General features: G+C 60.8%; 51 protein-coding genes and 3 pseudogenes (1 of these 54 running past the window's edge). 15 read left to right on the top strand and 39 right to left on the bottom strand.

Annotated elements, in window-relative coordinates:
- The 4 genes from nhaD to ABIB80_RS15080 form a co-directional block, all read left to right on the top strand.
- Positions 1-430, top strand: partial view of a sodium:proton antiporter NhaD gene (gene nhaD, locus ABIB80_RS15095; protein WP_007592600.1) — the end only. Its footprint begins 848 nt before the window's first position; the window shows 430 of its 1,278 coding nt (coding positions 849-1,278); its start codon lies off the left edge, out of view; the stop codon is at positions 428-430.
- 137 nt (positions 431-567) lie between these two features.
- A complete protein-coding gene (locus ABIB80_RS15090; RefSeq protein WP_354127829.1) occupies positions 568-2,163 on the top strand; it encodes a sensor histidine kinase in 1,596 nt (531 codons plus the stop codon).
- Positions 2,164-2,207: 44 nt separating this feature from the next.
- Entirely contained in the window at positions 2,208-2,411 is a 204-nt protein-coding gene (locus ABIB80_RS15085; protein WP_007592603.1) for a DUF1289 domain-containing protein, read from the top strand.
- 28 nt (positions 2,412-2,439) lie between these two features.
- Positions 2,440-2,994, top strand: coding sequence for a TIGR02281 family clan AA aspartic protease (locus ABIB80_RS15080; protein ID WP_007592605.1), 555 nt, complete (start codon positions 2,440-2,442; stop codon positions 2,992-2,994).
- Positions 2,995-3,027: 33 nt separating this feature from the next.
- Here ABIB80_RS15080 and dusA read toward each other — a convergent pair whose 3' ends face one another.
- A complete protein-coding gene (gene dusA, locus ABIB80_RS15075) occupies positions 3,028-4,023 on the bottom strand; it encodes a tRNA dihydrouridine(20/20a) synthase DusA (protein ID WP_354127828.1) in 996 nt (331 codons plus the stop codon).
- A gap of 253 nt (positions 4,024-4,276) precedes the next feature.
- On the opposite strand from dusA, the gene ABIB80_RS15070 reads away from it, so the two are divergent.
- On the top strand, positions 4,277-5,002 hold the full coding sequence (locus ABIB80_RS15070) for a caspase family protein (protein ID WP_354127827.1): 726 nt from the start codon (positions 4,277-4,279) through the stop codon (positions 5,000-5,002).
- Between the two features lie 747 nt (positions 5,003-5,749).
- Here ABIB80_RS15070 and ABIB80_RS15065 read toward each other — a convergent pair.
- From ABIB80_RS15065 to ABIB80_RS15050, 4 genes and pseudogenes are all read right to left on the bottom strand, one after another.
- Positions 5,750-6,520 carry a hypothetical protein gene (locus tag ABIB80_RS15065; RefSeq protein WP_354127826.1) on the bottom strand — a complete coding sequence of 257 codons (771 nt, stop codon included), beginning with the start codon at positions 6,518-6,520 and terminating at the stop codon, positions 5,750-5,752.
- A 241-nt stretch (positions 6,521-6,761) separates the two neighbouring features.
- Positions 6,762-7,169 (bottom strand): AMP-binding enzyme, encoded by a 408-nt coding sequence (locus ABIB80_RS15060; RefSeq protein WP_051058399.1) that lies wholly within the window; start codon positions 7,167-7,169, stop codon positions 6,762-6,764.
- 12 nt (positions 7,170-7,181) lie between these two features.
- Positions 7,182-7,292: pseudogene (locus ABIB80_RS15055) on the bottom strand (hypothetical protein); the annotation flags it as partial.
- A gap of 119 nt (positions 7,293-7,411) precedes the next feature.
- Positions 7,412-7,534: pseudogene (locus ABIB80_RS15050) on the bottom strand (hypothetical protein); the annotation flags it as partial.
- Positions 7,535-7,606: 72 nt separating this feature from the next.
- Between ABIB80_RS15050 and ABIB80_RS15045 the strand changes: the two are divergent.
- Positions 7,607-7,933, top strand: a pseudogene (locus ABIB80_RS15045) (alpha/beta-hydrolase family protein); the annotation flags it as partial.
- Positions 7,934-8,727: 794 nt separating this feature from the next.
- Positions 8,728-14,607 (top strand): AAA family ATPase, encoded by a 5,880-nt coding sequence (locus ABIB80_RS15040; RefSeq protein ID WP_354127825.1) that lies wholly within the window; start codon positions 8,728-8,730, stop codon positions 14,605-14,607.
- A 737-nt stretch (positions 14,608-15,344) separates the two neighbouring features.
- Here the strand turns inward: ABIB80_RS15040 and ABIB80_RS15035 are convergent.
- The gene (locus ABIB80_RS15035; protein WP_007592612.1) at positions 15,345-16,121 is read right to left on the bottom strand and encodes a cyclase family protein; all 777 of its coding nucleotides are present in this window, start codon (positions 16,119-16,121) and stop codon (positions 15,345-15,347) included.
- Between the two features lie 46 nt (positions 16,122-16,167).
- Positions 16,168-17,157, bottom strand: coding sequence for a fumarylacetoacetate hydrolase family protein (locus ABIB80_RS15030; protein ID WP_007592614.1), 990 nt, complete (start codon positions 17,155-17,157; stop codon positions 16,168-16,170).
- Between the two features lie 88 nt (positions 17,158-17,245).
- Here ABIB80_RS15030 and ABIB80_RS15025 point away from each other — a divergent pair, with 88 nt between their 5' ends.
- The 5 genes from ABIB80_RS15025 to ABIB80_RS15005 are packed head-to-tail and all read left to right on the top strand — an operon-like array spanning position 17,246 to position 21,237.
- Complete coding sequence (locus tag ABIB80_RS15025) at positions 17,246-18,193, top strand: ABC transporter substrate-binding protein (RefSeq protein ID WP_007592616.1); 948 nt, start codon at positions 17,246-17,248, stop codon at positions 18,191-18,193.
- A gap of 11 nt (positions 18,194-18,204) precedes the next feature.
- A complete protein-coding gene (locus ABIB80_RS15020; protein WP_354127824.1) occupies positions 18,205-18,909 on the top strand; it encodes a GntR family transcriptional regulator in 705 nt (234 codons plus the stop codon).
- On the top strand, positions 18,906-19,712 hold the full coding sequence (locus tag ABIB80_RS15015) for an ABC transporter ATP-binding protein (RefSeq protein ID WP_354127823.1): 807 nt from the start codon (positions 18,906-18,908) through the stop codon (positions 19,710-19,712). Before ABIB80_RS15020 ends, ABIB80_RS15015 begins: the two co-directional genes overlap by 4 nt.
- A complete protein-coding gene (locus tag ABIB80_RS15010) occupies positions 19,709-20,473 on the top strand; it encodes an ABC transporter permease (RefSeq protein WP_354127822.1) in 765 nt (254 codons plus the stop codon). The genes ABIB80_RS15015 and ABIB80_RS15010 overlap by 4 nt, the downstream gene beginning before the upstream one ends.
- Positions 20,470-21,237 carry an ABC transporter permease gene (locus tag ABIB80_RS15005; protein WP_354127821.1) on the top strand — a complete coding sequence of 256 codons (768 nt, stop codon included), beginning with the start codon at positions 20,470-20,472 and terminating at the stop codon, positions 21,235-21,237. Before ABIB80_RS15010 ends, ABIB80_RS15005 begins: the two co-directional genes overlap by 4 nt.
- Positions 21,238-21,420: 183 nt before the next feature.
- On the opposite strand, the gene dhaK is transcribed toward ABIB80_RS15005, so the two are convergent.
- From dhaK to ABIB80_RS14945, 12 genes are all read right to left on the bottom strand, one after another.
- On the bottom strand, positions 21,421-22,410 hold the full coding sequence (gene dhaK, locus ABIB80_RS15000) for a dihydroxyacetone kinase subunit DhaK (protein ID WP_007592624.1): 990 nt from the start codon (positions 22,408-22,410) through the stop codon (positions 21,421-21,423).
- 39 nt (positions 22,411-22,449) lie between these two features.
- Positions 22,450-22,881 (bottom strand): hypothetical protein, encoded by a 432-nt coding sequence (locus ABIB80_RS14995; protein ID WP_007592625.1) that lies wholly within the window; start codon positions 22,879-22,881, stop codon positions 22,450-22,452.
- On the bottom strand, positions 22,878-24,476 hold the full coding sequence (gene ptsP, locus ABIB80_RS14990; protein ID WP_354127820.1) for a phosphoenolpyruvate--protein phosphotransferase: 1,599 nt from the start codon (positions 24,474-24,476) through the stop codon (positions 22,878-22,880). The genes ABIB80_RS14995 and ptsP overlap by 4 nt, the downstream gene beginning before the upstream one ends.
- A 5-nt stretch (positions 24,477-24,481) precedes the next feature.
- Positions 24,482-24,796, bottom strand: a complete 315-nt coding sequence (locus tag ABIB80_RS14985; RefSeq protein WP_007592629.1) for an HPr family phosphocarrier protein — start codon at positions 24,794-24,796, stop codon at positions 24,482-24,484.
- Positions 24,789-25,190 (bottom strand): dihydroxyacetone kinase phosphoryl donor subunit DhaM, encoded by a 402-nt coding sequence (gene dhaM / locus ABIB80_RS14980; RefSeq protein ID WP_354127819.1) that lies wholly within the window; start codon positions 25,188-25,190, stop codon positions 24,789-24,791. Before dhaM ends, ABIB80_RS14985 begins: the two co-directional genes overlap by 8 nt.
- On the bottom strand, positions 25,187-25,801 hold the full coding sequence (gene dhaL, locus ABIB80_RS14975) for a dihydroxyacetone kinase subunit DhaL (RefSeq protein WP_354127818.1): 615 nt from the start codon (positions 25,799-25,801) through the stop codon (positions 25,187-25,189). The genes dhaM and dhaL overlap by 4 nt, the downstream gene beginning before the upstream one ends.
- Positions 25,798-26,805: an ABC transporter ATP-binding protein gene (locus ABIB80_RS14970; protein WP_354127817.1), complete on the bottom strand. Its 1,008-nt coding sequence runs from the start codon at positions 26,803-26,805 to the stop codon at positions 25,798-25,800. The genes dhaL and ABIB80_RS14970 overlap by 4 nt, the downstream gene beginning before the upstream one ends.
- Positions 26,798-27,895, bottom strand: coding sequence for an ABC transporter ATP-binding protein (locus ABIB80_RS14965; RefSeq protein WP_354127816.1), 1,098 nt, complete (start codon positions 27,893-27,895; stop codon positions 26,798-26,800). Before ABIB80_RS14965 ends, ABIB80_RS14970 begins: the two co-directional genes overlap by 8 nt.
- A gap of 6 nt (positions 27,896-27,901) precedes the next feature.
- On the bottom strand, positions 27,902-28,114 hold the full coding sequence (locus ABIB80_RS14960; RefSeq protein WP_354127815.1) for a hypothetical protein: 213 nt from the start codon (positions 28,112-28,114) through the stop codon (positions 27,902-27,904).
- Complete coding sequence (locus ABIB80_RS14955) at positions 28,111-29,064, bottom strand: carbohydrate ABC transporter permease (protein WP_354127814.1); 954 nt, start codon at positions 29,062-29,064, stop codon at positions 28,111-28,113. Before ABIB80_RS14955 ends, ABIB80_RS14960 begins: the two co-directional genes overlap by 4 nt.
- On the bottom strand, positions 29,061-30,020 hold the full coding sequence (locus ABIB80_RS14950) for a carbohydrate ABC transporter permease (protein ID WP_354127813.1): 960 nt from the start codon (positions 30,018-30,020) through the stop codon (positions 29,061-29,063). The genes ABIB80_RS14955 and ABIB80_RS14950 overlap by 4 nt, the downstream gene beginning before the upstream one ends.
- 102 nt (positions 30,021-30,122) lie before the next feature.
- Complete coding sequence (locus tag ABIB80_RS14945; protein ID WP_354127812.1) at positions 30,123-31,469, bottom strand: ABC transporter substrate-binding protein; 1,347 nt, start codon at positions 31,467-31,469, stop codon at positions 30,123-30,125.
- Between the two features lie 472 nt (positions 31,470-31,941).
- Between ABIB80_RS14945 and ABIB80_RS14940 the strand changes: the two genes are divergently transcribed.
- The gene (locus ABIB80_RS14940) at positions 31,942-32,148 is read left to right on the top strand and encodes a hypothetical protein (protein WP_354127811.1); all 207 of its coding nucleotides are present in this window, start codon (positions 31,942-31,944) and stop codon (positions 32,146-32,148) included.
- A 432-nt stretch (positions 32,149-32,580) separates the two neighbouring features.
- Here the strand turns inward: ABIB80_RS14940 and acmB are convergent, their stop codons facing one another.
- Both acmB and ABIB80_RS14930 read right to left on the bottom strand, forming a co-directional pair.
- Positions 32,581-33,774 carry a methyl acetate hydrolase AcmB gene (acmB, locus tag ABIB80_RS14935; protein WP_354127810.1) on the bottom strand — a complete coding sequence of 398 codons (1,194 nt, stop codon included), beginning with the start codon at positions 33,772-33,774 and terminating at the stop codon, positions 32,581-32,583.
- A gap of 54 nt (positions 33,775-33,828) precedes the next feature.
- A complete protein-coding gene (locus ABIB80_RS14930; RefSeq protein ID WP_354127809.1) occupies positions 33,829-35,469 on the bottom strand; it encodes a flavin-containing monooxygenase in 1,641 nt (546 codons plus the stop codon).
- Positions 35,470-35,832: 363 nt separating this feature from the next.
- Between ABIB80_RS14930 and ABIB80_RS14925 the strand changes: the two genes are divergently transcribed.
- Entirely contained in the window at positions 35,833-36,717 is an 885-nt protein-coding gene (locus tag ABIB80_RS14925) for a helix-turn-helix domain-containing protein (protein ID WP_354127808.1), read from the top strand.
- Positions 36,718-37,494: 777 nt separating this feature from the next.
- Positions 37,495-38,265: a hypothetical protein gene (locus ABIB80_RS14920; RefSeq protein ID WP_354127807.1), complete on the top strand. Its 771-nt coding sequence runs from the start codon at positions 37,495-37,497 to the stop codon at positions 38,263-38,265.
- A 37-nt stretch (positions 38,266-38,302) separates the two neighbouring features.
- Here ABIB80_RS14920 and ABIB80_RS14915 read toward each other — a convergent pair whose 3' ends face one another.
- The 18 genes from ABIB80_RS14915 to ABIB80_RS14830 form a co-directional block, all read right to left on the bottom strand.
- Positions 38,303-38,764: a tetratricopeptide repeat protein gene (locus tag ABIB80_RS14915; RefSeq protein WP_354127806.1), complete on the bottom strand. Its 462-nt coding sequence runs from the start codon at positions 38,762-38,764 to the stop codon at positions 38,303-38,305.
- A gap of 158 nt (positions 38,765-38,922) precedes the next feature.
- A complete protein-coding gene (locus ABIB80_RS14910) occupies positions 38,923-39,321 on the bottom strand; it encodes a hypothetical protein (RefSeq protein ID WP_354127805.1) in 399 nt (132 codons plus the stop codon).
- Positions 39,322-39,333: 12 nt separating this feature from the next.
- Positions 39,334-41,037 carry a type II and III secretion system protein family protein gene (locus tag ABIB80_RS14905; RefSeq protein WP_354127804.1) on the bottom strand — a complete coding sequence of 568 codons (1,704 nt, stop codon included), beginning with the start codon at positions 41,035-41,037 and terminating at the stop codon, positions 39,334-39,336.
- A 491-nt stretch (positions 41,038-41,528) separates the two neighbouring features.
- The gene (locus ABIB80_RS14900; RefSeq protein WP_345946552.1) at positions 41,529-41,948 is read right to left on the bottom strand and encodes a TadE family protein; all 420 of its coding nucleotides are present in this window, start codon (positions 41,946-41,948) and stop codon (positions 41,529-41,531) included.
- Positions 41,945-43,252, bottom strand: coding sequence for a pilus assembly protein TadG-related protein (locus tag ABIB80_RS14895; RefSeq protein ID WP_354127803.1), 1,308 nt, complete (start codon positions 43,250-43,252; stop codon positions 41,945-41,947). Before ABIB80_RS14895 ends, ABIB80_RS14900 begins: the two co-directional genes overlap by 4 nt.
- A gap of 9 nt (positions 43,253-43,261) precedes the next feature.
- Entirely contained in the window at positions 43,262-43,708 is a 447-nt protein-coding gene (locus ABIB80_RS14890; protein ID WP_085352212.1) for a hypothetical protein, read from the bottom strand.
- A gap of 50 nt (positions 43,709-43,758) precedes the next feature.
- Positions 43,759-44,406 carry a methyltransferase family protein gene (locus tag ABIB80_RS14885; protein WP_018458248.1) on the bottom strand — a complete coding sequence of 216 codons (648 nt, stop codon included), beginning with the start codon at positions 44,404-44,406 and terminating at the stop codon, positions 43,759-43,761.
- A 2-nt stretch (positions 44,407-44,408) separates the two neighbouring features.
- Positions 44,409-45,317: a type II secretion system F family protein gene (locus tag ABIB80_RS14880; protein ID WP_354127802.1), complete on the bottom strand. Its 909-nt coding sequence runs from the start codon at positions 45,315-45,317 to the stop codon at positions 44,409-44,411.
- Positions 45,314-46,246, bottom strand: coding sequence for a type II secretion system F family protein (locus ABIB80_RS14875; protein ID WP_354127801.1), 933 nt, complete (start codon positions 46,244-46,246; stop codon positions 45,314-45,316). Before ABIB80_RS14875 ends, ABIB80_RS14880 begins: the two co-directional genes overlap by 4 nt.
- Complete coding sequence (locus tag ABIB80_RS14870) at positions 46,243-47,667, bottom strand: TadA family conjugal transfer-associated ATPase (protein WP_354127800.1); 1,425 nt, start codon at positions 47,665-47,667, stop codon at positions 46,243-46,245. Before ABIB80_RS14870 ends, ABIB80_RS14875 begins: the two co-directional genes overlap by 4 nt.
- Entirely contained in the window at positions 47,664-48,869 is a 1,206-nt protein-coding gene (locus ABIB80_RS14865) for a CpaE/TadZ family protein (RefSeq protein WP_354127799.1), read from the bottom strand. The genes ABIB80_RS14870 and ABIB80_RS14865 overlap by 4 nt, the downstream gene beginning before the upstream one ends.
- On the bottom strand, positions 48,869-49,834 hold the full coding sequence (cpaB, locus tag ABIB80_RS14860) for a Flp pilus assembly protein CpaB (RefSeq protein WP_354127798.1): 966 nt from the start codon (positions 49,832-49,834) through the stop codon (positions 48,869-48,871). The genes ABIB80_RS14865 and cpaB overlap by 1 nt, the downstream gene beginning before the upstream one ends.
- A gap of 1 nt (position 49,835) precedes the next feature.
- On the bottom strand, positions 49,836-50,342 hold the full coding sequence (locus ABIB80_RS14855) for an A24 family peptidase (protein WP_354127797.1): 507 nt from the start codon (positions 50,340-50,342) through the stop codon (positions 49,836-49,838).
- Between the two features lie 93 nt (positions 50,343-50,435).
- On the bottom strand, positions 50,436-50,651 hold the full coding sequence (locus ABIB80_RS14850) for a hypothetical protein (RefSeq protein ID WP_354127796.1): 216 nt from the start codon (positions 50,649-50,651) through the stop codon (positions 50,436-50,438).
- Between the two features lie 17 nt (positions 50,652-50,668).
- Positions 50,669-50,908 carry a hypothetical protein gene (locus tag ABIB80_RS14845; protein ID WP_354127795.1) on the bottom strand — a complete coding sequence of 80 codons (240 nt, stop codon included), beginning with the start codon at positions 50,906-50,908 and terminating at the stop codon, positions 50,669-50,671.
- A 406-nt stretch (positions 50,909-51,314) separates the two neighbouring features.
- Complete coding sequence (locus ABIB80_RS14840; protein WP_354127794.1) at positions 51,315-52,685, bottom strand: HlyD family type I secretion periplasmic adaptor subunit; 1,371 nt, start codon at positions 52,683-52,685, stop codon at positions 51,315-51,317.
- A gap of 9 nt (positions 52,686-52,694) precedes the next feature.
- A complete protein-coding gene (locus ABIB80_RS14835) occupies positions 52,695-54,407 on the bottom strand; it encodes a type I secretion system permease/ATPase (protein ID WP_354127793.1) in 1,713 nt (570 codons plus the stop codon).
- A 97-nt stretch (positions 54,408-54,504) separates the two neighbouring features.
- On the bottom strand, positions 54,505-57,671 hold a 3,167-nt coding region (locus ABIB80_RS14830), incomplete at its 5' end, for a beta strand repeat-containing protein (protein WP_354127792.1).

The raw sequence follows: 57,671 nt of genomic DNA, 5'->3' as shown, positions 1-57,671 counted from the left end.
GACGCGGATCGACATGGGCTCGATCGTGTTCTTCCTCGGAATCTTGCTCGCGGTTGCCTGCCTCGAACATGCCGGCCTGCTCTCCATGCTGGCCAAATGGCTGGACACCGCGATCGGCCGACAGGACATCATCGTGATCGTGCTCGGGCTGCTCAGCGCCGTCATCGACAACGTGCCGCTGGTCGCCGCGACGATGGGTATGTACGACCTCGCGCATTATCCACCCGACAGCTTCATCTGGGAATTCATCGCCTATTGCGCCGGCACCGGCGGCTCGATTCTGATCATCGGCTCGGCCGCAGGCGTCGCCGCCATGGGGCTCGAGCGCATCGAGTTCCTCTGGTACGCCCGTCGCATCGCCCTCCCGGCGCTCGCCGGCTATCTGGCGGGAGCAGTGGTGTACATCGCACAGCACGCGGCGCTGCATTGAGCGGCTCACACCGGATCCAAAATTAACGCCGGGTTAACGTAATTCTTTAGCTCCTTAAGTCACCTCTTAAGGATTTCTTGCCAGAGATAGACAATGCAGAAGGCCCGTCCCGCGCGGGCAGGAATTGTTGTTGTGCGATGAGTAAACCCGCTGAAAAGCCCGAGGTTGTGCAGCTTCCGGCCGAGCCGGTGAGCGTGCCGTCGGCGAGCCATCGCCGGGCTGCGGCACAGCGGGTGCGCGAGGCGCGCGACAAGTTAACGTCTACCAGTGGAACCCGGCCGGCTTTCGACGCCGAGATGCTGCGCCATTACGCCCAGACCCGGCTGTCGGCCTCCTATGTCGTGATGCTGCTTGTGGTCGCGACGGGCGTGCTGTTTGGGCTGTGGATGCAGCCGATCCCGGCCGCGGCCTGGACCGCCGGCATGCTTTGCATCCATGCCGCGATGATCCGCAGCTGCCACCGCTTCCTGGCCGAGCCCGCCTCGCCCGCGGGAACGCGCGCATGGCAGACACGCTTCGTCGTCCTCGACCTGCTCTATGGCCTTTGCTGGATGGCGATCCTGATCCATCCCGTGCTCGACATGATCACGGAATCGCTGATGATGTTCCTGATGCTGCTGGTGATCGCAGTATCGAGCATGCTGGCCGCCAATCTGCCGATCGCCGCCCTCGCCGCCACCGCACCGGTCGCGGTCGCGATGGCGCTGAGCTTCGTGATGACCGGCTCGCTGGACAATTACATCCTGGCCGCGCTCGCCCTCGCCGCTGAAGGCTATTTCGTGCTGCTGGCCCACCGTCTGCACTCTTCGACCTTCGCCACGCTCGAGGCGCGCGCCGAGAAGGACGCGCTGATCGGCGAGCTCGAACAGGCCAAGGCGATCTCGGACGAGGCGCGCCACCGCGCCGAATCCGCCAATGTCGCCAAGTCGCGCTTTCTGGCGCAGATGAGCCATGAACTCCGGACGCCGCTCAATGCGATCCTCGGCTTCTCGGAGGTGATGAAGAGCGAGATTTTCGGCGCGCATGCCGTGCCGGTCTACAAGGAGTACTCGGCCGACATCCACAATTCCGGCGTCCACCTGCTCAACCTCATCAACGAGATCCTCGATCTGTCGCGGATCGAGGCTGGCCGCTACGAGCTCAACGAGGAAGCGGTCTCGCTGGTCGGCATCGTCGCCGACTGCCATCATCTGATGAAGCTGCGCGCCTCGAGCCGTGGCATTACCATCCACGAAGTGTTCGAGCAGGCAATGCCGCGGCTCTGGGCCGACGAGCGAGCGATCCGCCAGGTCGTGCTCAATCTGCTCTCCAACTCGATCAAGTTCACTCCGCAGGGCGGCGAGATCTGGCTCAAGGCCGGCTGGACGGCTTCAGGCGGACAATATCTCTCGGTGAAGGATACCGGCTCCGGAATCCCCGAGGACGAGATCCCGGTCGTGCTGGCATCGTTCGGCCAAGGCTCCAACTCGATCAAGTCGGCCGAACAGGGCGCCGGTCTCGGCCTGCCGATCGCCAAGAATCTGGTCGACCTGCACGGCGGTACGTTCACGCTGAAATCGAAGCTGCGCATCGGCACCGAAGTGATCGTCACCTTCCCGCCCGAGCGCGTGATGAGCGCGCTGGCGCCGATGTCGGATGATTCTCCGCCGCTCCAACCCGAGAGTTCCGCGGTCGCGGACGAGAAGCGCCGGCCCCGCCGCAAGCCGATCATGAGCGCAGGTACGGGCTCGTAACGAGATGCTTGCAGTCATGCCCGACCATCCGCCACTATGTCCGAATGAGCAAAGAAACGCCGTGCGTGGCCGTCTGCATGATCGATCCCAAGACCAGGCTGTGCTTCGGCTGCGGACGCACATTGCCGGAGATCGCGCGCTGGCACGCCATGGAGAGCGCGGAACGGCTCGCGCTCATGGCGCTGTTGCCGGCGCGCATGAATCAGGCTGGACTTGCGCCCATCGCGGGATCGCCGAAACGCAGCTGACCGGCCTGAGCGCATCGGGAGATGCGCAATGATCCGGTTCCTGCTCGTTCTCATCATGCTCGCCTGCACGGCCGGTGCCGTCGTCGCCTATGGCGATTCCGACCAGATCGCGCGCGCGAGCAGCAAGGTCTCGCATATCTTTCGCACGCAGACCGCAGCGCCCGCCCCCGCCGTGCAGATTCAGCGCGGCCAGGGCGGCGAATTCGCGCTGCGCGCCAAGATCAACGGCGTGGCCGCACCGATGGTCATCGACACCGGCGCGACCTCGGTGGTGCTGACCTGGGAAACCGCGAAAGCGATCGGGCTGCCGCTCGAGATGCTCGAATACGACGTCGATCTCGAAACCGCGGGCGGTCACACCAAGGCGGCCCGCCTCACGATCGACCGTCTCTCCGTCGGCCACCTCGTCGAGAAATCGGTGCCGGCCCTCGTCGTGCAGCGCGGACAGATGAAGACCAACCTGCTCGGCATGAGCTTCCTCGATCGCCTGGAGAGCTGGGGCGTGCGCGCCGACAAGCTGATGCTCACCGGTTATCCGGAGCTCCAGACCAGTCACCGCCGCTCGCGCCTGGCAGTCGACTAGACTTTTGCAATCCGGCTCGTCATGCGACTACGGCTAGGTCGCCGCCTCTGCCGGCGCGCGGGCACCGACACGTGCAATCGCATCGCGCAGCACCTCGAGGCCGGCGCCCGGCTTCACCCCCTGCTCGGCAAGATGGCGGCGGAAGGCGCGCGCGCCGGGCACGGCATGGAATGCGCCGACGAAATGCCTCGTCATGGAGTGCAGCCGCGTGCCGCGCACGAGCTGTTGTTCGATGTAGGGCATCATCGCTTCGAGCGCATCCTGCATCGAGGCATGCGGCGCCTCCTCGCCGAAAATGTCGGTATCGACGGAGAGCAGCCGCCATGGCTCCTGATAGGCGGCCCGTCCGAGCATCGCGCCGTCAACGTGATCGAGATGTGCTTTGGCCTCGTCGACACCGGGGATGCCGCCGTTGATGATGACAGGCACATTGGGCATCGCGCGCTTGAGGCGATAGACGCGATCATAGTCGAGCGGCGGGATGTCGCGATTCTCCTTCGGTGACAAACCGTTGAGCCATGCTTTCCGGGCATGCACGATAAGCGCATCGCAGCCGGAGGCGACGACCGCGCGCGCAAGCTTGTCGAGTGCGACTTCCGGATCCTGGTCGTCGATACCGATGCGGCACTTCACGGTCACGGGCACGGCCACCGCACCCTTCATCGCCTCGACACACCTCGCCACGAGATCAGGCTCTGCCATCAGGCAAGCGCCGAAACGGCCGTCCTTCACGCGGTCGGAGGGGCAGCCGACGTTGAGGTTGATCTCGTCATAACCGAACTCCTCGCCGATCCGCGCCGCCAGCGCCAGCTTGCGCGGATCCGACCCGCCAAGCTGAAGCGCGACCGGGTGCTCGACCATGTCGAACCCAAGCAGCCGCTCCCGGTCACCATGAATGATGGCACCAGTGGTCAGCATCTCCGTATAGAGCGGCGCCCGCCGCGTCAGGTGACGGTGGAACACCCGGCAATGCCGGTCGGTCCAATCCATCATGGGCGCCACAGAAAAGCGATAGCGTTGCGATTTCAATGATTTACCGTGTGCTTTCAATAGGATGAAGCATGAACGTGTGCACTCCAAACTAGCCGAATTTGCACACGTTTGTACCTGTTTTGACCTCTCAGTGCACACGTAGCGCACACGAATTGGGGAGTGCACACGGCCGTGGCCAGCTTCACGCAATTGTCTTCCGGGAACTGGCGCGTCCAGGTCCGCCGCAAGAACCGCTACGTGTCAGAGACTTTCCGCCGGCGCAAGGACGGCGAGGACTTGGGCGCTCGATATGGAGCGCAACATCGACCGCAGTGGATCACCAAAACCGAAGGCTGCTGTGCAGGCTCGAACGTTCGGCGACATCGTCGACCTTCACGTCGAGGATACCCTTGCAGCCATCCGCGACCTGCTCACTTCAACACTTGATGCAGCAGGACCTGAAGACACGGTCATTCTGAGTTTCGTAGGCCATGGTATCCATGACCATCGCCTAGTCACTCATGACACGCAATTTTCTGACCTAGCCGCCACGACTCTCCCAATGGATGAGCTAGCCCGTCGATTCAAGGTCTCACGCGCAAAGGCCGTCATTTGTTTCCTCGATTGTTGCTTTAGTGGTGGCGCCCCGGCGCGCGTTCTCGAAGGTAGCCCAATTCCTCGCGACGCTGGGTCAGCCTTTGTGGAGATTACCGGTAATGGGCGCGTTCTATTCGCTGCGTGCGGTGTGACCGAAGAGGCGCTTGAGGATCCGATTTCTCAACATGGGCTTTTTACCCAAGCAATCATCCCGCTCCTTCAGGAGGGCGATATCGCAAACAGTGTTGTAAAGCTGGTTCATGACACTACCGTACGAGTGCGCGCGGATGCTGCGCGATTTGGATACGTGCAAACCCCAGTTATGTTTGGTCACGTTGAAGGGGAAATAGCGGTTCCGGTATTGCGGCCTGGCACCGAATACAATGCATTATTTCCGGACGCTTCGTCTGTTCAGGTAGGGATACTGTTGAAGAAGTAGCCGTTGAGGAAGCTCACATGCCTCGCGCGAATGATGGCAGCACGGCTCACCTACAACCCAAAACTGCGACTAATCTGCCGCACAAGCCTGCGCGCAGCGTCAGTATTTCGACCATAGGAAGAGCGCCTGATCGAGCTGCGAAAGAATGGTCAGCCCAAATAGCGCGATAGCAAAACCTCTAAACATGGTGGTGGACCGGGTTGCCCCGGCTCCGAGGGATTGGGGGAGCTGGGGCACGACTGCATTGCCCACTTTGGGGCCGTGTGCCGGGAACATTCGCTAATCGGCGAAGCGTTCCAACGCCGCACCGTCGCTAGCGGCCTCTGCCAGAGCCTCGGACGAAGTCAAGGGGAGGCTAAAGTTCGCGTGCCACAACTTCAAAGAGATGAACGGACTGGGGAAACTGGAAAACGCGTATGCCGCGATGGCGCTCGCGAACGGGACGGAGCGGTTTCGACAGTGATCAGTACGCTCCGCTCCGCTTCGAGCACGCGGGCCCGAAGACACTCCAGTTCGGACAATTGAGACGTAAGCTGTTCTAGACGCTCATGCAGCCGCACAATGGCGTCAGCCGCTGGACCGGGATATTCACGCATGTCGTGTAACCCCCAACCAAGCCTTCTAACAAGCTTGGATCATGGCCCGCCGGTGGACCAATCGGGAAAATGATGCAACGGAGACTGAAATCCGCCGACGTTGTTCCAGCATCCACATATGTGAATCGTATGTTGCTGTCGGCGGAGTGCATCAGGCGCCGCGCGAAGGCGCAGCCGAACCGTCCGGTGGTGAGCGCCATTCCGCGGCGATGCAGGGCTTTACGTGGTCGACCTGTCCCGGCTCAGCGACCCGGCTCTTCTCGCCAGTGGTCCGAACAAGAGACGCGGCGCTGGCTGGGATTTCGTCCATTCCCGCGTCGCCTTCTCCGCGCCCGGACGAACTCGAAGACGAAGAGCCGCTAGTGTATGAAGAGCTCCTAGGCGAAGTGCGTCTCGAGGAAGACCGTCCTGTGCGAGTTGATCCCGATAAACGACCGGCTTCTTCGCTGGTGGTGAAATCGCTCAGCTCGTAAAGGGGAACGATCTTGCCGCAGGATTCGCAATGTCCTGTGGCGTACTCGGCCTCGTCCGACTCTGCTTCATCGGCATCGCCTAGCTGTTCTTCCAAATCTTCGAATGTTTGAAAAGCTGGGTCTGGTTCGTACTCGATAAATCTCGCGCCGCCCCTCTTAGGCGTGTGGTAGCCGTATCCTCTGGCGCGAGGCACCTCTTCGAGAATGTCAGCGTAGGGTTTGTTCCACCAGAACATCATCGGCTCCTCCTTTGAGGAACGTCCGACTTTGAACACCGCAGCTTCGCTCAGGTAGACGCCCTTGTCTTGATTAGCTCCGCTAAGCTTTTCCGCCTCACGCATTGCTTCATCGAAATCATCGAAGGTGCCAGCGTCCGTGTATTCCGCGTCTCCCGATAAGGGTGCGAGCGTTAAAACGAAGTAGCCCCGATTGGATGACCCGGCAGACATCAGTTCCTCAATTTCATTTTCTTGAACGAATTACGTCCTTATGCCAAGATTCTGAGGTGACTGCAAAGACTGCCCGCGCCGGTGGCGGAACGCTTCAAGGCGCTGTATCCAGAACCGGACAGATAAGAAAGACTTTCCGACAGTGGCACAGGAAAAAGTTGCGGAAGCGCTTAAATCAATCTTCCACGGCATTACATAGCTGAAGCAGAATTTCTCAAACAGGCAATTTACGATAGATGGCCTAAACTATGCGCGCTTCCTCGAAATTGGCGTGGCGGGCCAACCCGACGACTACATTCTTTGGACAGGCGCGGACCTTCCCAACGCCTTTGCAGATCCCGCTTCGCAGCAGTTGGACGAACGCAACGACTTCCTCGTTGCCATCGACAGATCGTCCCACCACGGCCGATTGCACGACCTGATCGTGCGCATTCAGAACCGCCTCGACCTCGGCGGGGTAGACGTTGAACCCGGAGCGAATGATGAGTTCTTTGGTGCGGCCGGCGATGTAGAGATGGCCCTCACCGTTCACCCGGGCGAGATCCCCTGTGTTGAACCGGCCCTGGCTGTCGATCGCCGCCGCCGTCAGCTCCGGAGCACGATAGTAGCCCAGCATCACGTTGGGGCCGCGAACGTGCAGCTCGCCCACTTCGCCGATCGCAACCGTCCTGCCTTGCCCGTCCACGATCCGGTGCTCGATACCGGGAAGAAAGGGGCCAACCGACTCGTCTGGAACAGGTCTGAGCGGACACCGGAGAGACCCGGTGAACATTCGGTAGTGCTATAATTGTTCAGGAGCGGAATACCAAGCTCGTCCTCGATCTGGATGCCCTTGACCGCCTTGTATTCGAGCAAGCGCTGATACGTGGCCGGCACGCCGAACAGGCTGGTGATCCCTTCCTCGGCGATGGCATGAGCGAGCGCAGCCGGATCGGCCTTGGCGATGACGTGCAAGGTGCTGCCGTGCATCAGCGTCGAAATCAGCAGAATGGAACAGTCGACGATGTGGGACATCGGCAGCACGCCGTAGGTGCGGTCGGATGGACGATTTTGGCGAAGCAGTCCGGAAACTCGCCCGGCCACCAGCAGGTTGCAAGTGACGCGATCGTATTCTTCGATTATCGGTACGCCTACCGGCGCCCGGCCTAGATGAATGCACCGCGCGGTCCGGACGTTTCGCCTGAACTTCGATGGTATCCGGTCGTGACCATGCTGCAGATCGCCGTTGACATGGCGGTCGCAACCGGCACGCCCTTCGGTTATGGCCATGTCTACGCGCCAGAACACTATCCCGATGCATGGGTTGCGGTGGCCAATCTCCGAAATTGGCCGGCCGAGGCACTTGGAAGACTTAAGAGTCATCTCGGAAGGGCTGCGAACGTCTCTGCCGGCGTCTGCGGCGACAATCCCTAATTCGACAGGGAAAGATAATGGCCGCTCGCGTTGCGCTCAATGCCTCGGCACTGAGAATTAATCACTCGGCCATCTGCACCGCTTTTCACTTCGACAAGATCAAGTTGACCTCAGCTTTGTCAACGATATCGGCGAGTGCGAGGAATTCTTCGCTGATCGTTCAAGCTGTGGTGCAGGCGGGTTGGGTTTGCTGCTCCATCACACCTTCGATCTGCATCGCCCGCCAGCCATTCTGCAGTGGCGCACACATCCGCTTCTCTTTCGCCTGCCTCCGCCGCCTTTAGAGAGATTTTGTTTGATGTCCCGGTGCACACGACGCCAACTAACAAATGCTCTGAATTCTGAATGATGGTGGACATTAACAACGGATTGCTACCATAGAGTGGGATGAAGGCGACCGGAATCAAAGGCGGTGCGCGTCCGCTTTATGAGCCAATCAGCTCGTGGGCCGCACCGCATAGCAATCCGGTGCCCAGACCACACCTGAGCCGCAGAAGCCGTTCGCATTCGAGCCGGTCCGGACGGCCAGCAGAAGTTGTGGCGACGCATCGGGCAGCATATTTCGAGTTCGATACGCAGCTGAATTCGCCCGCCGGCTCGCGCGCGAACACGGTTGGTGTCCGGCTAGCGGCGCTTCGGCTTTCTCGCCGTCATCTGCCTGGCGCCGCAGCTTACGCTGGGCAGAAGCCCGCTTTTATGGCAGTGTCGATGTAGCCACAGAGCGCAACACAGTACCTCCTCGCCCGATATTGGTCACGCGGAGGCTTCGGGGTTGAACCCAGCGTTTTGGGTTGATGCGCATGGATAGCCGGTTCCAAGTGCTATGGGAGGACGATGACCGCATCTTTTGCCGGCCATTGCGTCCGGCTTCCGATGGCGCCTGCAGAACTGTATTGGCCGTACTTCCCAAGGCGAAACACGCTTCGTCCGGCCTCCTCGATCGTCTTGATCACGAGTTTGCGCTGAAAGACCAATTAGATGAGACTTGGGCAATGCGGCCGCTCGGGCTGGAGTGCGATGGTGACCGTCCAGTGCTGCTGCTCGAGGATCCTGGTGGCCAGCCGCTCGAACAGTTGCTTGGTGCGCCCATGGACATCGGACGCTTTCTGCAGCTCGCGATCGGCATCGCCGCAGCCCTGAACAAGGTGCACCAACGCGGCCTCGTCCACAAGGACGTGAAGCCGGCGCATATTATGGTGAACTGCGAGGACGGACGGGTCCGGTTCACCGGGTTCGGTATCGCCTCGCGCCTCGCCCGCGAGCGACGCGCCCCTGGGCCGCCGGAATTCATCGTGGGCACGCTGCCCTATATGGCTCCCGAACAGACCGGATGGATGAACCGGTCGATCGATTTCCGGAGTGACCTCTATTCACTTGGCGTTACGCTCTATCAGATGCTGACCGGCTCGTTGCCGTTCTCAGCGGCACATTCCATGGAGTGGGTGCATTGCCACATTGCGCGAAAGCCAGTGGCGCCCGGCGAGCGGGTAAGCACTGTACCGGCTGCAATCTCGACCATAGTCCTCAAACTGCTCGCCAAATCCGCCGAGCAACGCTACCAGAGCGCTTCAGGCCTCGAACATGATCTACGCCGCTGCCTGATTGAATGGGAAACCGGAGGCCGCGTCGAAGAGTTCGCGCTCGCACAATACGACACGCCCGACCGACTGCGGATCCCTGAGAAGCTCTACGGACGGGACCGCGAGATTGAAGCCATGCTGGCCGCCTTTGACCGGATGATCAAGAGCGGCGCGCCGGAATTGATGCTGGTTACCGGCTATTCCGGCGTTGGTAAATCCTCGGTAGTCAATGAGCTCCATCGTCGCCTTGTTCCGTCCCACGGGCTGTTCGCATCAGGCAAGTTCGACCAGTACAAACGCGATATTCCCTATTCAACGGTAGTGGAGGCTTTTCAGAGTCTCGTGCGGTTCCTTCTGAGCAACAACGAAGCCGAGCTGACGCACTGGCGCCAAGCGCTTCGTGGTGCGCTGGGCGCCAATGGACGACTTGTTACCGATCTGATCCCTGAATTGCGGTTGATCATCGGAGAGCAGCCACCCGTCCCTGAGCTCCCTCCGCAGCAAGCACAGAACCGCTTCCGTCTCGTGCTCCGGCGCTTCATAGGGGTATTCGCACAGTCCGAGCATCCATTGGCGTTGTTCCTCGACGATCTCCAGTGGGCCGATGCCGCCACGCTCGATCTGATCGAGGACCTTTTAACCCGCTCCGAACTGCAATACCTGATGCTGATCGGCGCCTTTCGCGACAACGAGGTCACCGTCGCTCATCCATTGTGGTACAGGCTTGAGGCCATAAAGAGTGCTGGCGCTAACGTGCAGCAGATCATTCTAGCGCCGCTTGCCAGCTCACACATTTCGCGTTTGATTTCCGATGCTCTTCGCTGCGATTCGACGCGTGCCGCGCCACTCGCGAAGTTGATTCACGATAAGACGGCTGGCAACCCATTCTTTGTGATTCAATTCCTTCAGGCGCTTGCCGAAGAGGGATTGGTCCGCTTCGATCACGACGCACGGTGCTGGTGCTGGGATCTCGCTCGCATTCACGTCAAGGGCCACACCGACAATGTCGTGGATCTGATGATCGCAAAGCTGACCCGCCTGCCTGCCGAGACGCAGATCACGCTGCAGCGGCTGGCCTGTCTCGGCAACATCGCCGACACGAGGACAATTTCGATCGTCCTCGGTCGCTCCGAGCAGCGGGTACACGCGGATCTGTGGGAGGCCATTCGCCAGGAATTGGTCGAGCACCAGCCAGGAGTGTATCGGTTTGTCCACGATCGAGTGCACGAAGCCGCCTACTCGCTGATTGCGGATGATCAACGCGCGGCGCTGCATTTGCGAATCGGTCGGGAGCTGCTGGCGCAGACCCCCCGGGAGAAGTGGGAGAGGGCTATTTTCGAGATCGTCAACCAGCTCAACCGTGGCGAGCCCTTGATCACCTCGCGAGACGAACGCGAGCAACTCGCAGAGCTTAATCTGACAGCCAGCCTGCGCGCGTGGGGGGCGGCGGCCTACGCGGCATCGCTCAACTATGCCGCTGCCGGTGCCGCGTTGTTACCAGACGACTGCTGGGAGCAACGCCAGCAGCTTGCCTTTGCGTTCGAGTTGCATCGCGCCGAATGCGAGTTCGTGACTGGCTCGGTCCTGGAGGCAGAACAGCGCTTGCAGGAGCTGACGACGCGAACCGCGACCGCCGCCGACCTTGCTGTCGTCGCGCGCCGCCGGGTGGATCTGTATACGGCGCTCAGTGAGCCGGACCGCGCGGTTAGCGCCGGTCTCAGCTATCTGGAACAACTCGGGATTCGATGGGTAGTCCACCCAAGCGATGATGACGTCCGACGCGAATATGAGCACGTCCGATCTCGGCTCGGGAATCGGTCGGTCGAGGAGCTATTGGATCTGCCGTTGATGAGTGATGCACTCGCACTAGCGACCATAGATCTTTTGACGGCGCTCATGCCGCCGGCGTTTTTCACTGATGCGAACCTTCGCTCGCTGGTGGCCCTAAAAGCGGTGGAGATCAGCCTCGAGTGGGGGAACAACGATGCTTCATGCGTTCCTTACGTCATGTTCGGCGCCATTGCCGGCGCGCGCTTCGGCGACTATCAGGCGGGCCTTCGATTCAGCCGTATCGGCACTGAGCTGGTCGAGCGGCGCGGATTTTCGCGGGTGCACGCCAGGACCTACCTGAACTATGGCAACCTTGTCCTTTCATGGACCAAGCACCTCCAGCATGCCCGAGACGCCTTTCAGCGCGCATTTGAGGCCGCGAGCAGCAGTGGCGACGTCACGTTCGCGGCCTTCAGTTGCGCCAGCTTGAATACGAATTTCCTTGCGGCGGGCGATGCGCTTGCAGAAGCGCAGCGCGAAGCCGAGCACGGGTTGCAGTTGAGCAAGAAGGCGAAGTTTGCGTTGGTGGCCGACATCATAATGCCGCAGCTTGGGCTAATCCGTATGCTGCGCGGCCTGACGCGGCGTTTCGGCGCTCTGCACGACGACCCGTCCGACGAGCTTCGGTTCGAACGGAGTTTGGCCGCCGATCCGGCATTCGCGCTGCCCGAGAGCTGGTATTGGATCCGCAAGCTGCAAGCGTGCTTCTTTGCCGGCGACTATTCGCCGGCCGTCGACGCAGCATCGAAGGCGCGGAGACTGCCGTGGTCACCACCGCAGCTACTCGAGACGGTGGAATACGAGTTCTATGCAGCGCTATCGCACGCTGCATGCTGGAATTCGGCACACCCCGAACAACGTCAAGGGCACCTTGAGGCCTTGACTGGGCACCACACGCAGCTCGATTTGTGGGCACAGAATTGCCCGGAGAATTTCGCGGACCGCGCTATTCTAACGGGCGCCGAGATCGCCCGTCTCCAAGGCAGAGAACTGGACGCGGAGCGTCTCTATGAACAAGCCATCCGCTCCGCTCGCGACAACGGCTTCGTCCACCACGAGGCGATCGCTTATGAATTGGCCGCGCGGTTTTACGGCGCGCGTGGTTTCGAAGAATTTGCTGGCATCTATTTGCGGAGAGCGAGCGACTGCTATGTTCGTTGGGGGGCAGACGGCAAAGTGCGGCAACTTGAGGATATGCACCCGCACCTCAGGGAGGCGAGATCAGAGCCAAGCCCGATGAGCACGATTGGATCGCCGATCGAGCATCTCGACCTCGCCACTGTCATCAAGGTGTCGGAAGCGGTGTCAGGTGAGATGGTGCTGGAGACGCTTATCGAGACGCTCATGCGCACTGCCATCGAACAAGCAGGGGCTGAACGCGGTCTGCTGATCCTGTCGCACGACACCGAGCCGCGCATTGAAGCGGAAGCCACGACAACCGGCGATAAAGTTACTGTTGAACTGCGCAATACAGCGGTGACCGCGGATCTCCTTCCCGAATCCGTTCTCCATTACGTACTGCGAACCAGAGAGTGCGCGGTTCTCGGGGATGCCACGGTCCAGCCTCCCTTTGCCACGGACCCCTACGTTAATCAGCGCAACGCTCGTTCCATTCTCTGCATGCCCCTGATCAACCGTGCGAAAGTTATCGGCGTGCTTTACCTCGAGAATACACTGACGCCCTACGTTGTTGCACCGGCGCGAATTGCGGTGCTGAAGCTGCTCGCCTCACAGGCAGCAATCGCGCTGGAAAATGCGGCTTTGTACCGCGATCTCGGAGAACGGGAAGCGAAAATCCGACGCCTTGTCGATGCCAACATCATCGGAATCATCATCTGGGAGCTTGAAGGTTCGATTCTGGAGGCCAACGATGCGTTTCTCAGCATCGTGGGATACGACCGTGAGGATCTCGTCTCGGGCCGCCTGCGCTGGACTGACCTGACGCCGCCTGAATGGCTCGACCGCCACGAGCGATGGTGGATCCCGGAACTAAAAAAGATGGGTAGCGTGCAGCCGTTCGAGAAAGAGTATTTCCGCAAGGACGGAAGCCGCGTGTCGGTGTTGATCGGCATGGCTGCGTTCGACGAACAACGAGACCAGGGCGTCTCCTTTGTCGTTGACCTGACGGAGCGCAAACGATCGGAAGTGGCTCTGCAGGAGAGCGAGGAGCGTTTCCGGACTCTCGTACAGTTCTCTTTCGACGTGTACTGGGAATCCGATGCGCGGCATCGTTTCATTCGCCAGGAATTCGCCGAAGGCATGGTCGACGCACCCGCGTCGGGCTCTGAACTTGGTAAGACGCGCTGGGAAGTGCCCTACTTGGAGCCCGACGAGGAGGCTTGGCGCAAGCATCGGGAGACGCTCGATGCCCACCTTCCGTTCCGCGATTTCGAGCTCGCGCGCCCTACGCCCGATGGCGGCAAGCGCTACGTGTCCGTCTCCGGGCTGCCGGTGCTCGACAAGTCCGGGCACTTCATCGGTTATCGCGGCGTTGGACGGCACATCACCGAACAGAAGCGGGCCGCAGAGGCGCTGCGCGAGATACAGAAGGAGCTTGCGCACGCTAACCGCCTCGCCACCATGGGCGAACTCACGGCCTCGATCGCGCATGAAGTGAGCCAGCCGATTGCCGCGGCATCCATGAATGCCGGTGCGGCCGCGCGATTCCTGGAGAGAAATCCGCCGGATCTTGAGAGGGTCAGGGAATCACTGGACTGGCTTATGAACGATACCGCTCGGGCCAGCGACATCATCCAACGAATTCGCGATCTCGTCAAAAAAGCACCGCCCCGGAAGGATCGCTTGGACATCAATGAGGCGATCAGGGACGTTATTGAGCTTACCCGCGGCGAAGCGATGAAGAACGGCATCTCGGTGCAGACGGAATTTGCAGACAGCTTGCCGCTTGTCGAGGGCGACCGCGTCCAATTGCAACAAGTGGTTCTCAACCTGATTGTCAACGCTGTCCAGGCAATCGGCACGGTCGCGAATGGAGCCAACAAAGTGCTGATCACCACCGCGCAGGCTGCACCGAACGGTGTTCTCGTCGAGGTAAAGGACTCGGGACCGGGGATGAGCTCTGAAACCTTCGAGCACGCCTTCGCGCCCTTCTACACGACGAAGCCCAGCGGTTTGGGGGTGGGACTGTCGATCTGTCGTTCGATTATCGAAGCGCATGCCGGACGCTTGTGGGTGACGCGCAACCAGCCCCACGGCGCAATTTTTCACTTCACCGTACCGGCCCACCCTGCCGACGCTTCTTGATTGTGGCCGGATTGCCGGTTCCAACTTCGAGCACGCACCTCGCGCTTTGCGATCGAGAAGATCAAGTCGATCACAGCCGTGCCGATCCCGGCTGCCGCGGCGGAGATTAAATCACCAAGCTGTCGCAGAACGGTCGAGGGATCACGACGCGACTGGGCAAAACAGGTTGTCCGTTTTGCCCGCCCTAGTATCCTATTCTACGACGAGCGCGTAGTCGGCCTGTACCGTTGAATCTGCACACCGTATCGCATTGCGCGAAGATGCAGAAATAAGAAAAAGCATAAGTCGCACTGCTATCCGGGGCACGATCGCAAGAAACGTCGCACGAGATCCGCCTTTTTCTGGTCGACCCCATCCGTCTTGGCGCACCAGGGCTCGAACCTGGGACCCGCCAATTAAGAGGCGTATGATTTGCTTGGAAGATCAATGCCCATTCCGACAACTTCACCGCCAGACCTACATTGGACCTACCGTGGGTTTTCTCTTCGTCGGAATGACGGGTCTCAGTTTAACCAGAGCGCGGCGGAACACGGATCTTGACTCGTCGGGGGCTCAAGTCGGGAAACCGCTATCGCTTTTCCCCAACATGACTCAAATCTGCGATATTTCCTGCGATCGTCCGCCCAAACTCAGAAGCATGTCGAACGGTAAGTTCAATGGTGCAAGCGCAACCGGAGACCGACTATTGCTGATGATGGCCATTTGAACCGCGATTGGCGCGCACGGGGCCTGAGAGGCTAGCTCTCCAAAATTGCGACCGCTCGCGTCCATCCTGCAGAGGCTCGCTCAATTTTCACGGGGAAGCATGACACCTTGAAGCCGGTCGACGGCAGCAATTCGAGATTGTGCAGTTTCTCGAGATGGCAATAGCCGATATGGCGGCCGGCCTTGTGACCTTCCCAGATCAGCCTGGCGTCCCTGGTTTCGGCGTATTTCTTCGCGGTATGAACGAACGGCGCGTCCCAGCTCCAGCCGTCGATACCGGTCAGGCGCACACCGCGCTCGAGCAGGTACATGGTTGCTTCATAGCCCATCCCGCAGCCCGACGTGACGTAGTCCTGCCGGCCATATTTGGCACCGGCGCTGGTGTTGACCACGACGATCTCCAACGGCTTCAGCTCATGGCCGATGCGCTTGAGCTCGGCCTCGACGTCTTTGGCCGTTGCGACATAGCCGTCGGGCAGGTGCCGGAAGTCGAGCTTCACGCCGGGCTGGAAGCACCATTCCAGCGGCACTTCGTCGATGGTCCAGGAACGCTCGCCGCGATTCATGGTCGGGTGAAAATGCCAGGGTGCGTCGAGATGCGTGCCGTTGTGGGTCGAGAGACTGACCTGTTCCACCGCCCAACCCTGCCCGTCGGGCAGATCCTCGGCCTTCAACCCGTCGAAGAACTGCAGCATGCGCGGCAGGCCCTGCTGGTGGTCGATATACTGGATCGTCGGATGATTGCCGGGCGGGTCGGCCGGCACGTCGTTCTGGAGGGGGACGGAAATGTCGATCAGCTTGGTCGTCATGGCGCTTCCTCGTTGATTGTTCTCGTTGGGGCCGTCAGGCGTCCCTTCAGACTTCTTGCCGCTCGACGCGGTTCTTCAAAATACCGATCTTCTCGACCGCGAGCTCGATCGTATCGCCATGCCCGAGAAACCAGCCGAGCTCGAGGCCGCAGCCATTGCCGACCGTGCCGGAGCCGATGAATTCGCCGGGCATCAGCGTCTCGTCCTGCGTGACATGGGCGATGATCTCCTCGAAGGAAAACAACATGCCCTCGCTCACGCCCTTCGAGCGGGTCTCGCCGTTGACGCGCGCTTCCATCTTCAAATGATAGGGATCACCGATCTCGTCCGGTGTCACGATCCAAGGACCCATCACGTTGCCGCCGTCGAAGCTCTTGCCCTTGGCCGGGCCGAGCCGTCCCTCCATCTCGATGCGCTGTGCGTCACGCGCGGAGAAATCGTTGAAGATCGTGTAGCCGAAGATGTGATCCTTCGCATTCGCGGCGGAGACGTTCGCACCCTTGTTCTTGGTGATGATTCCGAATTCGAGCTCGTAGTCCATGACCTTGCTGTAGCGCGGCCATTTCACCGTGGTGTTGGTGCCGCGGACGCTGAAGCGGTTGGTGATGTAGAAGATCGGCTGCTTGCGATAGACCTCGGGCAGCTCGCCGAGCGGCTCGGCGTCGATGCGGGCCAGTTCGGCCATGTCGCCCCTGGCGCGGGCGGCGAGCTTCCGCTGCCCGCGTGGCGCTTGCAGGATGTGCAGGGGAAACGACATGCCGTCGCGCATCTGCCGCGGCTCCGGCACCGGCGCGAGGATGTCGACGGCACTGACTGCCGCCGACAGCGTCGCGTCCGGGCCGTGCTTGTCGAGCAGGGCCCTGGCCCGATCGAGCGCGCGGGGCCCGGCGTCGATCAGCGCCAGCATCGAGCCGAAGGCCGGATCGGCCTGGCCGTCCCGCGCGGCGGCGGCGGCGAAGTCGAACAGCTGGCTGTCATTGTCGTGGACGGCTCCGATCTTCTCCTGACCGGCAGATCTGAATGTTGCGAGCTTCATCTTGGTTACCCCTTGCTATCGTTTGAAATATATGATCAGATAAAATATCGATAAACAAGCCTGAAAAATACAAATTGGGGAGAGCGCGGTGAGGCGAACGCAGATCAAGGCGATGTTGGGTCTCGCGCTTGGAGTTGCAGGGTCCGTTGCCTGGACGGCACCCGCGCTGGCGCAGGCCAAGATCCAGATCGGCTGCACTGCGACCTCCGACTGCGCCTCGGCCATGGTGGCTGTCGACGAAGGCATTTTCAAAAAGCACGGGCTGGATGTCGAGATGACGCCGATTGCGATCAACTCCAACATCCCGGCGGCAATCCTGTCGAACTCGATTCAGGTCGGCGGCCCCACCTCCACCGTCTTCCTCCAGGCCGTCGACGGCGGCCTCGACCTTGTCGCGATCGCCGGCGCCTCGGTCATGAACCCGACCTCGAACACCGCGATCGCCGCCTTCGTCCGCAACGGCATCACCATCAAGGAGCCGAAGGATTTCATCGGCAAGAAGGTCGGCGCGCCCGGCCTCAACGCCTTTCTCCACGTGCTGTTCGTGAAATGGCTCGTGGAGAAAGGCGTCCCGCCCAGAAGCGTCAATTTCGTCGAAGTCACCTTCCCGACCATGGCTGACATCATCAAGTCAGGCGGCGTCGATGCGGTGCTCACTGCCGAGCCGTTCGTCACGCGCATGACCAATGCGGGGATCGGTTCGGTCGGCGCGCGGTACGGCGCCGAGCTCGGCCGCACCGACCCGATCATTTTCTATGCCGCGGGGCGCGACTGGGCCGAGAAGAATGTGGCGACGGTGAAGAAGTTCCGCGAAGCCATCGCGGAGGCCGCCGCAATCGTCAATAGCGATCGCGAGAAGGCCTCCGCCTCGATCGCCAAGTTCACCAAGCAGCCACTCGAGCTCGTCAAGGCGACACCGCCGAACCAGTCCGAGCCGAATCTCAAGCCGGAAAACCTCGCCTGGTGGATCGATGTGATGTCGTCGCAGAAGATGCTGCAGTCGAAACTCGACACCGCCAAACTGGTGCTGAACTGAGGACATTGGCGATGCCTGCCCCCGAGCGCACTCTCGAACGTCCTCCGGCTGAGGCCGGCACCTTGAGCGAGCGCGCCGCAAACCTCATCGAGCAGGACATCCTTTCCGGGGATCTCGCACCGGGATCGCGGCTCGGCATCGTCGATCTCGTGCAGCGCTACGAGATCGGCGCCACCCCCCTGCGCGAAGGCCTGTCCCGGCTGATGTCGCGCGGCCTGATCGTCGGCATCGGCCAGCGCGGTTTTCGTGTCGCCGAGGTCAGCCATGACGATCTCGCCGACATCACCTGCATGCGGACGGCGGTCGAAATCGAGGCCGTCAGGCTGGCCATCCTCCACGGCGACGTCGCCTGGGAGGCCGGCATCGTCAGCGCGCTGCATCAGATGCGCCGGCATATCGAGCGCACCGGCGATGAATTCCGCGAGGGTGCGGCCGATTTCGATCGGCTGCACAAGGGCTTTCACACCGCCCTGCTCGCGGCCTGCGGCTCGCGGCGCATGCTGACCGCCCATTCCGACCTCTACGATCAGGCCTATCGCTACCGCCGCATGATGATGCGTGCCATCGACAGCGGCGAGGAATTCATACGGAGTCATCAGATGCTCGCCGACCGCGTGCTCGCCCGCGATCTTGCCGCCGCGCAAGCGATGCTGGCCGCGCATCTGCACTCGACCATCAATTTCGTCTATCCGGCGATAAGCGGGGAGCAATCATGAGTGTCGTTGCCAGGCTCGACGAGGCGCGCGCGGCGCGACGGCAAAAGGCGCTGATCGCGTTCAGCACCGCGACGCTGCAGCTCGGCGGCAAGACCATCATCGAGAATCTTGATCTGGAGGTGCGGCCGGGCGAATTCCTCTGCATCGTCGGCGCCTCCGGCTGCGGCAAGACCACAGCGCTGCGGCTCGCCGCTGGCCTCTACAGTCCCACGAGCGGCGTCGTGACCTTCGACGGCGAGCCGATCACCGGGCCGCGCCGCGAGGTCGCGATGGTATTCCAGGATTACGGCAAGGCGCTGCTGCCGTGGCGGACCGCGGCCGGCAACATCTCGTTGGCGCTCGAAGCCTCCGGCGTCCCGGCACGCGAGCGCAGCTCGCGCATCGCGGCGCTGCTGCGCAAGATCGGCTTGTCCGATCACGCTGACAAATATCCGACCGAAATGTCGGGCGGCATGCAGCAGCGCCTGCAGATCGCGCGCTGCCTTGCGCAGGAGCCGACGATGCTGCTGATGGACGAACCGTTCGGCGCGCTGGATGCGATGACACGCCAGGGGCTGCAGGACGAGGTCCTGTCGCTGACGCAAATGAGCCAAACGACCGTGATCTTCGTGACCCACGATCTCGAGGAGGCGATCTATCTCGGCGACCGCGTCATCGGCCTCCTGCCGCATCCGGGCCGGATCGGCATCGAGCTCGACGTCGACCTGCCGCGCCCTCGCGACCAGCTGGCCACGCGCGAGCATCCGGAATTCCTGCGGCTGCGCCGGCAATTGTTCGACTTCATCAAGGCGACCGAACATTGAACCTCGACCGCGCCAGACCCTTGCTGTTGCCGCTGACGCTGATGCTTGCGTTCGAGCTCTGGGCGCGCTTCACCCACCTGCAGAGCGACAGCCTCGCCCCGCCCAGCGCGATCCTCGCGGCGCTGGCCGCAGCGCTTACCGATCTCTCGATTCCGACCGCGACCCGCGACACACTGTTCGCCGCCTTTTCCGGACTGGCGATCGGCAGTGTCATTGGGCTTTCACTCGGTATTGCCTTCGGCATCTCGCGACCCCTCGACCGCCTGATGGAGGTAACGGTCGAGGCGATCCGCCCAATTCCCTCGATCGCGCTGCTGCCGATCACGCTGATTGCGCTCGGCTTCGGCTACCGGATGGAGATCGTGATCGTGGCGTTCGCCTGCATCTGGCCGATGCTGATCATGACGCGCAGCGCCGTGCGTGGCATCGAGCCGCGATTGATGGAAGTGTCACGGGCTTTGCGGCTGAGCGCGGCGCAACGGATCGCGAAGATCGTGATCCCGGCCGCGCTGCCGCGGATCTTCATCGCCTTTCGTCTGTCGGCCGGTATCGCCCTGATCGTCGCTGTCACGGTCGAGATCGCCATCAATCCGATCGGCCTGGGCGCCGGCATCATGCTGGCGCAGCAGGCGCTACGCGCCGACCTGATGCTCGCCTATCTGCTCTGGATCGGCGTGATCGGCTACGCGCTGAACCTCCTTTTGATTGCGGCCCAGCGCCGGCTGTTCGGCCGTGCCGCGCTCACCGGAGACAATCCATGAGCCGCGCTGCGATCCTCTGGCGTATCGCGAGCATCCTCGTCGCGGCCGGTTTCATCGCGGCGTGGCAGCTCGTCGCCGATCTGCGGCTGGTCTCACCGGTGTTCCTGCCCGGTCCGGACCGAGCCTGGGCTGCCCTGGCGCGCGGCTTTTCGAGCGGCGATCTCGCAAGCAAGCTCATCGGCACGCTCGAACACATGGCCTATGGCTGGCTCGCCGCCTCGATCGCCGGCGTTGCGCTCGGCGCGCTGATCGGATCGTCAAGGATGATGCGCGCCTATGTGGCGCCCTCCCTGGAATTTTTGCGGCCCCTGCCGGTCTCCGCGATCATCCCGGTCGCGATCGCGATGCTCGGGCTGACGCAAGGCATGGCGTTGTTCGTCATCGCCTTCGGCGCGATCTGGCCTGTCATGCTCGCAACCATCCACGGCTTTGCCGCGGTCGAGCCGCGGCTCTACGAGGTCGCCCTCTCGCTGCAGATGTCGCGCGGCGCCGTCATCGGCAAGATCGCCCTGCCCTCGGCATTGCCCGACATCCTTGCGGGCATGCGGCTCAGCCTGACGGTCGCGCTGATCCTTTCGGTGGTCTGCGAGATCCTGGCCGGACTCGACGGCCTTGGCCAGTGGGTCTTGCTCTCGGCACGTGCGTTCCGATCCGCCGACCTGTTCGCCGGCGTCATTCTGCTCGGTGCGACCGGATATTTGACCTCAATTGCGGTGTCGCTCGTCGAGCAGCGAATGCTCGCTTGGCAGAGTACAGCCCGATAGCGTGGCGATCCATCGCCAGACAAAAATGGCCCGCGCGATGCGGGCCATTCCAACAATTGAGCCGCGAGGGCTACATTGAACTTTCGATGGATTTTCTCTTGGGTGGGAACGACGAGGCTTAGTTTCGCGGGAGCGGAGTCGATAAGTCATTGTTTGTGACCAAAACCAAGCCGCGAGCTGAGATCAGACGCCCCACCGCAGAGCTGCCGTCTGCACCGGGGCATCCCATAATTTCGTCGACTTGCTATCGAGCACAGATACGGTGATCGAGACACCAGCCATGTCGAGGGATGTGACGTAGGAACCGGTCAGGTAGCGCGCCACTGCCACCCCCGCGCTGTCCAGAATCCGCTTTGCGGCATTGACCATCAGATAGAGTTCGATCAGAGGCGTCGCGCCAAACCCGTTGACGAGAAGCAGCACTTCACTCCCCTTGCCGGGCGCAAGATCGTTCAGGATCGCATCGAGCAGCTCGGCGGCAATCGCATCGGCGGACGCCAGCGTCACCCTGCGCCGGCCGGGCTCACCATGAATGCCGACGCCCATTTCCATTTCATTGTCGGCCAATGCGAAGTTTGGCCGCCCTACGGCCGGCACGGTGCATGGCAACAGCGCCACCCCCATCGAGCGCGTGCGCCGGTTGACCTCTTCGCCGAGCGCCGTGAGAGCGGCAAGCGGCATTCCGGTCTCGGCCGCAGCGCCGACCATTTTTTCCACGATCAATGTCCCCGCGACGCCGCGACGACCGGTCGTATAGGTCGATTTCTCCACAGCCACGTCGTCGTTAGTCACCACGCTCGCAACTTCCCGCGCGGCCATCTCGGCTGCCATGGTGAAATTCATCACGTCACCTTCGTAGTTCTTGACGATGAAGAGCACGCCTGCGCCCGTGTCGACGGCCTCCGCGGCCTCGATCATCTGGTCTGGCGTCGGCGAGGTGAAGACTTGACCGGGGCAAGCGGCATCGAGCATGCCGAGGCCGACAAAGCCCGCATGCAGCGGCTCATGTCCCGCGCCGCCACCCGAAATCAGCGCGACCTTGCCTGGCTTCAACGTGCGGCGCCGGACGAATTTGCGCTCGGCACCAAGAAGCAGGATACCCGCATGAGCTGCCGCGAAACCGTCCAGACTTTCTTCGAGTATCGTATCGGTGCTGTTGATCAGCTTTTTCATGAACGTCCTCCCATCTCGTCTAAAGTTCAAATCAATGGCTCAACCCACACTTTCGGCATAGCGCGCGAGTTGCGCGGCGAAATCCACAATCAGCTGTTCGAGCGCACGGTTCTTCTTGTCGTCGCCGAGGTCGGGTACGGTCACCGAGACAATGCGGGTGCGCGCCTCGCGGTGGGGTGCGCGCAGCCGGCCGGGATGCGCGCGTCCATAGGCTTTGAGGAACGCCGCACGCTCAGTGCCGGACAGATGGCAGACTTCGAAGATGATCGCGACATGCTTCGCCGGAATAGGAACCAGATAGGCCGGATTGGTGATCTGGGTCACGAAGGAGCGATTCTTGCCCAACGCCGCCGCCAGCTTCAGCCGCGTCCCCGAGGGCCTGTTGTCGAGCACCCGTCGCAGGATGGCCTTGTAATCCGCCACATTGCTGTCACCAGGCGCGCGGGTATCCTCGCCTGCTTCATCCGTCATGAACGCACCTTTGCGATTGCGGCCTTGAGCCGCGCGACGGCAATCGGCGACACCGAGAGAATTGTCAACCCGGTGGCGATCAGCGCCGCGGTCAGGCGCGTATCGGCCGCGGCGTCACCACAGAGTGAGACCTCCACGCCACGCTTTCGTCCGGCCTCGACAGTCCGAGAGATCAGCGCCAGCACCGCCGGATTGCCGGTATCGTTGAGGTCCGCGACGGCACCGACGTCGCGCGCCGCCGCCATCGTGTACTGGGTCAGGTCGTTCGAGCCGATGGAATAGAACGCCGCGCCGAAATCCTCGGCGCGAAGCGCCGCCGCCGGGACCTCGACCATGATGCCGAGCGGCGGGTGGGCGCAGGCGATCCCTTCGGCCCTGAGCGCCGTGAACTCTGCATCCAGCAGGGCATTCGCACGATCGAGCTCCGAAGGGACCGCGATCATCGGCAGCATCACCTTCAGCACCCCGTGCACAGCCGCACGGCACAGTGCCCGCAGTTGCACCCGAAACACTTCCGGCCGCGCGAGCGAGAGACGGATGCCGCGCAGACCGAGGAACGGATTGCGCTCGTTATCGATCGTCAAGCCGGCGATTGGCTTGTCGCCGCCCGCATCGAGGGTGCGGATTGTCACCGGCCTTCCCTCGGCCCACTCGAGAATGCGCCGATAGACTGCATATTGCGCATCCTCATCCGGCAGGCCTTGGGCCGCCTCGAACAGAAATTCCGTACGCACGAGGCCGATGCCGTCGCAGATTGCAGGATCGAGGCCGGCGAGGTCCTCGGGCGCGGCGACATTGAGAAGGACCGCGATCCGCCGGCCGTCGGCCGTGCGTGCGGACTCAAGGCAGGCGGCATCGGCGGCGGCTTGGGCGGCATTCGCAACCGCCATGCGCTGTTCGAACAGGCGGCGCGTTTCCGGCTCGGGATCAAAGATCACGGTGCCGGCATCGCCGTCGACGAGCGCCAGCGCAGGGGGCTGTCCGTTCCACGACAGTGGGCCGAGCCCAACGACCATGGGCGCCCCGCGCGCCCGCGCCAACATCGCAACATGCGAGGAAGGTGAGCCCGCAGCCAGCGCGATGGCGCCGCCGTGCGACCAGTCGGCAGCAAGAAAAGCGGAAGGGGTGATGTCGTCAGCCGCCACGATCGAGCCGCTGGTAATCCTGGCGACCGTGTCCACGCCGCTCAGATGCGCAAGCACGCGGTCGCGGATGTCGACGATATCGGCCGCACGGGCACGGAAATATTCATCTTCAGCAGCGCGATAGCCAGCTATCTCCACGTCGAGTGCCAAGCGCCAGGCGTGGTCGGCAGTGATCCCGTCCGAGATGACCCCATATGCCGGCTCCGCCAGCGCATCATCCTCAAGCATGGCGACCTGGAATTCCAGAATGTCGGCTACATCGCCCCGGATCGTCTTGATCTGGTTGGCGATCTCCGCCCTCGCGCCCTCAATCGCCGCCCGCAGTGCCGCCGCCTCTTGCGCGGGATCGTCGCTCGCTGTCCGCCTGGCCACAGCCGCAGTCAGCATGGTGACCGGTCCGATCGCGAGACCCGGCGAGGCAGCACGGCCGGTGAGATGGATCTCTGCCACTGCGATCAGGCCTCACCGAAACCGTCATGCACAAGCGCCAGTACAGCAGCAAGTGCTGCCTTGCCATCGGAACCGGTAACGCGGAAATGCAGTGTTGCGCCCTGCGGCGCCTTCACACGCATGACCTTTACCGGGCTCTTGGCGTCCGTCCAGGGCCCGTCCGCCGAGAGGGCGAGCTCTATCTTCGCGGTAAAACCCTTTGCGCACTGCGTGAGCTTGACCGACGGTCGCGCATGAAGTCCGACTTTGTTGACGAGAACCGCCGAGGCTGTCAGCGGCACCGCCGTTTCGCCCGGCCGGCTGGCGTGAGCATCATGCATAGAATTCCTCCGCGCTACGCTTGACAGCGGCAAGCGGCGAGCCACCCGAAGACTCGGTTGCCGCAATCACAGCTCCCTCGACCACCGGAGCATTGCAGACGACGACGCGCGCGCGTCGATCTTCAGGCAGCATTTCCACCGCCATCTCGGAATTTGTCTCCGCCCCGCCGAGATCAACCAGCACCGCCACGCCTGCGGGCGACCAGGCCGCCTCAATCGCCTCGAGGATCCCGGCAACATTGGTGCCGAGCCCTCCATCGATGTCGCCGCCTGTCCAGGCGAGCGGCACGGCGCTGCCTACCATCTGGCGCACCATATCCGCCGCGCCTTCCGCGATCTTGCGCGAATGTGAAACGATAACGATCCCGACATTGCAGGAATTTGCACTGTTCATGAACTTGCCTCGAATTCCAGTACCTTGACTGCCGCGCCAATCAAAAGGGACGCCGAACGCGAACCGGGATCCATATGACCGATGGAACGTTCGCCGAGAAAGGACGCACGGCCGCGGATCGCAAGCATGGGCGTGGTGCGATCGGCCGCTCGCGCCGCTTCCGCTGCAATCGCCTCGGCATCGCCACCGCCCGCCAACACGACCTGCACCGGCACCAGGACATCCAGCAACGTTTTCTGCCCCGCCTCAGAACGCCCGCGCGCCTTGACGGCGTCGATCGCCTTCTCGGCCGCTGCGACGAGATCAGCGCGGCTCGGCTGCTCCGGAAGTGCCTTGCCCAGCTCCATGAAGGAAGTTCCGACCAGCGGCCCCGAAGCACCGCCGACCTTCATGACCAAAGTCATTCCGATCGCCTTCAGCATGTCCGGGAGCGCCTTGTCGGCAAGGCCCGGCAATGCCGCCAGCACTGCCTCGAAACCACGCTTCATATTCAGTCCGTGATCCCCATCGCCAATCGCCTGGTCGAGGCTCGTCAATTCGTCGGCGTGCTCGATCATCGACCCCGCCAGCGCTCGCACCAGTCTTTCCCTGGCTACCCGATCAAGGCTCATGCCGCTACCCTCCAGCCCATCGCATCGAAGAACAGAGGTTTGTTCAGACAGAGCGACACCACATCACCGGCGCCGAAGCCCGCCTCGGGATCCGCCAGCGTCACCACCGGCCGGCCGGCGAGGTCGAGATGGAGATGGCTCTGATCGCCGAGATGTTCAACCCGTTTGACGGTCGCCGACACATCGCCACCGCCGCGCGCAATCGTCAGGTGCTCGGTCCGCGCACCGATCGTCTCGGCGCCATCAGGCGCGCCGCCGAACAGGGCCGCCGGCAGCAGATTGATCGTCGGCTGGCCCAACCTTGCCGCGACATGCGCGTTGATCGGGTTCTCGTAGATTTCGCGCGGCGAGCCGACCTGCATCAGCCGCCCGCCTTCGATTACACCTATGCGCGACGCCATGGTCATCGCCTCGGTCTGATCGTGGGTGACATAGAGGATCGTGGCGCCGAGATCGACCTGGATCCGCTTGAGCTCGAGCCGCAGTTCGCCGCGCAGCTTCGCGTCCAGCGAGGAGAGCGGCTCGTCCATCAGGTAGATCGAGGGCGAACGGACCAGAGCCCGCCCGATCGCGACGCGCTGCATCTGCCCGCCCGACAGCTGCGTCGCCTTATTGTCCAGCTTGGTCTCGATATGAAGAAGACGTGCGACCTCCTGCACCTTCGCGCGAATATCGGCTTCCGGCACGCGCCGGGTCGGCGCGCGCAACGCGAAGGCCATGTTCTCGAACACCGTCAGGTGCGGATACAGCGAATATTGCTGGAAGACAAAGGCGACGTCACGGTCCGCCGGTGCATCGCAGGTCACGTCCCGCCCGTCGATGCGGATCGAACCGCTGTCCGGCTGCTCCAATCCCGCGATCAAGCGCAAAGCCGTGCTCTTGCCGGCACCAGTCGGCCCAAGCAACGCGACGAACTCGCCATCGCCAATTGTCAGCGACAGATCGTTCACAGCTTGCGTCTTGCCGAAGGCCTTGGAAATGGCGTTGATCTCGACCTCAGCCATGCGCGCCTCCCTCATGCAACGCGGTACGAATGGCCCGGCCCGACACCTTGTCGAAGACTGACAGCGTATCGGGCCGGAAATCGAGCCCGACAGTCTCGCCGGTCCGGAAGGATCTGCTGCTGGGTGAGCGGGCCTTCAGTGCGCCGTAGTGCGTCGTCACGGTCACGATCTGCGTCGTGCCGAGATATTCCGTGCCATAGACCACCCCGCGGACCATGCCGCGATCGGTGAAGCGCACATGCTCGGGCCGCACCCCCAGCACGAACTCGCTTTCCGCCATCGCCTCGCGCAAGGGAGGAATTGCAACGTCGCGCTCACCGAGCCGGATCGCCTCCGCGCCCGTCTGCAGGTGACCACGGAACGGCAGAAGGTTCATCGGCGGCGAGCCGATGAAATCCGCGACGAAGAGCGAAGCAGGCCGGTCGTAGATGTCGCGCGGGCTCGCAACCTGCTCGACGACGCCATTGTTCATTACCGCGATCCTGTCGGCCATCGCCATGGCCTCGAGCTGGTCATGCGTGACATAGACAGTGGTTGCTCCCAGGCGGTCATGCAGGGCGCGTAGTTCATGAATCATGGCCTCGCGCATCTCGGTATCGAGCGCGCCGAGCGGTTCGTCCATCAGAAAACACTTCGGCTTGCGCACGATCGCTCGCCCCAGCGCGACGCGCTGACGGTCGCCGCCGGAAAGGCCCGACACCGATCGGTCGAGCAGATGGGAGATCCGCAGGATGCGCGCGGCCTCTACGACCCGCCGATCGCGCTCGGCCGCACTGATCCCTTCGCATTTCAGGGGAAAGCCGATGTTGCGCCGGACATCCATGTGCGGATAGAGCGCGAAGAGTTGGAACACGAAGGCGATGTCGCGCGCCGATGCGCGGTTCATCGTCACGTCCTCGCCATCGAGCCGGATGGTACCGGATGTCGGCAGCTCCAGGCCCGCAATCATGCGGAGCGTCGTGGTCTTGCCGCAGCCGGACGGTCCAAGCAGGCAGAGGAACTGGCCGTCCTCGACCGTGAAGCTGGCGGACTTGACCGCATGGAACGTCCCGAAGGACTTGTCGAGTGCCTCGACCCTGATCTGTGCCATCGCGCCCTACTCCCGAACCTTCGACACGATGGTGAGCATCACCGTGCCGAACAGGGTCGTCGCAAACGACCAGGAATACAGCGTCAGGGAGAATGGCTGCATCAGCATCACGACGCCGGCGGCGATGATCGCGGTCGCGGCGGCTTCGAGCGGACCACGGCGCAGAACGCGATCGGCAACACCGCGACGCGCGACGGATCGGGTGGCATCGATACTCATTTGCGGACGGCTCCAAAGGTGATGCCCCGCAGCAGATGCTTGCGCAGCAGCACCGTGAACACCACGATTGGCACCAGGAACAGCGTCGTGCCCGCCGCCACCGCGGGCCAGTCCTGTCCGCCCTCGCCGATAATGATCGGAATGAAGGGCGGCGCGGTCTGCGCATTGCCCGAGGTGAGTAGCACCGCGAAGGCGTATTCGTTCCAGGCGAAGATCAGGCAGAAGATCGCCGTCGCCGCAATTCCCGTCGTGGCCTGCGGCAGCACCACCTTCACGAACGCCTGAAAGCGGGTGTATCCGTCGATCATGGCCGCCTCCTCGTACTCGCGCGGGATTTCGTCGATGAAGCCCTTGAGCAGCCAGACCGCAAGCGAGACGTTGACCGAGGTGTACAGCAGGATCATGCCGAGCCTGGTGTCGGACAATCCGATGCTGCGGTACATCAGATAGATCGGGATAGCGACCGCGATCGGCGGCATCATCCTGGTCGATAGGATGAAGAACATCAGGTCGTCCTTCAGGGGCACGCGGAACCGCGAGAAGCCGTAGGCCGACAAGGTGCCGAGCGCGACGGCGAGCACGGTCGAGCCGAACGCGATGATCAGCGAATTGACGAAGCGCGGCACATAGTTCGAGGGACCGGCGACCACCATGTTACGGCTGCGCGCGAGGCTGTCGCAAAGCCCCTGCGGCGCCCCCAGCGAACGGATGAACTCCGGGGTCTGGCGCGAGCGGGTCGTGAAGACGTTACAGAAGCCTTCGAGCGATGGCTTGAACATCATCTTGGGCGGATAGGAGATTGCATCGTCCGGCGACTTGAACGCGGTGAGCATGATCCACACCAGCGGGATCATGGTGATGATGGCATAGAGCACGACGAGCGAGCCGGCAAAACGCCGCGTCGTGGTCGACGGCTCGACGACGGAATGGGCTGTGGTGGCTGAGATCATCGGCTTTTCACCCTGTTCAGCGCCTTCACATAGATGTTGGCGAGGCCGAAGACCGTCACGAACAGGATGATCGCGAAGGCCGAGGAATAGCCGGTGCGCCAGCTCTCGAACGCCGCACGCTTGAGCGTGATCGACGCAACTTCCGTGGTCGACCCCGGCCCACCGCCGGTCAGCAGGTTGACCATGTCGAACATCTTGAAGTTCTCGATACCGCGGAAGAGCACCGCCAGCATGATGAACGGCAGCGCCATTGGCAGCGTGATCGACCAGAACTGCCGCCATTTCGACGCGCGGTCGACCTCCGCCGCTTCATAGATGTAACCAGGGATCGAGCGCAGGCCCGCGAGACAAATCAGCATCACATAGGGCGTCCACATCCAGGCATCGACGATGACGATGGCCCAGGGGCTCAGCGTGACGTCGCCCAGCATCTGGAACGACGAGGCCGCGCGTCCGGTGAAGAAGGCGACGACGTAGTTGAACAATCCGATCTGCGGCTGATAGAGGAACGTCCAGAAATTGCCGACGACGGCAGGTGACAGCATCATCGGCAGCAGGATGATCGTGGTCCACATCCCGTGGCCGCGGAACTTCTTATCGATGAGGTAGGCAAGGCCAAATCCGAGCACGGTCTCGATCACCACCGTCCAGATCACGAAATGCGCCGTCACCTGCATCGCCGCCCAGATATCCGGATCGGTCAGTATCGACTGGTACCAGTCGGTGCCCAGCCATATCGTGGGCGCGTTCGCCCGATTGGCGCGGTAGTTGGTGAACGAGAGATAGATCGTCCACACCAGCGGGAAGATGTTGATCGCCAGCAGCAGCACGATCGTCGGCGTGATAAAGAGCCAGGCGAGCGCCTGGTCCGACAAACCCCGGATACGACGCGCCACGGCTGGCCGGGCCGGGACGGCCCGATAGGTGATCTGGGACGAAGCACTCAAATCGTTCATGGCTTTGGTCGATCCTCGCGCCGGGACCATCAGCTATGCGACAGCTGCCGAGATTGCCGAAGAGTGCCTGGAGCGCGCTCGCGTGCGCCCCAGGCGGTTGCCTTAGAACTTCTTGCCTTCTTCCTTGAAGATGGCCTTCCAGTCCTTCACCAGACCGTCGAGCGCTTCCTGCGCGGTGCCCTTGTCCGCCACCACGTAGTCATGCACGCGCTTCTGTTCGGCCTGCAGGAGTTGCGCATAGGAGGGCTCGGCCCAGAAGTCGACGACCATTCCCATCGACTTCAGAAACTCCCCGGCGAACGGCGCGCTGTTCGGGAAGCTCGGATCGTTCAACACGGATTTGGCGCAGGAATAACCGCCCAGCGCCCACCACTTCTTCTGCACATCCCCGCCGGAGAACCATCTGATGTATTGCAGCGCTTCGCCCTGGTTCTTCGAATAGGAAACAACCGAGATACCCTGTCCGCCGAGCTGCGTCGCCTGCGTCGCGGGGCCCGCGGGATTGCTGAAGAAGCCGATCTTGTCGCCGCCAACGTTCGGATCCTTGTAGAGGCCTGGGAAGAAGGCGAAGAAGTTCATCTGCAGCGCGACCTGGCCTGACTTGAACGCATCAAGTCCTTCGGACATGTAGGAGTTGGAGGCGCCGGGTGGCGTACAGCACTTGTAGAGCTCCTTGTAGGCCTCAAGCCCCTTGACGGCGCCGGGCGCGTTGACGAAGCCGTCCATCGCATAGGGCTTCTTGGGATCCTGATATTGGAAGCCGTAATCGTAGAGATAGTTCGACACGCCCATGGTGATGCCTTCCGAGCCGCGCTCGGTATAGATCGAAGCGCCATAGACCTTCTTGCCGTCGATCTCACGGCCCTGGAAGAATTTCGAGATGTCTCGCAGTTCGTCGAGCGTCTTCGGCGCAGCGAGATCGCGGCCGTACTTGGCCCTGAAGTCGTTCTGGATCTCTGGCCGCGCAAACCAGTCCTTGCGATAGGTCCAGCCAACCGCGTCACCCATGGCGGGCAGCGCCCAATAGTTTGGCGTATTCTTCGGCCACTCCGAATAGCCGACCACGGTGGCCGGCATGTAGTCGTCCATGCTGATTCCTTCCTTCTTGAAGAAATCGTTGAGCTTGACGTACTGGCCGTTCTCCGCGGCGCCGCCGATCCACTGAGAATCTCCGATGATGAGATCGCACAACGAGCCGTGCGAGTTAAGCTCGTTCAGGAAGCGATCGGCATAGTTGGTCCACGGCACGAACTCGAACTTCATACCGATGCCGGTCTTAGCGGTGAAGTCCTTCGACAGTTCGACTAGCGCGTTGGCAGGGTCCCAGGCGGCCCAGCACAGCGTGATGGTCTTCGCCTGCGCGTGCGCAGGGGTAGTCCCCACTCCGGCACTGAGCGCGGATGCGAGAACTCCGAAACTAGTAAGAAGCGCCTTTACTGTCTGTTTCATAACGCTTTCCCTCCCAGTGGGGCCGGCCATCGACATGGCGCGACTCTCCAACCCGCTCGAATGCTTCGAGCAGAGCGATACAGTCCTTCACGGGCTGAACGACTAACGGACGTTTCCTCGTGCCTGCCTGGATTCTTAGGGATTCAGCCAAGCTCGATTTGTTTAGTGAACCACGATATACTAAACATTGCAAGCAGGCTGTTCGGGCATGGAGTTCAAACACTCATATCGGCGGCCCCACGAGCCCGCGCTCTCTTGTCGGTCAGCGGCAATGACATTTTTGGGACGAGCAGAGAAGATTTCCGCCGCGATAGCGCGACGCCCGTTCAAGACCTTGGACTCTCCCTCCAAGCCATCATGGGCAAGTATGAGCTAGCTCCGGCAACAGATGTCCAATTGAGTGCAATCGGGGACAGTGTACTCTCACAGACGACAAAACAAGGACCGCTCTTTCCTCCTTGCTTCTCGACCCATGATCCTGCCGCAGCTCAAAACCGTGGAGACGCAGCCACCGATACTGGCATTCAGTTCGGCTTGCGATCTAACCGACGGTGCTCCCCTTTCGAGGGCGATCGGCGCCGTCGTCGGTGCGTTCATGCTGCCCTGGATGAAGGCGACCTTCGGACCCGACAGCGCTGAAGCGCTTGTCAACATTCTTCCGATTACGTTGCCAACTTGAGCTCTACGTTGCGTCGACGCCATTGGCCTCGTGCAACGCGCAAAGATTCGTAAGCGACTTAGGTGGTCAGCACCGGCCAAACGATGATCCATCCTTAGAGCCACGAACCGGGCAGCCGCACCAGTTTCGCCTCAGAAACGGCGTGAACGAACCGCAACGAACGCGATCGAGCTCGAACGAAACTGCAGCGAAATCAGCGAACCCGATCGATAGTCTGCCGCTCATAACGGTCTGGTTGCAGGTTCGAGGCCTGCCGGGCCCGCCAGCCTTCGCTCGCTTCGCGAGCTGCGGCTCGGCAAAGCCGGTGCCGCAAAAGGCATGGGATTATAGTGACAGTGCACTCAATGGCTCCGGTCCCTTTTGCGAGTTCGAATGCTCACAGCTAAGTGCACCGTCACGCAATTCCTACAGTTTCGTGTCGTTCCATCAAACCTAGCTCGCCATTCGCTGCCTCAGGTTCTGGTAGAATGCCGTCTCGAAATTCATGTAGCCGATGAACGATGTCGGATCCCCGAAGGGAAGAATCTGGGTGGCCCAGAAGCCACCGACCCCATTCTGCCGATCAATCCAATAGAACAGATTGGCAAGGCCGGCCCAGCCTAGAGCACCGGCGGGACGCCCGGTAGGGGCTTGCTCATCATTGATCATGAAGCTCAGCGCCCAGGATTTTGACTGGCCGGGGAAGAACTCCGCGTCGTTGCACAGCGACGGGATGACGCCGGTAATCGGCGTCACCTTCTTGTCGCCCAGATGGTTCTTTTCAGCCATGCGCACGGTCTCCGCCTTCAGCACGCGGCCGTGCTCGCCCGCGCCGTCGTTTAACCACATCCGGATAAAGCACATGTAGTCGCCGACCGTGCCGTAAAGGCCATGGCCGCCCATATGCACTTCGGGCTTGGCCGGCAGCTCGAAATCCATCGGCGTGAGCGAGCCATCGGCACCTCTCGCATGGATCCCGGCCAGCCGTCCGCGCATCGCATCGGTCAGCTCGAACGTCATGTCCTTGATGCCGAGCGGTTCAAAGATGCGCGTCTTGAAGACGTCACCAAGCCTTCGGCTGGTGACGACCTCGACGATCTGGCCGCACCAATCGAGATTGGTGCCATAATCCCACCGCTCGCCCGGATCGAACAGCAGCGGGGTCATCAGGCAGGCCTTGGTCGCCGTGATCACGCTCGGCTGACCCTTTTCCTCTGCCAGCCGATTATAAGTGCGGTTGATGAAATCATAGCTCAGGCCGGCGGTGTGCGTCATCAGCATGCGCGTGGTGATGTCGCGCTTCGGAGCGCGCAGGATCGGGTCGCCCTTGTCATCGAATCCTTCGATCACCTGGAGCTTGCCGATATCGGGCGCGTATCGCTTGGCCGGCTCATCGAGATCGAGCTTGCCTTCCTCGACAAGCTGCAGGATGGCCGTGGCGGTGATCGCCTTGGTCGTTGAGAATATCCCGAAGATGCTGTCGGTCGTCATGTTGGCCGCCTGGTCGAGACGGCGCTTGCCGGCTGCCCCTTCGTAGATGTTACGATGGCGGTTCGTCACCATCGCGACGACGCCGGGTACGTGCGGCGTCGATGTAACGACATCGTCGAGAACGGTGTCTGCCACCGCACCAAAATTCATGATCATGATTGTGCTCCAGCCTGGCTTGGATTGATTTGGTCGACACGGTGCTGCGCAACCCTAATGCATGGCAAAGCCCTGGTAGCCGTTCGCGGCGACCTCGTCGCATTTCTGCCGATAGGCGCCGACCCCACCGCAGTACGACAGAACGCGCCGCGGCTTGCCTTCGACGTTCGAGCCCAGGTACCAGGAATTAGTCTTCGCGATCAGCGTCGCGTTGGCGATCTCATCGTGATGCGCCACCCATCCGTCTTCCGCATCCTTCGTCGGCTCGACGACCTTCAGATTCTTGCCGCGCATATGCCTGATGCAATCATCGATCCATTCGACCTGCTGTTGCAGGCACGTGGTCATGTTGCAGAGCGCCGCTGAAGGGGCGAGCGGCACGGCCGTCGTGAAGAGATTCGGATAGCCGTGAACCTGAAGGCCCATTGTGGTGCGGATGTCCCGGCTCCAATCCTCCTTCAGCGAGCGGCCGCCGCGACCTCTGACATCGATGCGCGTCAAGGCTCCGGTTCCGGCGTCGAATCCGGTGGCCAGAATGATGATGTCGAGCTCGTGGATGGCGCCGTCGGCGGTCTGGATTCCCGTCGGTGTCACCCGTTCGATTGGATTTTTCTTGACGCTGACGATCTCGACATTCGGGCGATGGAAGGCCTCGAGAAATTTCTGCTCGAGCGGCACCCGGTGTGTCCCGAAGCCATAATCGGCTGGGATCAACGCGTCACACAGCTTTGGATCTTTGAGCCGTTCGCGCATCTTCTCGCGCACGAATTCGGATATCTCGGCGTTGACCTCCGCGTCGAAGAACAGCTCGCCGAACGAGGATATCCACAGCTTCAGCGAGCCGTCATTCCAACAATCCTCGATCACCTCACGGCGCCGCCCTGGCGACAGTTCGGCCCAGGCGTGCTCGAAGTCATACTCGAATCCGGTGAAGGTGTGCGGGAGGCGCTCCGTGAACGACTTGAATTTCGACTTGTAGGCATCGACATCCGCCGCGCCGTATTTGGGATTCTTCATCGGGATAATGTATTGCGGCGTGCGAATGAAGACCTTGAGGTGACCGACCTCGCTGGCGATCGTCTGGATGACCTGGATTCCGGTCGCGCCGTTACCAATGACGCCGACGCGCTTGCCGGCCAGATCGACCGGCTGCTTCGGCCAGCGCGCGGTGTGGAACAACTGCCCCTTGAAGGTCTCCTGCCCCGGAAAGGACACGTGCGGGGCCGAAAGCATGCCGCAGCAGGTGATCAGGAACTGGGTATCGATCACGTCGCCCTTGTCGGTCGTGACCAGCCAGCGCTGGGCGGCTTCGTTGAAATGAGCGCTCTTGACCGTCGTACCGAACTGGATGTCCTTGCGCAGATCGAGGCGATCGGCGATGTAGTTCAGCCAGCGTTCGATTTCGGGTTGGCCAGGGAATTTCTCGCTCCAGCTCCATCCCTTGTAGAGCTCTTCGGAGAACAGGTACTGGTAAATATAGGCTTCGGAGTCGAAGCGCGCGCCAGGATAGCGATTCCAGTACCAGGTGCCGCCGACGCCGGATCCAGCATCGATCACCCTGACGTTCAATCCCTGTTCACGCAGGCGATAGAGCTGATAGAGTCCGGCGACGCCGGCTCCAACCACCACGGCGTCGAATTTCGCCGTCACATGCGCGCCGTTGCTTCCGTTGAACTCGGTCACGGGTTCTGCCATTTTCCCCTCCTAGGGTGTAAGAGCGCGTGGCCTCCCCATCCGTGCTGTGACCGGATGATGGTGCATCGCGTCATTGTTGATCCCGACGGCTCGATCGGATGGGGCTTGTTCTGCTTGCGACGCTCGTGCCGTTCGCTTTCCACTCGGCAAGGGACTGCGGCAAGCTACGAGATTGCCTGCGCCTGGGGCTTGAACAAAACCGACAATCCTTTGAACGAGGCCACTGGTGCCGCGGTCTCAAGGAGCTGATCCGGACGCAGTTCGCTTGGCAAAAGCCAAAAGCGGCTTATGCTGCTGCGCAGCTGTTCGGCTCATGAGAAGAAGAAGCGGTCAACCGCGCCTTAGAGGGAGGGAGTTCGCGCGATGGGCCGGTTCATTACGGTCGACGAGCTGCCACGGTACGCGCCTGGCAAGTTGATGTTGGACAGTTCGGCGGTAGGAAAGGCCGACTTTCGGCTGCGGGTGTTCCGCTATGCGCCATCCGACATCTGGGTCCCCCCGTCCGAGAACTATCTGATCGTCATCTATCGCGAAGGCTCGACTGCGATGAACCGCCGCGTCACCGGCGCGTGGAAGCAAGATCACGTCGGCCGAGGTGTTACGACGCTGCTCACGCGCGCGGAAGCTTCGAATTGGCGATGGAGCCATGATCTCGAAGTCAGCCATTTCTACATTTCACCGACCTTGATGGCAAAGACTGCGGGCGAGGCCTTCGATCGCGACGCGGAGGCGGTCGAACTGCACGACCTCCTCAAGATCGAAGATCCGGTCCTGACCTGGATCGGCGACCAGATGGTGCAAGAGGTTTCCGCCGGAGGACCGGGTGGCCGCCTCTGCTACGATGCGCTGGCTCTTCAGGCCAGCGTGCACATCCTGCGAAGATATGCCTCCGTGCGGTTCAAGATGCCCTGCTCGCAGGGACGCTTCAGACCTGCCCATGCGCGGCTGATCGAAGACTATATCGAACAGAGCATCTCCAGGAACATCACGCTGGAGGAATTGGCCAACATCTGCAACTGCACGCCCGTGCAGTTCGCGCGCAAATTCCATGTGCATTACGGAATGCGTCCCCACGCCTATGTGCTGAGCCGCAAGGTGGAACACGCCTGCCAGCATCTCCGCAAGGACCGCTTGCCGCTGAAGGAGATCGCCCTGCTCAGCGGGTTTTCGGATCAAAGCCACCTCAACCGAGTCTTTCGCCGACACATGAACCTCACGCCTGCGGAATATCGCAAGCAATCGGCATGAGGCAGACCTGAGCGAGAGGGAAATCGCAGCGAAGCAAATACCTGGGCGGCTTTCGCCGATTTCTAACGCCCTGTTTCGCACAAAAGCGACCTCATCAAATCAAAATCAACGCGCTCGCTCGTGACGAAAACCCGGAAAAACTCGCGGCCTCCTCGATATTCAGCCGCATAACGGTCTGGTTGCACGTTAGCGCCCGCTGACGGAGCAGCGGAATCTACGGTTGCTGACGATCTGCGACATCACTGGGCATTCATACCGAAGCGCGCAGACCATCGTGAAGCACTACCGCGCCCGCAATGCGGCTCGCGCCGATTCTGGTATCGACAGGCTTGAACTGTAGGTGCGGAAGGAAGTCATGACGAGCTGAACGCAGACCGGTGGGTCTCGTGCTACAGTGGTGGATGGGCTCGGTCCTAATTATCCGACTCGTCGCACGGCGTGCGACCATTAAAAGCGTTACACGAGACCCGGTTTGTTCTGCCTAAGAATTTAAACAAGCCCAACTTACCGGTCGCACCCTTAACCAGCTGAGATTGGGCATTCGTCGCGCGATCATGGTGCCTCATTGCACTGTCTACGGTCCGCGTGGTCGGAACGTGCATTCGCGGGGCGAACCTTGGCATCTGTTGGTGCCCTATCTCCTGAAGCTATCCTCAGAACGGCTCACGGCGCGGCTTGGCGCCTTTTTCGTTCCGATTGATCGAATCCTCGGGTACCCTATTCTATCCGCGTCGGCGGAACTGCTGAAGTTGATAGATGGCTCCACGGAGAATGGAGATGGGCCGGCTCGATAAGCAGATGGATCCCTTCCACCCTGCCGCTCATCTGACTACGGAGGATCGCGTCCCCGAGGATCTAGAGCTTGAGCAAGTCGACACGGCGTCGTTAGTTGATCCGGCCCGAGAGGAAGCCGCCTCGTCGCCCGCGCATTTTGGGTCAGGTCGGCCGGCGGCAAGCGTAACGGGCTCTACCGACTGGATGCACCGAGCACGCCGCATCTGGCGGAGCCATCTCCAGCGCGAACAACTCCCCCGGACGGCCGGACGGTCGATGGGAAACTTTGAGCGGTGGTTGATCGCATTGCTGAGCGTCGGCTTTGTCGTGGGCTGCGTTTGCGCGATCATTGTCTTCATGCAGGCCAACTCGCGCAAATTGGAGATCGCAGCACTGCAACGTGACATCATCGCGCTCAAGCTACGCGTAGCCAGGCTCGATCAGATCGCAAGCACCAATGAGATACGTGAAAAAGCAAGCAGTGAAACATCCAAGTCGCCGTCCGAGGCCCGTCCTGACCAGGCTCCGCTCATCCTATCACGTGAAGAGATTCAGCTTATCCGAGACTATATCAAGCCCGCACCAGTTGCAGGCTCCGCAACTGAGACGATCAAGGTCGGCGATCCCGTCGGAGGAGAAGCCGTGCCCTTTCCTTTTCCGATCACGGAGAAGGTGCGGAAACTGCTCGGCGCGCGATTTACCGTTCGCAATGGCATCATTGTCATCATCCGCAGCGGCAGCCGTCACGCTGATGCTGTGATTGGGCAAAATTGACGAGAACTGGCCGTGATCGCAGTATCCGGTCGATTACTTATGGCTGGTTGTTTGGTGGTCTTTCAATGAACCGCCGGCTGCCATTGAGAAGCTCGAGGTTATTGGCGATGACCGGATTACCTGGGTCGATCGAATAGGCTTTCTCGAATTTCCGTCGCGCCGCACTCAGATTGCCGCGCAGCATGTACGAATATCCCTGGTCATTCAGAATCTGAACGGTTTCGCCTCCCAGACGGATCGCTTGGGCATAGGCCTGATCGGCCAGGTCGAAACGACGCAGCTTGTCGTAGCTCGCTGCAAGACCAATCCAGGCCGTGACGTCCTTGGGTGATTTCTCGACGGCATCCTTGAAATAACGCTGTGAGATTCCGTAGCTGCCGCGATTGTAATGCTCCAGCCCCAGCCGCACAGGCTCGTCCGACGGGTAGTACTTGACGTCGGTCGGCTCCTGCACCGGGTCACCACCCGGTGGGTCGACGGGAGCCACGATGGCAGCCACCCTCGTGGTCTGGTCGCATGCCGCAAGGCCTGGCGCCAGCCAGCAACAGGTCAGCAGTAGAATGGCACGTCGCATAATTTTCTGTCCCCCGCCCGGCCCAGCGGACTCACTGCACCGCACTCAAATGCCCCGTCGCTAAACTCAACTACCAAAGGCCGCTACCTGCCCCCTGCCCCGCCGACTGGCACCGATATTCCCGACGATGCTCCCGCTCCCAATCCAGTTACGTTGACATTCTGGGTGACGGGCGGGCGCTGGCCCATTAGTTTCGTCGGATCACCGTTATCGGGAAGCTGATCCACCGGCTGTTGCTGGTTGCCGTAGCGCGTCACGGCCGAGCCCACACGTCGAGCGTCGTACGCGATCCGGCGATCACCCACATTTCGCGGCCATGGATGGATTGTATGGGTGACGGCGTTGACCTGCTTGGCATCGCCGGCGGTCATCGTGATGCTGTCGGAACGCTGAAAGTAGCGGTCCATCTCGTCATGACCGGCGACGCCGTAACATCCCCCGAGCAGGATGGGCGCAAACAGAACCAGATGCCTGATCGTCATCTCGCGCGTCCTTTAGTTTAGGGTTTTCACGACCGTCTGATCGGCACTAGCGGCCGGGACGACGATGGGGGCCCGGACTTCAGGCGCGATGATGTGGCCATACGGTCCCTTCACTTCGCCTCCGGAATTGACGTAGTCATTGTAACGCTTGCGGACTTCCATCTGGCCGTTGAGGAAGAAATCGACGTCGTTGGCCGGCAGGCGGGAGTCGAGCGGCGAGGCCAATTGCTGACCGGGCGCCGCCGGCGCGACCAGGCGCGGCGTCACGATGATCACCAGATCGGTTTCTTCCTGCTGGTACGATTTGCTGCTGAACAAGGCTCCCAGCACGGGCACCGAGCCGATCCAGGGCAATTGCGAAACGTCCTGACGGTTGCGGGTCTGCAGCAGGCCGGCGATCGCAAAACTCTGACCATCGCGCAGCTCAACCGTCGTGCGCGCATCGCGGCGGGTCAATGCTGGAACGGTCGTGCCCTGAATCGTCACCGCATTAGCGAAGTCAAGTTCACTGACCGACGGCTCGACCCGAAGGTTGATCACGCCGCGCGAGAGCACGGTGGGGACGAAGGCCAGCTCGACGCCGAACTTCTTGTAATCGATAGTAACTGTAGGAAAGCCGTTCGACGTTTGGGTCGGTATTGGCACTGGAAACTCACCGCCGGCCAGGAAGCGGGCGGCATCGCCGGACAGCGTGGTCAGATTTGGTTCCGCCAACCGGCGTGCCAATCCTTTGGTTTCCAGCGCCGAGATCAATAAGTCTACCGAGCCCCCATTGCTCGTTCGGATGATGCTGGTCAACAAGCTTCCGAACGGCGCCGGAGCTATGCCGCCCGCGGTCCCCAAGAGCGTTCCTACCGTTCCGAGTAGCGGAAGGCTGCCAGTTGGACCAGCACCCACGTTATTACTACTCACCGTGGTTGTCGTTCTGTCCGATGGATCTGTCCCGGTGACAGTGACACGTTGAGTGCTGTTTATGCTGTTACCACCGATGGCCACTCGCCGTGTGCCCCCAGGCACCACCCCGCCACGTCCCGTGTTCCCGACGTTGGTCCCATTTGCGTTCGCCGCGTACAGGTTTACGCCGATGTCCCGCCCGGCATCCCGGGTGACCTCGAGAAAGCGCACCTCAAGCATCACCTGTTGCGGAGCCGCGACGCTCATGGCATTTACGACGACGCCCCCTTTCGCGACCGTGCTGGTGGCGATCGCCATGGCCCGCTCGGCCGTAACTGCGTCGGCCGCGACCCCGCTGAGCACCACCTGGCCCTCGGAAGCCGACACGCGGATACCTTGCCCGCCGGTGCTGGTCCGGATGTTCTGCTGCAGATTGCCGGTATCGATCACGACCTCGACGTCGAGAATCCCGATCTGCTTCATCGAGCTGTCGAACAGGATGACGTTGGTAGTGCCGGTCTGCTTGCCCTGCACGTAGATGAGGTGATCGCTCAGCGACTTCACGTCGACGATGTCAGACGAGCCCGCCACGATCGTCGCAAAGGCCGTGTCGACCTTGAAGGTACGTGACTTGTTGAGGACGAGCTTGACCCGCTGGACGTCGTTCATCTCGCTGACTATGACGCCGCCGGAGGAGCCCCGCCGGTCTGCAGCCGCCGCGCGGTCAGCGAACCCAGACGAGGCGAGCGCCGCGCCCAGACCCATCACGCCGAAGGCGAGAAGCCTCCCGACCTTGTTACCCGAAACGCCATCGCCACTCATCCGAGTCCCCCCACTGCGATCCACGGAGATCCCCGCAAATCTACGTGCTCGACGTCCTCAACATTTCCCCTCTGCGCACCACGTCGCAGAGCTTACAATCTGTCCCATTACAATTCGTTACGTCGTGTCTCCAAGATCATCCTCCCTGATGCAGGCAGCTTGCAAGACGAGATACTTACCGCAACGCCGCAAGGAGAAAGAAAACGCTTCGATGTTGCCAGCGCGCATCATTCCCACTGGCTGTGGGGAACTATCCCGCAGCACGAGTGCAATTGGCGCGCGCTTGCGTCGCGGCTTTGCTATCGAAGGACATTCGGTCGCACGCTCGGAGATTCGCTTGGCCGAGTGCAAATCACTCAGGTGAAATTCCGCACCCGCGCGTTTGGCCAAACTCGACCAACTTCTTAATCCCCGGAAAAGCGGATGCCCGAACGGCGCGGCCACGAGGCGCTGTCGAGCGAAACATGTCAGGCGTGCTGCCATATTCGCCGCTAGAAGGGAATCTGGTTGGAGGCGCTCGGCGCATTGAGCGCTGTGCCCCATATGGGCATCAGCATCGTAAAGCTTGCCTGGGAAGCTGTAACACTCAAGCTGTTGCTGTTGGCCCCCACGGTCAGCGTTGGCGTGAGACCTCCAAAAAACAGGAACGGTGCCGCGTTCTGCTTGGCCGCGGCTGACAGGGGATCCCCGGTGCAGCCGGCCGGCGACTGCGGCGGGGTTTGAAGCAAGGCAGGCGTATAGCAGCTGATCATGACCGCACGGGCGCCAGCACTCGCGAGCGTCCGCAAGGATTGCATCGTGATGGCATAGCGCCCAAGATCGAATATGACGAACATCAATGTGAAAAGCGCCACGGCCACCATGATAAATTCAAACGGCGCGACACCGCGATTGTCGAGCTTTCTCATCATTGCACCAAAGCGACAACTTGGGTGTAAATGATGGTGGCCGGAGCACAGCCTTGCGTGCTGAGGTAGCCGCCACCGCTCATGTCGATCGTTTTCGCAATCACTTGCGAACAGGTCGTATTTGCGCTGGCGGTCGTACCGTTCCACGTAACATCGGCCTTGGGGAAGTAGATCGCGCCACCTAATGCAACAGTGCCACCACCGTTAATCTTGACGGCACTGCTACTTTGATCGTCAATCAAAACGCCATTCAGATCGGGATAGGTCGCGTTGCTTAAGTTCGCGGACAGGTTGACGGTACCACCATTGATTGAGAGACTGGAATTTCCGAGCAGCACGATGCTAACGTTCGTGCCAGTGACAGTTCCGCCAGTAATTTTGATCGTCGCGTTGTAGAAGAAGTAAGTTCCTTGCGAAAAATTTACTGCATTCCCGTTTGTGCATGTCAGATCACCGTACAGGTTGGTGCTGTTATTCGGCACCAACGTGCCGCTGCACGTTTGTTTCGTTGTCTTGCCAGACCAGGAGTTGAATGCCTGCGTGTCTAGCTTCGCTAGTGGGTTACTGGCGTATGTCATAAAATAGTTGTGCGGCACGCTAACATTGCTGCAGCTGCCTGAGGGGGTGCAGCCCCTTACACCATAAACTGCCCATCCCGAGCCGGTGAACGTGGGAGTGCTGGCGAGTTTAACATTGGTATCCGACATCAGCGCGCAGCCAGTTCCGTTGTTGCTGAGGTTGCCAGCAAGCTTAAGCGCGTCTGAGTCAGGTCCAAGCGCCAGCACGCAGGCCTTGGTCGGCTGCTGGACCATTGCAATGGCTTGGGCGGGGATGTTGACGGTGGTCAAGCCCAGCACTGCCGCCAGGTACGCCGGTTGTTGCTGGCTGGCTCTGGCGCGAACGGCGTTGCCCGTGCCCGCAACGGGCGTTGTAAACGTGCCCGCATTGTAGTTGCCGATATCGATCTGCACGACCCGCGAGGTTCTTGTCGGAAGGCTCGTCGGACAATTCCTGCCCGGATAGGCGGTAGCGTCATTGGGACTGTAGTTGCAAAACCCATTCTGGGCCGCGAATTCCTTGCCGCGATAATCCACTGACTGCGTCTCGCAGGCCGCACCCGCCATTGTACATGAAAGCCGCAATGCGCCGGAATAGGCCGCTGAGTCGGCGGCGTTCTGCGCGTGCTGGCGGGTGACGTACCACGATCCAGCTTCGGCCCCGAGTGCGACTACTCCGATCAGTGGCACGAGAGCGATGACTGTTGCGAATGCGACGGAGCCTCGTTGGGAATGGAGTAGATCACGCATGGAAACACCCTACTGGAAGCGTTCTGAGTGACGCAGCGTGTACGTGCAGGTGGTGGGACACAGCAGCGAACCCACAAAAGGCGGGCGTGCCCCAAGCGGAGCCAAAGTGATGGTTGTCGAAAATGTAATGTACTTCGGAGAAGCAAGATTGCTCGGCGAACAGGTGGCCCCTGCGTCGCCGCACAAAACCTGAAGGTTGCTGATCGCATGACCTGCGACTGTGGTCTGTAGCCCTGTCTTCCAGCTCACCGTGCCGTCAGGGGCGAGCGGATTAGCGTACTGCACATACTGCCCGAAGGAGCGCAATGCGCTCCATGCGGAGATAAACTGGAAGCCCGCGGCGGCTAAGTCGGCGAGCGGCACAAGCAGGAACGACACCAAGAAAATGTAGACGATCATGGTCTCAAGTGCGACGGCGCCGCGTTGATCCACGATCAAAGACTTCTTGCGGCTCATGAGTTGACTCCACCGATAGTCACCCATCCGGTCGTCGACCGGAACAGCACTCACCAAACGTAAGGGACCACTCTCCAGCGCGATGCTTCGTAACCGGAATATTCCGGGCAGTTGCGACGAAGCAGGTCCTCTTCGTAATAAATGCGGCAAACCTGAACGCCGATATGCAAGACGAGCAAGGCCGCTGTCAGCGGCGTCGGGCTTCTCAGCACCACGCCCAACACGGCGATTTCCTCCGCAAGGTAGAGCGGGTGCTTGATCCACCGATACGGGCCCGTTTGCACCACGTTGCGCGCCTGTGGCACCAGACTGAACGACCTGCCAAGATGTCGGATGGTGACCAGCATCATGATCATGCCGATCAACACGCACGCGGTGGACGCCAGGTTTGGTAACGCCTTGTCGGTTTCGCCGAAGAAGGCGATCGTCCACGGCATGTAGGTACCGACGAACGCCGCTATCCTTGGCAGACGGCCGTTCGCTTGCGCCTTCGCCGGAGGCCGCGTGATGATCAACAGCGCCAGGAGCACGTAGAAGACAGCGAGGCAAACACTCGACAGGAGCGACGGCCAAGGATCATGAGCCGACGATCCGATCTTGATGGCGACGCCAAGCGCCAGCAACATGAACCACATGCCGCCGAACAGTTGCATTGTCCGATCGTAAGAGGACGTTTTCGACAGGGCAATCGTGCTCATGGCTACTTACCGAAGCTGGCGAACGAACGCACGAGGTGCAGAATGGGACTTCCTCCCAAAATGACGAACATGGCTGGAAGCAGGAACAACACCATCGGAATGGTCAGCTTGGCGCCCAACTTGTGTGCTCTTTCTTCAAGCTTGGTAATACGTTCGCGCCGGAGGTCGACAGCGACACTCCGCAGAGCCTGGCCCACCGGCGTTCCGTATTGCAGGCTTTGGGCGACCATGATTCCGAACCGGCGGAGCCCATCCGACGTAGAGCCCAGTTTATCGAATGCGTCGCTGCGCCTTGGCAGGATCCGGAGATCATCAAGAAGGCCGCTCATGACCCGGGCTATAGCGGGATTGGTCTCATGCATTTCTTGCGCGACGCGTGCCAGCCCGCTTTCCAGGCCCATTCCCGATTCGCTGCACACGACCAGCAAATCAATCATGTCCGGCGTGCCCAGTCGAATGGCGGCATCAAACCGCCGCTTCAGCACCGCCAGTATCAATCGCGGCGCTAAAATCCCGATCGCCACGCCAATAAGTGTGAAGACCAGCACATCCAGCAGTGGCTTCCCGAAAAGCTGAGCGACACACCCGGCGATGATCGGGCACAGGGCCATGCTGACGGCTTTGACACCGATCCAGGTCGGCAAGGCTCGATGATGATTGAAACCTGATGATTGAAGGATGGTTCGTAGCTGATCCAGATTTTCCTCGGCATAGAAGCGACGATACCGCATGCCGAGTGACGAAAACCAACCGGTCACATCCTGGAAGGGGGCAGAACGGCCAGCAACGCCCATCACTGCGTTTGACACCCGGGCGTCCAATGTACGAACGTGTATTTCGCGGATGATCAACATGCAGGACGCAGTCCCAGCCACGACTGCGAGGGCCACCAGACCGAGACCAGAGGTCATAGTTCTGTTTCCCTTCTGACCATCCAACTTATCACCAGGGCTCCGACAAGCACCGAAACGACTGCGTAGACCAGCAGCTTGTTTCCGACCGGATCGGTGAACAACAGATCAACGGTTTGCGGATTGGCTGCGTATAGGACCCCACCTGCAATCAATGGCGAGACTGTCAGCGCTCGTGAGGAAAAGATCACCTCTCCCGCCAGTGCCTTGGCGCGAGCAGCCAGCGCAACACGTTGCCTGACAGTGTCTCCTAGGTTCTGCAAGGTCTCGGCCAGGCTGCCACCGGACTTCAACTGAACGGCAAGTGTCACCGCAAAGATCGCATACTCCGCCACCTGGGTTCGCCGATAGACAGCTTGGACAGCTTCCTCTGGAGGTCTACCCAGATTCACTTCGCTGCATACGATGGCAAACTGCCCAGCCGTTGGCTGAGGCATATCGCGCGCGAGGGCACGAAATGCTTCGTGGACAGGCAGACCTGATCGCACGGTACTTGTCACCAGCTGGATCGCGTCAGGCAGCTGTCGAAAAAGCTGAAGAGCGAAGCGACGTTTCTGCCATCCGAACAGGCCTCGTATCACAATAATGGCCGTGATTGCGGCGACAATGGACACGTAGGTCAGGGAATATCCCAGCTGGCTGTTCGCATAAAGGATCGCTGCTGCTCCGAATGCACCGGCGAGCAGCACATAGGCCGGATGCAACACGTAGGGTATATCGGGATTGTAATTGGACAGCCGATTGAGAAACTGAGCCTGGGACCCGGTCTCCAAGCGGCGAATGGATGGTAGGTTAGCCGGATGCGACGTTGGCAGAGCAATCGCCAACTGGCGATTGATGCGTCTTTCCCGAGCGTCGAGCCACAACGAGATGGCTGCTGCACACATCGCGAGGGCCAGAACAGTGACGATCACGGACTCCAGCATCATACTTGCCTCATGGCCTCGGCCCAAGCACCATCTAGCCCGAAATAGACAAGACGGCTTTTGAACTTCGGAGTTGCAAGGTTGGACTTATAGCTGCCCGATATCCGCCCGTTCACATCCTCCTCTTGATACTCGAAGGCTGCGATGTCATTGGTGGTGATCACCTCCCCTTCAAGGCCGATCACCTCGCTGATCTGAATGATGCGGCGCTGTCCGTCCCGCATGCGTTCGACCTGCACAATGAGATCCAGCGCAGCGACGATCTGACTTCGAATGGCGCGCGACGGTAGATTGACCTGTCCCATCTGCACCATGTTTTCGATGCGGGTCAGGGCATCCCGGGTACTATTCGCGTGTACCGTGGAGATCGAACCATCATGGCCGGTGTTCATCGCCTGCAGCATGTCGAATGCTTCGGCACTGCGCACCTCGCCAACGACGATCCGGTCGGGACGCATGCGCAGGGCATTCACCAGCAGATCGCGCTGTGTCACCTGCCCTGTGCCCTCGAGGCTGGGGGGCCGGGTCTCCAGGCTGATCACGTGCGGCTGCTGAAGCTGCAACTCCGCCGCGTCCTCGATCGTGACAATGCGTTCGGTGTGATCGATGAACTGGCTCATAGCGTTCAGGAGCGTCGTCTTGCCGGATCCGGTACCGCCGGAGACCAGAACATTGAGCCGCGAGCGGGCGGCGATCTCCAGCAAACGTCCGATGGCCGCGGTCATTGAGCCGTTTTCAATCAATCCGGCTATGTCCAAACGGCGGCTTGGAAATTTTCGGATGGAAATGCACGGACTATGGATCGCCAGCGGCGGGAGGATGATGTTGACCCGGCTGCCATCCAGCAGGCGACAATCGACCATCGGACTGGACTCGTCGACGCGCCGGCCAACCTGCGCGGCAATCTTCTGAGCGACGGAAGCAATGTGACCATTGTCCCGGAATCGCACCGCAACTCGTTCCAGCTTGCCGTTTCGCTCCACGTAGACATTACTCGGACCGTTCACCATGATATCGTTGATCGATTGGTCCAGTAGTAGCGGACGGAGCGGCCCGTAGCCCGTCATGTCGTCGGCAATTTCGTCTGCGAGCTGCAGCTGCTCACGGCCCGACAGCTCGAGCCGTTCCTGGTTGGCAATTTGATGGATGATCTCCTCAATCTGCCGCCGGAGAACTTCCCGCGAGACGGTTGCGGCCACCGATGGCTCGATCTGCTCAATTACCCGTTCACGCAGCGAAGGCGGGATTATGGGTTGGTCGATCGGCGGTTCGTCGCGCCTTGGCACAGGCGACGGCGCGCTCGGTGCGGATGCAGCCGTGCTGAGCGGCGGCAAAGGCAAGCCCATCGCAGATGCAGGGAGGCTTGTCGCCAATGAAGATACGTGAGCTGGTGCGTCGTCTTCACGCTTACCAAACTTTTTCATCGCAGATGTGCTGTGAGCACCCTCCTCCACCAGCCACTCCGCTCGGCAGCGACACCGCTGATCTCCCGTACGATCGGTGCCAGGTGGCGCCGCAATTTTCTGACGTGCTTCAGAGCTGGAATTCCCAGATTGAGCGCCTCGGTCATGCCCTTGCCGAGATCGGGAATGACGATGTCGGGCTCTGCACCCAACGCCTTGACGACCGCGGCCCTCGGCAGGCCCCCGGGACGACCGGCTCGGTTGAGCAAGGTAAAGACCCGGTCCTTGCCCGCGATGTTGATCACGGCGGCGCGTAGCGCATGGGCATTGCGAAGTCCGGTCACCTCGGATTCGAGCAGCACCATCACATGACGGGAAAGTTTAATCACGGGATAGATCGACGGCGGAAACGGGACGGGTACATCGACGACGATGTAGTTGAACCGTTGACGCAGCAGACCCAGCACGTGTCGTATGCCAGCTTCCGAAATTTCGAGCTGCGCATCGAGGTCTTCGTCGGCCGAGACCAAGCAAACCCTTTCGTTGACTTCGATCGCCGCGCGCTCGAGGAAGAGTGTGTCCGCCCGCATCGGATTTTCCAGAGCGATACGCAGCCCCGGCCCGGGACGAACTCCCAACATCACGGCGGCCTCGCCGCCCTGCAAATGAAGATCAAGCAGCGCCACCTTGGCCTTGGTTGTCTCGGCAAGTTGCAGCGCCAGATTGATCGCGATGCTCGTGGCGCCGGCGCCGCCCTGCGCCCCGCAGATCGAGACCACGTGCCCGCCACGATCGATGTGGTTGGCTGCCACGTCGCCGAGCAGCTTGGGACGCAGCTTGTCCAGCACCATATCGCGCGTGAGCGGCCGCGGCAGATACTCGGTCAAGCCGAGCTCCAGGAGCTCACGGTAGAAGGTGATCTCCCTGTTGTCGCCGATTACGGCTACGCGGACATCGGGTGGACAGACGCCGGCCAGCCTTTCCAGCTCGGTAAAGGGATCATCGACGCCACTGATGTCTACCACCAGCGCGAACAGATCGGTATCGGTTTCAAGCATCCGTATGGCATTGCGGATTGTGCCGCGCCTGATCGAGAGATTGGCGCCTTCGAGCCCCTTGCGCAACGCCGCAGCGCTGAGCTCATCATTTACGAAACCGACGATGCGGTTACGCGTGACGATTGAGGTCGATTCTTCAGGCGGAGTGGCTATGGCAATGTTCATCAACGTTTCTCCGACAACCTGTTATCGTAACCCACCGCCGTTGCAGTCGGGCCTACGGCATCCGATGCACCGTCGCAGCTGACGAGAGCGTCTTCCACTTGCTTTCTGACCGTGTATTGCTTGACCTCACCGCCTGAATGAACGACCACTGCCGTTCTCTGTGCAGAAATTGCATACTGGCGGGCAAGTTCAGGCGACACATCACAGCTCGACATCGCGCCGGTGTCTGCCTTATCCCACTGATCGACTGCTGCGCGTACGGCCAAGGAGAGCGTCCCGAGCTGCTTTGCGACGGTGACTTTCTTGACCTGGACCTGCGTAAGCTCCAGTGACACGGTCTGCGTTTGCTTACCTGCCATCCCGCTAATGGGTCGCGCGCCCTGCACGATCTCCTGATCAATCGCGATGACCCGAACATTGCGCAGAACGGTTTCGCTCAGGGCGCGACGCGCGGTATCGACTTTCTCGAAGACTTGGGTCAACACGACGTCCACGTGATCGCCCGGCCTGATGAGGCCCGAGACACCGGCCTCCTCGTCAACCTTGATGCTGATGGCACGGCTGTCTGGCGCCAGGATACTGGCGAGGAAACCCCGGTCCCGCGGACGCAGGATATCCTGCAATGTAATGAGACTGCCCGCTTCGACGAAGTTGCGGATGAGTGAACCCGGAAGTCCGGCCTTAGACTCGGCGGTTTCAAGGATAGCCCCCTGGGGAACGCGCTCCGGCGGCACCGAGCGCACGGCGAAATCCTCTTCGCGGGCCAACGTCCCCCTCGGCAACGGCCGTACCGCGATAAAGTATCCGGCCATCGCCGGCGCCGCCGGCGCGAGGGGCGCCTCTGTCACTTGTACTGGGACCGGAGCCTGCGCCTTCGGCAGGTTCATGCTATAGGCGATCAGTCCGAACGCTGTGGTTGCAAGCAAAAGCACCACGATGATCGACAGACGCAGCGCGGATGACATTTCACGATCCTTTGCTCAAAATGGTCCAGATACCGCCGCAGGCGATAGCGGCTCCGTAAGGCAGCGGGGCGTGTCGCAAATGGCGCCAACGCTCGATCGCGTAGATCCGGCGCGCGAATGACGATCCGGCGGGTGCCAACCTGGGATATGGCAGGTGACGCATCATCAGATGCCCCAAGGCAAGAACGCCGCCGGCCAGCACGGTGACGGTCAGCAACTGCATCACGCCGCTCGGCGGGAGACCAACCGCCAGGGCAACCAGCAGCTTGACATCGCCGCCACCAATTCCTCCGCGCGCGTATAGGACAAAAAGCAGCAGAAAGAGGATCGCGGCTGCGATCAGCGACACAGCGACTTGAATCGGGCTGGGCAATTGACCGGCTATCCCGAGGAGCGCCAGCGCGAGACAAATTTCGTTTCGGATCACGCGCGTCGCAACGTCCATCGTTGCGACATAGAGCAACAACAGGATTTCCAGGATCGAGGCTGTGGGAGCAATCCAACTCATGAAATGCACGGTTCAAAAAAGGTGGAAGGCAAACTAACGGGAGCACTCAGGGGGGCAGCCTGGATTGCCCCCCTCCGGCGTAAAATGGCTGGATCAACCAGCGATCGCAGTATTGAAAGCGGTGACGATAGCGCCGATCCCGGTCGTCAGCGCCCCCCCGATCTGACCACCAGCTCCGCCACCAAACACAGCACCCACCGCGCCAACGATGCAAACCGCGACGATGATGTACTCGAATGACACCACGCCATCCTGGTCCGTCCGCAGACGCTTCAACGCTTCCTTGGTCTCGATGTAATATTGCAACATTGGAAGAATCCCTTCTTTCAAGATGAATTTGCAGACACCTCGGCAACTTCCAGCGGCTGCGGATTATATCCGGCCGCCAGCGATAAACTATCTATTAAATGTTTATTAGCGTCAATATTTAATATATAATTCCATCCTGAATTAACCGCCGCAAATCGAGCCGTCGTGACATTCCAAAAATCGATAAAACGTCGTAATACAAAGACGATAGCCGGCCAACAATCGGAATCCTGGGCAGGGCGCTGGCTGAGAGTCATTAAAGAATCACCGGATTATTATGGATGACCAGCGGTATAACTTGATTATTCGGAAATTCGATATTTATGCAAAGCCGATGAGCTATCGGAGTGCATCCAACCCTTTCAATCTACTCGCATATGACCGGCGGATGCAGCGACGACACCAGCGTGCATGGATCAAATTTCGCGAGGTCGGCCGGATGACCTAGCGCGCCGTCTGTAAGCCGTTGATATCGCCCGTGCGGTAAGCGCTATGAATGCCTTGATGGCCTCGTGCCTCTCACACCGTACCTCCTCGGCCTCTGGCTTTTGCAGCGATTTGCGTCGTCAAGCGAACTTGGCCTCCGGGACGAGGCCATTTGATCCTTCGTCGTCCGGCTCGGCGTCGCTACTGGATTGCCTCGTCCATCGGTTGCTTGACCGGTTACTTCTGCCGAAACGACTGATTGAATGACATTGCGAGCGGCCCGACGATGTAATCAAACGCAGTTCGCTGAACGGTCGGGATCATAACGGTCGCCGGCATCCCAGGATACAGGCGAATGTTCGGCATGTCCGCCAACTCACCTTGATCAATCCGGACAAAGGCCGTGTAGTACGGCGCATTTGTCTTGGGATCAGTGAGGCGGTCAGCCGAAACCTGAATGACGTCGCCGTGAATGATCGGGACGATCCGCTGCTTGTAGGCGGTGAGATGGACTTCGGCGCGCATATTGGGATGCACGTCGCTGATGTCCTCCACCGCAACCTGGGCTTCGATGGTGAGTGCGTCCTCGGCCGGTACGATGTCGAGGATCTTGTCGCCGCGCTGGATGACGCCGCCGACGGCGAACACGGTCAATCCCACCACCCGGCCGGTATAGGGCGCCCGAATTTCCATGCGACCCAGGACCGACTTTGCACTCAGCGCCTTCGGAATGACCTCGAGCAATCTGGCCTGCGTGTCACGCAAGTCCTTGGTGACATCTGTCATCCGATCATTATCGAGTTGGGCGATCTGCTGCTCCTGCTCGGCGATGGCCTGGCGGGCCTTCGCGATACTAGCTTTTGTATCGGCGATCTGGCCTTCCAAACCGTACGCCGTCCGCTCCAGCTGGAGAATTCGCGGACGCGCAATCAGGCCCCGTTCGACCAACGGCGCAAGATCCTTTGCCTCGTTGCGGACCGAGTTGATCTGATCGGTGAAGGCCTTGACCTGTGCCTCGGCGCCCACAATCTGTGACCCAAGCTGGTTGATCTTCTCGCGAATGACGCTTCGTTGCCCGTCAAGCGATGCTCGCCGACTGTCGAACTGATTGAGCTGACCGGTCCATACGCTCTTAAAGTAGCGGTCATCAGAGCGCGCCCTCAAATCGGCCGGCATGGCCAGCTCGGATCCATGATCGAGCTCCGTCAGGAGCCGTACTTCCGTTGCACGAAGCACGGCATATTGTTGTGTGAGCACCTCATACTCGGCACGGACCTGCGTATCGTCCAGAACGATCAGGAGATCGCCTGCCAGCACCCGCTCCCCTTCTCGGACATGCAGTTCCCTGACAATGCCGCCATCGAGGTGCTGAACGCTCTTGCGGTTGCCGTCGACCTTGACGATAGCATTTGCAACCACGGCGCCGTTGAGTGGTGCCGTCAGCGCCCAGGTGCCGAATCCGCCGAAAAAGATGGCGATGATCAGCCATCCCGCGAGTGCTACGCGACGAATCGAGTCGCTCGGTGCACCGCTCCTGAGTTGATCAATCGTCAAGCTCGGCGCCAATGCGCGTGGTTTCGACCGGCTTGTAAACTCCATCAGCGCCATGACCATGTCCTAACCCGTCGTCTCGCGGACCGTGTGGATCGGTACGGGCCTCGTCAGACGGGCCAGGATCTCGGCGCGCGGTCCGAACATCTCGACGACGCCTTCACGAAGCACCAGGATCTTGTCAGCCACGCCGATGGTGGCCGGCCGATGGGAGATAATCACCACCGTCGTGCCGCGCTTCTTGAGTTGAAGAATGCAATCGGCGAGCGCGGCGTCTCCTTCGGCGTCGAGATTGGAGCTCGGCTCGTCGAGCACGAGAAGGCTCGGATTGGCGAAGATGGCGCGGGCAAGAGCAATACGCTGACGATAACCGCCCGAGAGTATGGCGCCGCCTTCTCCCACCTGCGTATCATAGCCGTCCGGCAGGCGCAGGATCATCTCGTGCACGTCCGCCATCCGCGCCGCCAGAATCACCTCCCTGTCTTCGCCCTCCTGGAATCGGCTGATGTTGACGGCAACAGTGTCAGCAAACAGCTCAATATCCTGGGGGAGATAACCGATATGCTGGCCGAGTGACGTCTTGATCCAGCTCGAGACGTCCGCCCCGTCCAGTCGCACCGCGCCAGCAGATGGCGCAAGCACACCGACCAGATGACGCGAAAGCGTGGATTTCCCGGCGCCCGAAGGACCAATGATGCCCAGTACTTCGCCCGGCTCGATTGCGAACGATACCCCGCGCAGGATGGGCTTCGAACCAAACGGCGGCACATAGGAGAGCCCCTCGACCGAGAGTCGGCCCTGCGGGCGCGGCAGCGTCAAACCGACCTCCCGTTGGGGATCGGCTTTCAAGAGCTCGCGGATGCGCAGGAATGCTCCACGAGCAGATACAAGATTGCGCCAGGATCCAACGATCTGCTCTACCGGCTGCAGGGCTCTTCCGAGCAGAATGCTCGCGGCGAACATGGCGCCGACGGTTGCAAGTCGCTCGATCACGAGATAGGCGCCGAGGCCAAGTATCATCGACTGCATGGCAAGCCGCAGAAAACGGATGATGCTCTGCATGGTGGCGGCGCGATCGCTCGCAGAGACCTGCCGTTCAAGCATGCGGGTGCGATCACGGGCCCAACGCCTCAGCAGCCCTTCGGTCATGCCCATCGCCCGCACCACTTCGGTATTGCGCAGGCTCATCTCGGTAAAGCTATAGCTCCGGGAAGCCGCCTCGCCGGCCTCCGTCAACGGCGGCTTGACCCGCCACTCGTTAAACAGGGCCATAAGAATCAGCAGGATGGAGCAGCCCAATGCGAACGCCCCCAGCAACGGGTGCAGCACAAAAATCACGGCAATGTAGATCGGCGCCCAGGGCAGATCGAAGATCGCATGGATCCCCATGCCGGTGACGAACTGGCGGAAGGTGTCGAAATCGCGCAGCAGCTGGCTGCGCGCGCCGCCGGCGCCAGCGGAGCGATGAATGATCGCCGTCATCACGCGCGCCGCGATCGTCTGGTCGAGGCGAATGCTGGCGCGGGTCAGCACGCGGGCGCGTACGGCATCCAGCCCTGCCAGCGCCAGAAACGCCATCAACAGCGCGATCGTGAGCATCAGCAGCGTGACTTCGCTGGCGCTCGAGATCACCCGGTCATAGACCTGCAGCATGTAGAGCGGCCCGGCCAGGTAAAGCAGATTGATCGCCAAGCTGAAGATCGCGGCGGTGACGAAATAGCCCTGGCAGCCTTGCAGCAAACGCCGGAGTTCGTCGGGTCCTTTGGACGGAGCACTCATACAGATCAGCGGAAAATCCGCCCCTCTTCAAAATCAATGCCGAACGCCGGACGTCGTAGTCCAAAGTCGGGGCCGCAACATTCGCCATCGCAGCGCATCAGGCCAGATGGTCGTGGTAGCTGATGAGCGTTCCCGTGTTCTTGTCTGCCTCTGTTTGGAAGCCCGCGGGGTCGTACTGGCCCAACAGGGTAATATGGGCGGTATGGACTCCGTCGGTCACCGACAGGGTTCCTCCCGTACCGACCTGATTTGCGACATAGCTCGCGGTCGTGCCGGCCCCGAATGCCACATCGAGGAGATCCAGGTGGTCATCCCCGTTAAATCCGGACACGACCCCGCTAAAGTCGAAGGAGTCATGGAGCACGATTGTCCCGGTCGCTTGGGCATCAAGCGCTACATTCGCAGATGAGGCCGCTCCGAATTCGAGTGTGGCCGAACCGCTAATCTGAGCCATTCCGTTACCGCTGACATTGCCATCGATTGTGACGCTGCCGCCATTGGCCCACAACACGCCGGTGTTGATGAGGTCGCTGTGGACCTCCAGTCCACCGGTTCCGGTTGCCTCGAGCGTCCCGGGGTTGGTGACGGCGTTAGATCCGGTATCGATGTCGAGTGCATTGGTGCCGGTGGCGATGATCGTGCCTTCATTGACCAGCACCATCACCCCATCCCCGAGGTGGCCGGCGCCGGAGATCGTGTTGTCCACGTTCGTCAGCGTGACGTCGGAGACCGTTCCGGTGATCACGTTCTCGCTATCGTCGGACAGAATGACCTGCCCATGACCTTGGAGCGTGATGCCGTGTTCGATCAGCTCAAGCTCCGTCCCGCTTCCGGTCGATTTCAACTCGATCGTGCCGGTATTGTCGATGATGCCGGAGAGCGGCAGGATTGCACCATCGGCGATCACCATGTGGCCTGCGTTTTCAGTGATCGGCGTTTGATCGAAGACGAAGTCGCTCGCGGTGAGCGAATTCGCATCGATGCCATGCAGCGTGATCGACTGCCCCTCTCCCGCTGAGATCACCGCGTTGCCGTTACTGTCATTGGCCGTGTGCGCCTGAATGTCGCCAAAGCCGGTGAACTCGGCATAACCGACCAGATCGATCTGGTCGTGCGCGGTGGCAAAATTGTAGATCGTATCCCGGCCAATCGGTTGAGCGAAAACGAGCAAGTCGTTGCCGCTCGAAGCGATCAGGTTGTCGTCGCCCGAAATGGCGAAGATTGGTGAACCGGCCGCGTAAGCTTCAATATTGTCGAAAACAACCCTGGTTCCCGTGCTGCCGTCTGCCTCCGTCCACGTTTCGGCAACGTTCAGGACAACCGCACCCGCGAAGTCGGTGAGCGTGGTAACTGCTAGCGACCGGACATCATTTGTTTGCACCGTCCAGGTGCCGTTGCCTTCGTTCGTCCCCGCGTTCAAACTCCACCCCAACGGAACACCGCTGACTGTGACCGTTATCAGGTCGTTCAGGTCCGACGAGGGATCGGTCAGACCAAGGTTGATCTGCTCGCCGGCGATGCCGGCCGGAGCTACTCCCGTCGCAAAATCGGTGGCAGTCAATGACGTCACCCCTGCGAGGTGTATTTCCAGCAGGCTGGCGGTGCCGCCGTTGAGGGCGCCATTCGTGGCGTTACCGTAGACGATCGTCTGGTTGTTGGCAGTATCGACAAACCAGGCAAATGTATGGGCCGCAACTGAGCTCGTCGCCGTAGCCAACGACGTGCCGATCGATGTGATTGCAAGTCCCGAGGTGGCCGCGATTTTGTCAGACCCCGACGCAAAATCGGTGACAATATCGAAGCCGGCATGGTTTGAGTCGGTAACGGCCGTATACCTGAACGTGTTGTTTCCGGTGCCGCCTGACAGAATATCAATGCCGGCCCCGCCGGTGAGCGTATCGTTTCCAGAACCGCCGAGAAGCAGATCGGAGCCGTTTCCGCCATTCAGGGTATCGTCGCCGCCGAGACCCACCACGATATCGTTGCCGTCGTTACCCGAGATTGTCTCACCGTTGGCAGTTCCGACCAGGGTATTATCCGAAGAATTGCCGGTTAACCCCGCAAGGAGATTGGGCAAGTCATCGGCGATCGCGGAATAGGTCGCAGCGCCACCTCCATTGAGTGCGAGCGCGAGATTTCCGTTTTCGAAAGCGGTGGCGCTCGCTTGCCAGCTCGAAGCTAAAAGGTCGAGAGTTCCTGTCGGAGAACCGTTAAAGTAGTTTTGTAACGCTCCTTCGAACGTTGCATTCGAGAGAACTTGCTCAAGCTGAGTGGAGGAGAAAACCAGGGTGATGTCGTCTGTACCATTTCCACCGTTATAGGTGGTTGTCCCGTTGATGTGATTCCATGCTGTCACCAGAGTATCGCCGCCATTGCCCATCAAGACAGACCAATTGCCTGAAGGGGCCGGCGTATTTCCATCAAAAGTATTGTTGGCGAAATTGGCAATGTCAGTACCGTTTCCAAAATTGATCACGTGTCCACTGACGCTACCGGCCAACGTTATTGTGACGGTCACAGGATTGGAAGAGAGAGAGCCATCTGAAGTATGATAGGTGAACGAATCCGTGCCTAAGAAAGAGTCTGTCCGCGTGTAAGTAAATGAGCCATTGGGGTTAAGCGTCACCGTTCCGTGGGTCGGGTTGGTGTCTTTGACCGCAGTTATTGCACTGTCTGGATCAGAGTCGTTGGTGAGAACTCCTGGCGTTGTAACCGTCAAGATATTTCCGCCTGAAGTGTCGAGGATATATGCGTCATTCTGCGCCACCGGCGCGTCGTTGACCGGCGTCACCGCCACCGTCGAGGTCGCGATGTTGCTGGCGTGATTGGCGCCGGCCCCATGGTCCACCTGATAGCTGATGGTGCGGGTCGCACCCGAGGGGTTATCGCTTGAGTTCGAATACGTCACCGAACGTAGCGCCGCCTGGTAATTCGCCACAGTCGCAGAACCGGTCAGCGTCAGCACGCCGGTCCCCGCATTGTAGCTGCCCGTGATGCCGTTCTGGTTGGTGAAGCCGAGCACATCCTGGCCTGAGGCGAAGTTGGTTGTGATCGATACTGTCGCCCCGGTCAGATTCGTGCTGTCGACATCCGACGCCGTCAGCACGGTGTCGATGGCCGTCGCCGCCTGGTTCTCGGTATAGGACAGCGTGCCACCATTAGCGTTCAACACCGGCGCGTCGTTGACCGGCGTCACCGCCACCGTCGAGGTCGCGATGTTGCTGGCGTGATTGGCGCCGGCCCCATCGTCCACCTGATAGCTGA

Origin of the sequence: Bradyrhizobium sp. i1.15.2, assembly GCF_040548425.1 — a bacterium.
GTDB lineage: Bacteria > Pseudomonadota > Alphaproteobacteria > Rhizobiales > Xanthobacteraceae > Bradyrhizobium > Bradyrhizobium canariense.
This window is presented reverse-complemented; position numbering and strand designations above follow the sequence as displayed.

Bases quoted from the DNA above. Each gene is read 5' to 3' on its own strand.
- ABIB80_RS15090 (WP_354127829.1), top strand. From the start codon at position 568: ATGAGTAAACCCGCTGAAAAGCCCGAGGTTGTGCAGCTTCCGGCCGAG.
- ABIB80_RS15085 (WP_007592603.1), top strand. From the start codon at position 2,208: ATGAGCAAAGAAACGCCGTGCGTGGCCGTCTGCATGATCGATCCCAAG.
- ABIB80_RS15080 (WP_007592605.1), top strand. From the start codon at position 2,440: ATGATCCGGTTCCTGCTCGTTCTCATCATGCTCGCCTGCACGGCCGGT.
- ABIB80_RS15070 (WP_354127827.1), top strand. From the start codon at position 4,277: ATGGAGCGCAACATCGACCGCAGTGGATCACCAAAACCGAAGGCTGCT.
- ABIB80_RS15065 (WP_354127826.1), bottom strand. From the start codon at position 6,520: ATGTCTGCCGGGTCATCCAATCGGGGCTACTTCGTTTTAACGCTCGCA.
- ABIB80_RS15040 (WP_354127825.1), top strand. From the start codon at position 8,728: ATGCGCATGGATAGCCGGTTCCAAGTGCTATGGGAGGACGATGACCGC.
- ABIB80_RS15035 (WP_007592612.1), bottom strand. From the start codon at position 16,121: ATGACGACCAAGCTGATCGACATTTCCGTCCCCCTCCAGAACGACGTG.
- ABIB80_RS15030 (WP_007592614.1), bottom strand. From the start codon at position 17,157: ATGAAGCTCGCAACATTCAGATCTGCCGGTCAGGAGAAGATCGGAGCC.
- ABIB80_RS15020 (WP_354127824.1), top strand. From the start codon at position 18,205: ATGCCTGCCCCCGAGCGCACTCTCGAACGTCCTCCGGCTGAGGCCGGC.
- ABIB80_RS15015 (WP_354127823.1), top strand. From the start codon at position 18,906: ATGAGTGTCGTTGCCAGGCTCGACGAGGCGCGCGCGGCGCGACGGCAA.
- ABIB80_RS15005 (WP_354127821.1), top strand. From the start codon at position 20,470: ATGAGCCGCGCTGCGATCCTCTGGCGTATCGCGAGCATCCTCGTCGCG.
- dhaK (WP_007592624.1), bottom strand. From the start codon at position 22,410: ATGAAAAAGCTGATCAACAGCACCGATACGATACTCGAAGAAAGTCTG.
- ABIB80_RS14995 (WP_007592625.1), bottom strand. From the start codon at position 22,881: ATGACGGATGAAGCAGGCGAGGATACCCGCGCGCCTGGTGACAGCAAT.
- ABIB80_RS14985 (WP_007592629.1), bottom strand. From the start codon at position 24,796: ATGCATGATGCTCACGCCAGCCGGCCGGGCGAAACGGCGGTGCCGCTG.
- dhaM (WP_354127819.1), bottom strand. From the start codon at position 25,190: ATGAACAGTGCAAATTCCTGCAATGTCGGGATCGTTATCGTTTCACAT.
- dhaL (WP_354127818.1), bottom strand. From the start codon at position 25,801: ATGAGCCTTGATCGGGTAGCCAGGGAAAGACTGGTGCGAGCGCTGGCG.
- ABIB80_RS14970 (WP_354127817.1), bottom strand. From the start codon at position 26,805: ATGGCTGAGGTCGAGATCAACGCCATTTCCAAGGCCTTCGGCAAGACG.
- ABIB80_RS14965 (WP_354127816.1), bottom strand. From the start codon at position 27,895: ATGGCACAGATCAGGGTCGAGGCACTCGACAAGTCCTTCGGGACGTTC.
- ABIB80_RS14960 (WP_354127815.1), bottom strand. From the start codon at position 28,114: ATGAGTATCGATGCCACCCGATCCGTCGCGCGTCGCGGTGTTGCCGAT.
- ABIB80_RS14955 (WP_354127814.1), bottom strand. From the start codon at position 29,064: ATGATCTCAGCCACCACAGCCCATTCCGTCGTCGAGCCGTCGACCACG.
- ABIB80_RS14950 (WP_354127813.1), bottom strand. From the start codon at position 30,020: ATGAACGATTTGAGTGCTTCGTCCCAGATCACCTATCGGGCCGTCCCG.
- ABIB80_RS14945 (WP_354127812.1), bottom strand. From the start codon at position 31,469: ATGAAACAGACAGTAAAGGCGCTTCTTACTAGTTTCGGAGTTCTCGCA.
- ABIB80_RS14940 (WP_354127811.1), top strand. From the start codon at position 31,942: ATGATCCTGCCGCAGCTCAAAACCGTGGAGACGCAGCCACCGATACTG.
- acmB (WP_354127810.1), bottom strand. From the start codon at position 33,774: ATGATCATGAATTTTGGTGCGGTGGCAGACACCGTTCTCGACGATGTC.
- ABIB80_RS14930 (WP_354127809.1), bottom strand. From the start codon at position 35,469: ATGGCAGAACCCGTGACCGAGTTCAACGGAAGCAACGGCGCGCATGTG.
- ABIB80_RS14925 (WP_354127808.1), top strand. From the start codon at position 35,833: ATGGGCCGGTTCATTACGGTCGACGAGCTGCCACGGTACGCGCCTGGC.
- ABIB80_RS14920 (WP_354127807.1), top strand. From the start codon at position 37,495: ATGGGCCGGCTCGATAAGCAGATGGATCCCTTCCACCCTGCCGCTCAT.
- ABIB80_RS14910 (WP_354127805.1), bottom strand. From the start codon at position 39,321: ATGACGATCAGGCATCTGGTTCTGTTTGCGCCCATCCTGCTCGGGGGA.
- ABIB80_RS14905 (WP_354127804.1), bottom strand. From the start codon at position 41,037: ATGAGTGGCGATGGCGTTTCGGGTAACAAGGTCGGGAGGCTTCTCGCC.
- ABIB80_RS14900 (WP_345946552.1), bottom strand. From the start codon at position 41,948: ATGATGAGAAAGCTCGACAATCGCGGTGTCGCGCCGTTTGAATTTATC.
- ABIB80_RS14895 (WP_354127803.1), bottom strand. From the start codon at position 43,252: ATGCGTGATCTACTCCATTCCCAACGAGGCTCCGTCGCATTCGCAACA.
- ABIB80_RS14890 (WP_085352212.1), bottom strand. From the start codon at position 43,708: ATGAGCCGCAAGAAGTCTTTGATCGTGGATCAACGCGGCGCCGTCGCA.
- ABIB80_RS14885 (WP_018458248.1), bottom strand. From the start codon at position 44,406: ATGAGCACGATTGCCCTGTCGAAAACGTCCTCTTACGATCGGACAATG.
- ABIB80_RS14880 (WP_354127802.1), bottom strand. From the start codon at position 45,317: ATGACCTCTGGTCTCGGTCTGGTGGCCCTCGCAGTCGTGGCTGGGACT.
- ABIB80_RS14875 (WP_354127801.1), bottom strand. From the start codon at position 46,246: ATGATGCTGGAGTCCGTGATCGTCACTGTTCTGGCCCTCGCGATGTGT.
- ABIB80_RS14870 (WP_354127800.1), bottom strand. From the start codon at position 47,667: ATGAAAAAGTTTGGTAAGCGTGAAGACGACGCACCAGCTCACGTATCT.
- ABIB80_RS14865 (WP_354127799.1), bottom strand. From the start codon at position 48,869: ATGAACATTGCCATAGCCACTCCGCCTGAAGAATCGACCTCAATCGTC.
- cpaB (WP_354127798.1), bottom strand. From the start codon at position 49,834: ATGTCATCCGCGCTGCGTCTGTCGATCATCGTGGTGCTTTTGCTTGCA.
- ABIB80_RS14855 (WP_354127797.1), bottom strand. From the start codon at position 50,342: ATGAGTTGGATTGCTCCCACAGCCTCGATCCTGGAAATCCTGTTGTTG.
- ABIB80_RS14850 (WP_354127796.1), bottom strand. From the start codon at position 50,651: ATGTTGCAATATTACATCGAGACCAAGGAAGCGTTGAAGCGTCTGCGG.
- ABIB80_RS14845 (WP_354127795.1), bottom strand. From the start codon at position 50,908: ATGACTCTCAGCCAGCGCCCTGCCCAGGATTCCGATTGTTGGCCGGCT.
- ABIB80_RS14840 (WP_354127794.1), bottom strand. From the start codon at position 52,685: ATGGCGCTGATGGAGTTTACAAGCCGGTCGAAACCACGCGCATTGGCG.
- ABIB80_RS14835 (WP_354127793.1), bottom strand. From the start codon at position 54,407: ATGAGTGCTCCGTCCAAAGGACCCGACGAACTCCGGCGTTTGCTGCAA.